38 protein-coding genes (1 of these 38 only partly in view) are annotated in these 41,262 nt (G+C 56.3%); 12 read left to right on the forward strand and 26 right to left on the reverse strand.

Annotation, left to right across the window (positions count from 1 at the left end; all coding sequences use genetic code 11):
- Positions 1-1,243 carry the 5' portion of a serine hydroxymethyltransferase gene (glyA, locus tag C6A40_RS11455; protein WP_008502165.1) on the reverse strand. It extends 11 nt beyond the left edge of the window, so 1,243 of the gene's 1,254 nt are visible here — the first part of the coding sequence; it begins with the start codon at positions 1,241-1,243; its stop codon lies beyond the left edge, outside the window.
- A gap of 304 nt (positions 1,244-1,547) precedes the next feature.
- Between glyA and hmpA the strand changes: the two genes are divergently transcribed.
- Positions 1,548-2,738 carry an NO-inducible flavohemoprotein gene (gene hmpA, locus C6A40_RS11460; RefSeq protein ID WP_032663020.1) on the forward strand — a complete coding sequence of 397 codons (1,191 nt, stop codon included), beginning with the start codon at positions 1,548-1,550 and terminating at the stop codon, positions 2,736-2,738.
- A gap of 73 nt (positions 2,739-2,811) precedes the next feature.
- Here the strand turns inward: hmpA and glnB are convergent, their stop codons facing one another.
- The 5 genes from glnB to purL form a co-directional block, all read right to left on the reverse strand.
- A complete protein-coding gene (glnB, locus tag C6A40_RS11465; RefSeq protein WP_003860685.1) occupies positions 2,812-3,150 on the reverse strand; it encodes a nitrogen regulatory protein P-II in 339 nt (112 codons plus the stop codon).
- An 80-nt stretch (positions 3,151-3,230) separates the two neighbouring features.
- The gene (gene glrR, locus C6A40_RS11470) at positions 3,231-4,568 is read right to left on the reverse strand and encodes a two-component system response regulator GlrR (protein ID WP_021241871.1); all 1,338 of its coding nucleotides are present in this window, start codon (positions 4,566-4,568) and stop codon (positions 3,231-3,233) included.
- Entirely contained in the window at positions 4,555-5,292 is a 738-nt protein-coding gene (gene qseG / locus C6A40_RS11475) for a two-component system QseEF-associated lipoprotein QseG (RefSeq protein WP_045335340.1), read from the reverse strand. Before qseG ends, glrR begins: the two co-directional genes overlap by 14 nt.
- Position 5,293: 1 nt before the next feature.
- Positions 5,294-6,721 (reverse strand): two component system sensor histidine kinase QseE/GlrK, encoded by a 1,428-nt coding sequence (gene qseE, locus C6A40_RS11480; RefSeq protein ID WP_021241873.1) that lies wholly within the window; start codon positions 6,719-6,721, stop codon positions 5,294-5,296.
- 532 nt (positions 6,722-7,253) lie between these two features.
- Complete coding sequence (gene purL, locus C6A40_RS11485) at positions 7,254-11,141, reverse strand: phosphoribosylformylglycinamidine synthase (protein WP_045335341.1); 3,888 nt, start codon at positions 11,139-11,141, stop codon at positions 7,254-7,256.
- A gap of 267 nt (positions 11,142-11,408) precedes the next feature.
- Here purL and mltF point away from each other — a divergent pair, with 267 nt between their 5' ends.
- On the forward strand, positions 11,409-12,959 hold the full coding sequence (gene mltF, locus C6A40_RS11495; protein ID WP_045335342.1) for a membrane-bound lytic murein transglycosylase MltF: 1,551 nt from the start codon (positions 11,409-11,411) through the stop codon (positions 12,957-12,959).
- Here mltF and tadA read toward each other — a convergent pair.
- From tadA to murQ, 4 genes are read right to left on the reverse strand one after another with little or no spacing between them, the layout of a single operon-like run.
- Positions 12,847-13,386 (reverse strand): tRNA adenosine(34) deaminase TadA, encoded by a 540-nt coding sequence (tadA, locus tag C6A40_RS11500; protein ID WP_045335343.1) that lies wholly within the window; start codon positions 13,384-13,386, stop codon positions 12,847-12,849. The genes mltF and tadA overlap by 113 nt on opposite strands.
- A 24-nt stretch (positions 13,387-13,410) precedes the next feature.
- Positions 13,411-14,046, reverse strand: a complete 636-nt coding sequence (gene yfhb, locus C6A40_RS11505; protein ID WP_021241877.1) for a phosphatidylglycerophosphatase C — start codon at positions 14,044-14,046, stop codon at positions 13,411-13,413.
- A gap of 3 nt (positions 14,047-14,049) precedes the next feature.
- Entirely contained in the window at positions 14,050-15,411 is a 1,362-nt protein-coding gene (locus tag C6A40_RS11510) for a PTS transporter subunit EIIC (RefSeq protein WP_045335344.1), read from the reverse strand.
- A gap of 11 nt (positions 15,412-15,422) precedes the next feature.
- Positions 15,423-16,316: an N-acetylmuramic acid 6-phosphate etherase gene (gene murQ, locus C6A40_RS11515; RefSeq protein WP_008502175.1), complete on the reverse strand. Its 894-nt coding sequence runs from the start codon at positions 16,314-16,316 to the stop codon at positions 15,423-15,425.
- A 117-nt stretch (positions 16,317-16,433) separates the two neighbouring features.
- On the opposite strand from murQ, the gene C6A40_RS11520 reads away from it, so the two are divergent.
- Together C6A40_RS11520 and C6A40_RS11525 are read left to right on the forward strand one after the other, a co-directional pair.
- Positions 16,434-17,282 carry a MurR/RpiR family transcriptional regulator gene (locus tag C6A40_RS11520; protein ID WP_008502176.1) on the forward strand — a complete coding sequence of 283 codons (849 nt, stop codon included), beginning with the start codon at positions 16,434-16,436 and terminating at the stop codon, positions 17,280-17,282.
- Between the two features lie 46 nt (positions 17,283-17,328).
- Positions 17,329-17,589: a YfhL family 4Fe-4S dicluster ferredoxin gene (locus tag C6A40_RS11525; RefSeq protein ID WP_008502177.1), complete on the forward strand. Its 261-nt coding sequence runs from the start codon at positions 17,329-17,331 to the stop codon at positions 17,587-17,589.
- On the opposite strand, the gene acpS is transcribed toward C6A40_RS11525, so the two are convergent.
- From acpS to rseD, 12 genes are all read right to left on the reverse strand, one after another.
- Positions 17,586-17,966 carry a holo-ACP synthase gene (acpS, locus tag C6A40_RS11530; protein ID WP_008502178.1) on the reverse strand — a complete coding sequence of 127 codons (381 nt, stop codon included), beginning with the start codon at positions 17,964-17,966 and terminating at the stop codon, positions 17,586-17,588. The two genes, C6A40_RS11525 and acpS, sit on opposite strands and share 4 nt — an antisense overlap.
- Positions 17,966-18,697, reverse strand: coding sequence for a pyridoxine 5'-phosphate synthase (gene pdxJ / locus C6A40_RS11535; RefSeq protein WP_045335345.1), 732 nt, complete (start codon positions 18,695-18,697; stop codon positions 17,966-17,968). The genes acpS and pdxJ overlap by 1 nt, the downstream gene beginning before the upstream one ends.
- 75 nt (positions 18,698-18,772) lie before the next feature.
- On the reverse strand, positions 18,773-19,480 hold the full coding sequence (gene recO, locus C6A40_RS11540) for a DNA repair protein RecO (protein ID WP_008502180.1): 708 nt from the start codon (positions 19,478-19,480) through the stop codon (positions 18,773-18,775).
- Between the two features lie 17 nt (positions 19,481-19,497).
- Complete coding sequence (gene era, locus C6A40_RS11545; RefSeq protein ID WP_008502181.1) at positions 19,498-20,403, reverse strand: GTPase Era; 906 nt, start codon at positions 20,401-20,403, stop codon at positions 19,498-19,500.
- Positions 20,400-21,080, reverse strand: coding sequence for a ribonuclease III (gene rnc / locus C6A40_RS11550; RefSeq protein WP_003860711.1), 681 nt, complete (start codon positions 21,078-21,080; stop codon positions 20,400-20,402). The genes era and rnc overlap by 4 nt, the downstream gene beginning before the upstream one ends.
- 222 nt (positions 21,081-21,302) lie before the next feature.
- The gene (gene lepB / locus C6A40_RS11560) at positions 21,303-22,277 is read right to left on the reverse strand and encodes a signal peptidase I (RefSeq protein ID WP_045335346.1); all 975 of its coding nucleotides are present in this window, start codon (positions 22,275-22,277) and stop codon (positions 21,303-21,305) included.
- A 15-nt stretch (positions 22,278-22,292) separates the two neighbouring features.
- Positions 22,293-24,092, reverse strand: a complete 1,800-nt coding sequence (gene lepA, locus C6A40_RS11565) for a translation elongation factor 4 (protein WP_008502183.1) — start codon at positions 24,090-24,092, stop codon at positions 22,293-22,295.
- Between the two features lie 184 nt (positions 24,093-24,276).
- A complete protein-coding gene (gene rseC, locus C6A40_RS11570; protein ID WP_008502184.1) occupies positions 24,277-24,753 on the reverse strand; it encodes a SoxR-reducing system protein RseC in 477 nt (158 codons plus the stop codon).
- Positions 24,750-25,703: a sigma-E factor regulatory protein RseB gene (gene rseB, locus C6A40_RS11575; RefSeq protein WP_008502185.1), complete on the reverse strand. Its 954-nt coding sequence runs from the start codon at positions 25,701-25,703 to the stop codon at positions 24,750-24,752. The genes rseC and rseB overlap by 4 nt, the downstream gene beginning before the upstream one ends.
- A complete protein-coding gene (rseA, locus tag C6A40_RS11580) occupies positions 25,703-26,353 on the reverse strand; it encodes an anti-sigma-E factor RseA (RefSeq protein ID WP_008502186.1) in 651 nt (216 codons plus the stop codon). The genes rseB and rseA overlap by 1 nt, the downstream gene beginning before the upstream one ends.
- A gap of 31 nt (positions 26,354-26,384) precedes the next feature.
- The gene (rpoE, locus tag C6A40_RS11585; protein WP_006176728.1) at positions 26,385-26,960 is read right to left on the reverse strand and encodes an RNA polymerase sigma factor RpoE; all 576 of its coding nucleotides are present in this window, start codon (positions 26,958-26,960) and stop codon (positions 26,385-26,387) included.
- The gene (gene rseD, locus C6A40_RS25605) at positions 26,957-27,040 is read right to left on the reverse strand and encodes a rpoE leader peptide RseD (protein WP_223605340.1); all 84 of its coding nucleotides are present in this window, start codon (positions 27,038-27,040) and stop codon (positions 26,957-26,959) included. Before rseD ends, rpoE begins: the two co-directional genes overlap by 4 nt.
- Positions 27,041-27,383: 343 nt before the next feature.
- Here rseD and nadB point away from each other — a divergent pair, with 343 nt between their 5' ends.
- Positions 27,384-29,003, forward strand: coding sequence for an L-aspartate oxidase (nadB, locus tag C6A40_RS11590; protein WP_045335348.1), 1,620 nt, complete (start codon positions 27,384-27,386; stop codon positions 29,001-29,003).
- Here the strand turns inward: nadB and trmN are convergent.
- The gene (gene trmN / locus C6A40_RS11595; RefSeq protein WP_032675352.1) at positions 28,988-29,725 is read right to left on the reverse strand and encodes a tRNA(1)(Val) (adenine(37)-N(6))-methyltransferase TrmN; all 738 of its coding nucleotides are present in this window, start codon (positions 29,723-29,725) and stop codon (positions 28,988-28,990) included. The genes nadB and trmN overlap by 16 nt on opposite strands.
- Before the next feature lie 132 nt (positions 29,726-29,857).
- Between trmN and srmB the strand changes: the two genes are divergently transcribed.
- Entirely contained in the window at positions 29,858-31,186 is a 1,329-nt protein-coding gene (gene srmB / locus C6A40_RS11600; protein ID WP_008502189.1) for an ATP-dependent RNA helicase SrmB, read from the forward strand.
- A gap of 52 nt (positions 31,187-31,238) precedes the next feature.
- Here the strand turns inward: srmB and grcA are convergent, their stop codons facing one another.
- Complete coding sequence (grcA, locus tag C6A40_RS11605) at positions 31,239-31,622, reverse strand: autonomous glycyl radical cofactor GrcA (RefSeq protein WP_008502190.1); 384 nt, start codon at positions 31,620-31,622, stop codon at positions 31,239-31,241.
- Positions 31,623-31,935: 313 nt separating this feature from the next.
- Between grcA and ung the strand changes: the two genes are divergently transcribed.
- On the forward strand, positions 31,936-32,625 hold the full coding sequence (gene ung, locus C6A40_RS11610; RefSeq protein ID WP_023294333.1) for a uracil-DNA glycosylase: 690 nt from the start codon (positions 31,936-31,938) through the stop codon (positions 32,623-32,625).
- Positions 32,626-32,665: 40 nt separating this feature from the next.
- Here ung and C6A40_RS11615 read toward each other — a convergent pair whose 3' ends face one another.
- Complete coding sequence (locus tag C6A40_RS11615; RefSeq protein ID WP_008502192.1) at positions 32,666-33,766, reverse strand: tRNA/rRNA methyltransferase; 1,101 nt, start codon at positions 33,764-33,766, stop codon at positions 32,666-32,668.
- A gap of 204 nt (positions 33,767-33,970) precedes the next feature.
- Between C6A40_RS11615 and trxC the strand changes: the two genes are divergently transcribed.
- The 5 genes from trxC (at position 33,971) to C6A40_RS11645 (ending at position 39,692) form a co-directional block, all read left to right on the forward strand.
- Positions 33,971-34,390: a thioredoxin TrxC gene (gene trxC, locus C6A40_RS11625; RefSeq protein WP_025912842.1), complete on the forward strand. Its 420-nt coding sequence runs from the start codon at positions 33,971-33,973 to the stop codon at positions 34,388-34,390.
- Between the two features lie 69 nt (positions 34,391-34,459).
- A complete protein-coding gene (gene tapT, locus C6A40_RS11630) occupies positions 34,460-35,158 on the forward strand; it encodes a tRNA-uridine aminocarboxypropyltransferase (protein ID WP_045335349.1) in 699 nt (232 codons plus the stop codon).
- 35 nt (positions 35,159-35,193) lie between these two features.
- Entirely contained in the window at positions 35,194-37,857 is a 2,664-nt protein-coding gene (locus tag C6A40_RS11635) for a bifunctional acetate--CoA ligase family protein/GNAT family N-acetyltransferase (protein WP_045335350.1), read from the forward strand.
- A 110-nt stretch (positions 37,858-37,967) separates the two neighbouring features.
- Complete coding sequence (gene pssA, locus C6A40_RS11640; RefSeq protein WP_023294337.1) at positions 37,968-39,323, forward strand: CDP-diacylglycerol--serine O-phosphatidyltransferase; 1,356 nt, start codon at positions 37,968-37,970, stop codon at positions 39,321-39,323.
- A 45-nt stretch (positions 39,324-39,368) separates the two neighbouring features.
- A complete protein-coding gene (locus C6A40_RS11645; RefSeq protein WP_008502197.1) occupies positions 39,369-39,692 on the forward strand; it encodes a YfiM family lipoprotein in 324 nt (107 codons plus the stop codon).
- Here C6A40_RS11645 and C6A40_RS11650 read toward each other — a convergent pair.
- Entirely contained in the window at positions 39,689-40,984 is a 1,296-nt protein-coding gene (locus C6A40_RS11650) for an MFS transporter (protein ID WP_008502198.1), read from the reverse strand. The genes C6A40_RS11645 and C6A40_RS11650 overlap by 4 nt on opposite strands.
- Positions 40,985-41,262 lie beyond the last annotated feature (278 nt).

Below are 41,262 nucleotides of genomic sequence, written 5' to 3' on the forward strand. Positions count from 1 at the left end.
CCGGGAAGCGTGCGCAGATATCCAGAACTTTACCTTTGACGCGCTCGATAACCGCTTCGTCATTGATGTTGTCCAGAACGTCACACATCCAGCCAGCCAGCTCTTTCACTTCCGCTTCTTTGAAGCCGCGGCGAGTCACGGCCGGAGAACCGATACGGATACCGGAGGTCACGAACGGGCTCTTCGGATCGTTTGGCACGCTGTTTTTGTTCACGGTGATGTTGGCGCGGCCCAGGGCAGCGTCAGCTTCTTTACCGGTCAGGTTCTTATCAACCAGATCCAGCAGGAACAGGTGGTTTTCAGTCCCGCCGGATACCACTTTGTAGCCACGGTTCAGGAACACTTCCACCATCGCTTTGGCGTTCTTAGCAACCTGCTGCTGATAAACCTTGAATTCTGGCTCCATCGCTTCTTTCAGCGCGACCGCTTTAGCCGCGATAACGTGCATCAGCGGGCCGCCCTGCGCGCTTGGGAACACCGCGGAGTTCAGTTTTTTGTACAGCTCTTCGTCACCGCCCTTCGCCAGGATCAGGCCACCGCGTGGACCCGCCAGGGTTTTGTGGGTAGTGGTGGTCACAACGTGAGCGTGCGGAACCGGGTTAGGGTAAACGCCAGCGGCAATCAGACCGGCAACGTGCGCCATGTCGACGAACAGGTACGCGCCGATGCTGTCAGCGATTTCACGCATTTTTGCCCAGTCAACGATGCCGGAGTAAGCAGAGAAGCCACCGATGATCATCTTCGGTTTGTGCTCTTTAGCCTGCTTCGCCATGTCTTCGTAGTCAATTTTACCGGACTCATCAATACCGTAAGGGATGATGTTGTACAGTTTGCCGGAGAAGTTAACCGGGGAGCCGTGAGTCAGGTGGCCGCCCTGCGCCAGGTTCATACCCAGAACGGTATCGCCCGGCTGCAGCAGCGCGGTGTAGACCGCGAAGTTAGCCTGGGAGCCAGAGTGCGGCTGGACGTTTGCATAGTCAGCGCCAAAAAGTTCTTTCGCACGATCGATAGCCAGCTGCTCAACGATATCAACGTACTCGCAACCGCCGTAATAGCGTTTGCCCGGGTAACCTTCAGCGTATTTGTTGGTCAGCTGAGAACCCTGCGCCTGCATCACGCGCGGGCTGGTGTAGTTTTCGGAGGCGATCAGTTCGATGTGCTCTTCCTGACGTACTTTTTCCTGCTCCATAGCCTGCCACAGTTCGGCATCATAATCGGCAATGTTCATTTCACGCTTTAACATCCGCATCTCCTGACTCAGCTAACAAGTAAATTTTGGCCTGAAAAGGCAGTCCTGTTGGACGACGGGCAACAGTATAACTGATTAGTTCTGTGATAACAGGTCTTGACAAACGATTTTACGCAAACGTTTTCCTACCCGCCACGCAAGGGTTTGAGGAATAAAGCGCTCGCCCTTTCCAGCGGATTTCTTTTCAGGTTTGTGATGCATATTTTTCATCTTGCAAAGAACCATTTACAACGCAGGGGTATTTTTTATAAGATGCATTTAAAATACATCATTAAAATGACATCAGAAGGACGCGCTCATGCTCGACGCTCAAACCATCGCTACCGTAAAAGCCACTATTCCCCTGCTGGTGGAAACCGGCCCTAAACTCACCGCCCATTTCTACGACCGCATGTTCACGCACAACCCGGAGCTCAAAGAGATTTTCAACATGAGCAACCAGCGTAACGGCGATCAGCGTGAAGCGCTGTTCAACGCCATCGCGGCTTACGCCAGCAATATTGAAAACCTGGCTGCGCTGCTGCCCGCGGTGGAAAAAATCGCGCAGAAACATACCAGCTTCCAGATCCAACCCGAGCAGTACAACATCGTCGGCACTCACCTGCTGGCGACGCTGGACGAAATGTTCAGCCCGGGTCAGGAGGTGCTGGACGCGTGGGGTAAAGCCTACGGGGTGCTGGCAAACGTGTTTATCAACCGTGAAGCACAGATTTACAGCGAAAACGCCAGCAAGAACGGCGGCTGGGAAGGCACCCGCGCGTTCCGCATCGTTGAGAAAACCCCGCGCAGCGCGTTAATCACCAGCTTCGAGTTTGAGCCGGTGGACGGTAAACCGGTGGCCGATTACCAGCCAGGACAGTATCTGGGCGTGTGGCTGAAGCCTGAAGGTTTCCCGCATCAGGAGATCCGCCAGTATTCTCTTACCCGCAAGCCAAACGGCAAAGCCTATCGCATTGCGGTGAAGCGTGAGGACGGCGGTCAGGTTTCCAGCTGGCTGCACAACGAAGCTAACGTGGGCGACGTGGTCCATCTGGCCGCGCCAGCGGGCGACTTCTTCATGGCCGTTGAAGCGAATACCCCGGTGACGCTGATCTCTGCGGGTGTCGGCCAGACGCCAATGCTGGCCATGCTCGATACGCTGGCAAAATCACACCACGGTGCGCAGGTTAACTGGTTCCATGCCGCCGAAAACGGCGACGTGCACGCCTTTGCGGATGAGGTGAAAACGCTCGGAGCCTCCCTGCCGCGTTTCACCGCGCATACCTGGTATCGTCTGCCGACGGAAGCGGATCGCGCTGCCGCGCAATTTGACAGCGAAGGGTTGATGGATTTACGCCAGCATGAAGGTGCGTTCAGCGCACCGGAGATGCAGTTCTACGTCTGTGGACCGGTGGCGTTTATGCAGTATGCCGCGAAGCAGCTGGTTGAGCTGGGCGTGAACAAAGACAACATTCATTACGAATGCTTCGGGCCGCATAAGGTGCTGTAATACAAAAAGCCCCTCGTTTGAGGGGCTTTTTTTCGTCGGGTGGCGGCTGCGCCTTACCCGGCCTGGAAAATGTTTAAATCGCGGCGTCGTCTTCTTCGCCGGTACGGATACGGATCACGCGCGCCACGTCAAAGACGAAGATTTTACCATCGCCAATCTTGCCGGTCTGCGCCGTGCGGATAATGGTATCCACACAGGTATCGACGATATCGTCGCTGACCACGATTTCAATTTTCACTTTCGGCAGAAAGTCCACCATGTACTCTGCGCCACGGTAAAGCTCGGTGTGACCTTTCTGACGACCAAAACCTTTCACTTCCGTCACGGTCATCCCGGTGATGCCGACTTCCGCCAGCGCTTCACGCACATCATCCAGTTTGAAAGGTTTAATAATCGCATCAATCTTTTTCATGGTGGGTCCTTAAACTCTTGCCTGTAAGCTGCCTCGTAATCGATTGCTCACAGTACCATATTCAGGCAAATTTTGCGGTACTACTCTTTAAAATCGTTTGCTTCGAGCTCGTGGCGCGAGAGCAGCTTGTAAAACTCGGTGCGGTTGCGTCCGGCCATCCGCGCCGCGTGGGTCACGTTGCCTTTGGTGATCTGCAATAGCTTGCGCAGATAGTTCAGCTCGAACTGATTCCGCGCTTCGGCAAACGTCGGCAACGCCGTGTTTTCCCCTTCCAGTGCCTGCTCCACCAGCGCGTCGCTGATGACCGGTGAGGAGGTCAGCGCCACGCACTGCTCAATCACGTTGACCAGCTGACGGACGTTACCCGGCCAGCTTGCGGCCATCAGCCGCTTCATCGCATCGGTGGAAAACGCGCGCACGAACGGTTTATGGCGATCGGCCGCCTGACGCAAAAGATGGTTCGCCAGCAGCGGGATGTCTTCCGCACGTTCGGCCAGCGCCGGGATCTTCAGGTTGACCACGTTCAGGCGGTAGTAGAGATCTTCGCGGAACTCGTTGCGGGCCATCACTTTTGGCAGATCGCGGTGGGTAGCGGAGATAATTCGCACGTTAATATCGATATCGCGGTTGCTGCCCAGCGGGCGCACTTTGCGCTCCTGCAGCACGCGCAGCAGCTTGACCTGCAGCGGTGCGGGCATGTCGCCAATCTCGTCCAGGAACAGCGTGCCGCCTTCCGCCGCCTGGAACAGCCCCTCACGGCTGCTTACCGCACCGGTGAATGCGCCGCGGGCATGACCAAACAGTTCGGATTCAAGCAGCTGCTCCGGGAGCGCGCCACAGTTAATGGCGATAAAGGCGTTCTTGCTGCGCGGGCTGGCGTTATGAATTGCCTGCGCGAGGATCTCTTTCCCGGTTCCGCTCTGGCCGTTGATGAGCACGCTGACGTCCGACTGCGCCACCATCCTCGCCTGTTCCAGCAGGCGCAGCATCACGGGGCTGCGCGTGACGATAGATTCCCGCCAGGCTTCATCCCCCGCCGGAGCGGCATGTTCCAGCGCGCTGTCGATAGCCTTATACAGTGCGTCTTTGTCCACCGGCTTGGTCAGGAAGCTGAACACCCCCTGCTGCGTCGCGGCAACCGCATCCGGGATCGACCCGTGCGCGGTCAGGATAATCACGGGCATACCCGGCTGCTGCTTCTGGATCTCCGCGAACAGCTGCAGGCCGTCCATTTCATCCATCCGCAGGTCGCTTATCACCAGATCGATTTTCTCGCGGCTGAGAATTTTCAGCCCCTCCAGCCCGCTTTCCGCGGTCACGACGCTGTAGCCCTCACTCACCAGACGCATTCCCAGCAGCTTTAACAGCCCGGGATCGTCATCCACCAGTAAGAGATGGGCTGGTTTACGGCTCGTCATGCTTCACATCCTCTTGTTTCGGCGTATCGCTGTCCGGCGCAGCGGATGAACTCCCCGGCTGATATTTACGCGACGAGAGCTGTCTTTCGATATCGGTCAGGTTCTCCAGCTTCCGCGTCGTGGTATCCAGCTGGGTACGTAAATGTTGCTGCTGTTGACGCAGCGTATCCAGCTCGCTGTCGGTTGACTGTTGCAGCTTGCTGTAGCGGGAGCGCTCTTCAGAAAGCTGAAGCTGTAGCGTCTGTCCCTCGCGCCAGAGCTGGTATACCGGGCGGATCTGTACCGGAAGATTGACGACAAACGTGTCCAGTCGGGTCACGTTGGTGCGGCGTTCGACGGGAGTGATTTTCGCATCCGCCAGCAAAATCCCACGCTTGAACGCGTCCTGCCAGGTATCATCATCCAGCATCGCCGCTTTCGCGCGGGCGTCGACCGGCGCCAGACGCTGGGCGCAATCTATCCCGCGCAGCCAGAACAGCGGGTTACTTTCGACGTCATGGCCTGAGAGGTTCCAGATGTCGTCACAGCGGGTTGAGAGGAAATCAGCCAGCTGGTTATCGGGCCATTTATCTTCTTGTTTATCGCTAATCGCACTTTGCGGCACATGGGAAACACACCCTGCCAGAAATAAACAGGGCAGGCTCAGGCGAAGCGTGCTGCGGGAAAACACCGCGCGTACGGCGCGGGAAAAGACGTGTGACATACTCACCAGACATAGATTCATTTTATTGATTTTTCCGGCTCAGGGGCAGTTCAATACGGAAGCAAACATCCGAACGTTCGTCCGTGGCGATGTTAAGCTCACCCTGCATGCGTCGTATGCAGTCCCGGGCGATGCTTAAGCCCAGACCACTGCCTTTCACCGCACCTTTCCGCTGATGACTCCCCTGGAAAAAGGGCTCGAAGATCATGGTTTTTTCGTCATCGGGGATCGGGGTGCCGGTGTTAGCGACGTCTATAAACACCCGGGAACCCTTCGTATAGCTTCGGATATAAATGTTACCGGATTCAGTACCATAGTGCACCGCATTGGAATAAAGATTATCCAGCACGCTCATTAACAGCATGGGTTCAGCAAGACAGGTCGGCGCATTCAGCTCTACACCGGTATGCATCATTTTAGCTCTTGCTGGCAGGCTATGGGCGGAGATCACCATATCCACCAGCGGTTCAATGTCGACGTTTTCCAGTACGACCGCTCCGTCAGCCAGCTTGCGGTTGTAATCCAGCAGCTGCTCAATCAGCTTCTGCAGATTGCGGCTGCTGTTATCCAGGATCTCGACAATTTCTTTCTGTTCGGGCGTAAGCGGCCCAGCCACTTCATCCGCCAGCAGCTCCGTCCCTTCGCGCATGCTGGCCAGCGGCGTTTTAAGCTCATGGGAGATATGGCGCAGGAACTGATGACGCTGTGATTCAAGCCACGCCAGGCGCTCGGACAGCCAGATAATACGCTGACCGACGGAACGCAATTCGCGGGGACCTTTAAAAGCGACCGTATCCCCGAGCGATTTCCCCTCCCCCAGGCGGTTGATCATCCGCTGGATACCCTTCACCGGGCCGATGATCATGCGGGTAAAGAGCAGCACCAGCCCGAGGCTCACAAGGAACAGCACCAGCGCCTGCCAGCCGAAGAACTGGCCGCGCTCGGCAATCTCCTGCTGAAGCTGCTGGCCACGAGAGAAAATTACCGTGCGGGTTGACTGCACCATCTCGGTATTGGCGTTGGCGAAGGCTTCCAGGCGCGCGGCGGCGGCGGCATCGGGTCCACTGTTGTGGCACTGCAGCTGCGCAAGATCGTTCAGATCCTGACGTAACGCCTGATACAGTTTGTCGTCAGGCAGTACCCCCGCGTGAGCGTCCAGCATTTCGCTGTAGCGCTTGCGCTGGCTCTGGTACACCTTTTCCAGCGTGCGATCGTCAAGCACGCAGTACTGACGATAGCTACGCTCCATCTCAAGCGCGGCGTTGGTCATGGCTTCACTGCGTCTTGCGTCAATAAGCGTCGTGCGGTTCGTCAGTGCCGCCTGGGCACTCAACGCGTTCAGGCTTTGCCAGGCCTGCCAGGCAAGGATCAGCAACGGCAGCAGGATCAGCAGAAAGGCCATCATCACGAGCTGTCGCAGGGAACGGGGAAAAACGGGCCAGCGTTTCAACGCATTACTCTCTTAATGGGGATATACGCAGAGCGTAACTGAGTCTGCCCTTTAGATACAACAAAGCCGGGTAAAAACCCGGCTTTGTCATGGAATGAGGCGGTGCCTAACTCGACGTTTCGCCCTGGCCTGATAAAGCATCGCTATGATCAGTAGTTGGACGGCAGGCACCTTTTTGTGCGTCATTCGAAGTTTATGTAGCACGTCCCGAAGGGGCTGACATAAGAAGGTGAATGAGCCACTGGTTAATATTATGCAACACCCATGCCAAAATGCAAAACAGAATATTAACACAATGAAATGTATGCTTTTTATTCGCTTAACCCGTTCATTATCGGTTGAATGATTTCCAGGCTAAGTGTCGCTGTTCAGCAACACCTTAACGGGAACCTTTTCTGCCACATATAAATCAATAGGTTAAATGTCTCCTTTTGGAGACACCCAAACCAGAGGGTTGTCGCGATTTTGCGACAGAGACAAAAAAGCCCGGTGGCGCTCGCGCCTACCGGGCCTACAGTCAGGATGCTGAAACTTAACCCAGCTGTTTACGGGCGTTGCGGAAGATGCGCATCCACGGGCTGTCCTCGCCCCAGTTTTCCGGGTGCCAGGAGTTGCTCACGGTACGGAACACACGTTCCGGATGCGGCATCATGATGGTTGCACGACCGCTTTCGCTGGTTACCGCGGTAATACCGTTCACCGAACCGTTCGGGTTAGCCGGATAGGTTTCTGTCACCTTGCCGAAGTTATCGACAAAGCGCAGCGCCACCAGACCTTTGCTCTCCAGCTGAGCCAGATGCGCAGCATCACGCACCTCTACCTGACCTTCACCGTGGGAAACGGCGATTGGCATCTGTGAACCGACCATACCCTGCAGCAGCAGAGACGGGCTCTGGGTCACTTCCACCAGGCTAAAGCGCGCTTCGAAGCGGTCAGACTGGTTACGCACAAAGCGCGGCCAGGCTTCGCTGCCCGGGATCAGCTCGCGCAGGTTAGACATCATCTGGCAGCCGTTACACACGCCCAGCGCCAGCGTCTGCGGACGGTGGAAGAAGGTTTCGAACTCGTCGCGTACGCGGCTGTTGAACAGAATGGACTTCGCCCAGCCCTCGCCCGCGCCCAGCACGTCGCCGTAGGAGAAGCCGCCGCACGCCACCAGCGCCTGGAAATCTTCCAGACCGGTACGTCCGGCCAGCAGATCGCTCATGTGGACGTCGATAGCGTCAAAGCCCGCGCGGTGGAAGGCAGCCGCCATCTCAACGTGGGAGTTAACGCCCTGCTCGCGCAGCACCGCCACTTTCGGACGCGCACCGGTCGCAATGTACGGCGCGGCGATGTCTTCGTTGATGTCGAAGGAGAGCTTCACGTTCAGGCCAGGATCGTTGTCGTTAGCCTTCGCATTGTGCTCCTGATCGGCACATTCCGGGTTATCACGCAGGCGCTGCATCTGCCAGGTGGTTTCCGCCCACCACATGCGCAGCGTGGTGCGGCTTTCGCTGAACACGGCGTGACCGTCAGCTTCAATGACGAAGCGGTCGCCCTGAACGGCTTTACCCAGATAGTGCACGCAGTCAGCCAGGCCATGCTGCGCCAGAATCGCTTCAACCGCATCGCGATCCGCCGCACGCACCTGAATCACGGCGCCCAGCTCTTCGTTAAACAGCGCCGCCAGACGGTCTTCGCCAAGCGTCGCAATGTTCGCTTCCACGCCGCAGTGGCCGGTGAAGGCCATCTCTGCCAGGGTCACCAGCAGGCCGCCGTCGGAACGGTCGTGGTAGGCCAGCAGCTTACGCTGCGCCACCAGCGCCTGAATCGCGTCGTAGAAGCCTTTCAGCTGCGCCACGTCGCGCACGTCGGCTGGCTTATCGCCGAGCTGACGGTAAACCTGCGCCAGCGCGGTGGCGCCCAGCGCGTTGTGGCCTTTACCCAGGTCAATCAGCAGCAGGGCGTTATCTTCGGTCGAAAGCTGCGGCGTAACGGTGTGACGCACGTCTTCCACGCGGGCAAACGCGGTGATCACCAGCGACAGCGGAGAGGTCATCTCGCGCTGCTCGCTGCCTTCCTGCCAGCGGGTTTTCATCGACATGGAGTCTTTACCCACCGGAATAGTCAGGCCGAGGGCAGGACACAGCTCCTCACCCACCGCCTTCACGGCTTCATACAGGCCCGCGTCTTCGCCAGGGTGGCCGGCAGCGGCCATCCAGTTGGCGGAGAGCTTAATACGTTTGATGTCGCCAATCTGCGTCGCGGCGATGTTGGTCAGCGCTTCACCGACGGCCAGACGGGCAGAGGCCGCGAAGTCCAGCAGCGCGACCGGGGTGCGTTCACCCAGCGCCATCGCTTCGCCGTAGTAGCTGTCGAGGCTCGCGGTGGTCACGGCGCAGTTCGCCACCGGGATCTGCCACGGGCCGACCATCTGGTCACGGGATACCATACCGGTCACGGTACGGTCGCCGATGGTCACCAGGAAGGTTTTCTCAGCAACAGCTGGCAGGTGCAGCACGCGATTAACGGCTTCAGCTACGGTAATGCCCTGGCGATCCAGCGCTTTGCCCGCCGCTTTACGGGTCTGCACGTCGCGGGTCATCTTCGGCGTTTTACCGAGCAGGACGTCGAGCGGCAGATCGATCGGCTGGTTGTCGAAATGGGTGTCGCTCAGAGTCAGGTGCTGCTCTTCGGTCGCTTCACCGATGACGGCATACGGCGCGCGCTCGCGGCGGCACAGCTCGTCAAACAGCGGCAGCTGATCCGCCGCAACGGCCAGCACGTAGCGCTCCTGGGATTCGTTACACCAGATTTCCAGCGGGCTCATGCCCGGCTCATCGCTCAGGATATCGCGCAGGTTGAAACGGCCACCGCGGCCGCCGTCGCTCACCAGCTCCGGCATGGCGTTGGACAGACCGCCCGCGCCCACGTCGTGGATAAAGAGGATCGGGTTAGCATCGCCCAGCTGCCAGCAGCGGTCGATCACTTCCTGGCAGCGACGCTCCATCTCAGGGTTGTCACGCTGCACGGACGCGAAGTCGAGATCCGCATCAGACTGGCCGGAGGCCATCGAAGAGGCCGCACCGCCGCCCAGACCGATGTTCATCGCCGGGCCGCCGAGCACGATCAGCTTCGCGCCGACGACGATCTCGCCTTTCTGCACGTGATCGGCACGGATGTTGCCGATCCCGCCCGCCAGCATGATCGGTTTGTGGTAGCCGCGCAGCTCTTCGCCGTTGTGGCTGTCCACTTTCTCTTCATAGGTACGGAAGTAACCGTTCAGCGCCGGACGACCAAATTCGTTGTTAAACGCCGCGCCGCCCAGCGGGCCTTCGGTCATGATATCCAGCGCGGTCACGATGCGCTCTGGCTTGCCGAAATCTTCTTCCCACGGCTGTTCAAAGCCCGGGATACGCAGGTTGGAGACGGAGAAACCGACCAGACCCGCTTTTGGTTTTGCACCACGACCGGTCGCCCCTTCGTCACGGATTTCACCGCCGGAGCCGGTCGCCGCACCCGGCCACGGGGAGATCGCGGTCGGGTGGTTGTGGGTTTCAACCTTCATCAGGATATGCGCGGGCTCCTGATGGAAGTCATAGCGCCCTGCTTCGCGATCGGCGAAGAAGCGGCCCACCTCAGAACCTTCCATCACCGCGGCGTTGTCTTTATAGGCAGACAGCACGTGGTCAGGCGTTTGCTCCATGGTGTTTTTGATCATTTTGAACAGCGACTTTGGCTGCTGTTCGCCGTCAATAATCCAGTCGGCATTGAAAATCTTGTGGCGGCAGTGCTCCGAGTTCGCCTGCGCGAACATGTAGAGTTCAATGTCGTTCGGGTTACGGTTGAGCTTAACGAACGCATCCTGCAGGTAGTCGATTTCGTCTTCTGCCAGCGCCAGGCCGAGACGCAGGTTGGCGTCAATCAGCGCCTGACGGCCCTGTCCCAGCAGGTCCACGCTCTGTACCGGCGCAGGCTGATGGTGGGAGAAAAGCTTCTGCGCGTCATCAAGAGAGGCAAATACGCTCTCCATCATGCGGTCGTGCAGTTCAGCCGCAACCGCCTCCCACTGCGCGTCGCTCAGGGTAGAGGCTTCCACGTAGTACGCTACGCCGCGCTCCAGACGGTTAATCTGGCTCAGGCCACAGTTGTGGGCGATGTCGGTGGCTTTGGAAGACCAGGGGGAGATGGTGCCCGGACGCGGCGTCGCAAGGATCAGTTTGCCGGTTGGCGTATGGCTGCTGAGGCTTGGGCCATACTTGAGCAGGCGTTCCAGCTGTACGCGCTCCTCTGCATTCAGGGGGGCATTCAGGTCAGCAAAATGGACATACTCAGCGTAAATATTGCTTACCGGAAGGTCGGCCGCCTGAAAACGTGCCAGCAGTTTGGTAATACGGAAGGCAGACAGTGCAGGCGAACCACGCAGAATTTCCATCATAAGTCTCTCGTCTTCGAAGCGCCGGGGCGCTTACAGTGTGCGCAAGGGGGGAAAACGGGCGTCATTATAGAGAATCCTGAGCGCCGACGAAACCGTTTGCGTCGAAATAAAATTGACGAAGAGATTTAACAATAGATGTGACCTGTCTCTCTAATTGGTTGCCAAGTGGCGCAAGTTTACGCAAAATGCCGCTCATTCAATGGCAAACCTTATTGTTAACATGGCTACAGCAGACTGAGGCAACCGGCGTCGCAGAGAATTAACTAATTGAAAAAATTAAAGATTAATTATCTGCTCATCGGCATTGTAACGTTGCTGTTGGCAGTGGCCCTCTGGCCTTCCCTCCCCTGGATCGGCAAAGCCGAAAACCGTATCGCCGCCATTCAGGAGCGGGGGGAATTGCGCGTCAGTACCCTCAACTCTCCGCTGATTTACAGCGACATCAACGGCAAAATCATTGGACTGGATTATGAACTGGCACAGCAGTTCGCCGATTACCTTGGCGTAAAGCTGAAAATCACCGTCCGCCAGAATATCAACCAGCTGTTTGACGACCTCGATAACGACGATGCCGATATGCTGGCCGCCGGGCTGGTGTATAACAGTGAGCGCAGCAAAAACTATCAGCCGGGCCCGACCTACTACTCCGTTTCGCAGCAGCTGGTTTATCGCGTCGGGAGCCTGCGCCCGCGCTCGCTGGCGTCGATTAACGATCGGCAGCTGACGATTGCCCCCGGCCACGTGGTGATTGACGATCTGCGCGAGCTCAAGGAGAAGAAATATCCCGACCTGAGCTGGACGGTGGATGCGAAACTCGGCACGACGGAGCTGCTGGAGCAGGTAAAAGATCAGAAAGTCCCTTACACCATCGCCGATTCGGTCGCGATCAGCCTGTTCCAGCGGGTGCATCCTGAAATCGCCGTGGCGCTGGACGTCACCGACGAGCAGCCAGTGACCTGGTTTACTCAGCTCGACGACGATCAGACCCTCTCTGCCGCGATGCTCGATTTCTTCAACACCATGAATGAAGACGGTACGCTGGCGCGCCTGGAGGAGAAGTACCTCGGGCATGGTGATGACTTTGACTACGTTGATACCCGCAGCTTCCTGCGTGCGGTAGACAGCGTCCTGCCGGACCTGCAGCCGCTGTTCGAAAAATACGCCCAGGAAATTGACTGGAAACTGCTGGCGGCTATTTCTTATCAGGAATCCCACTGGGATACCCAGGCCACGTCTCCGACTGGCGTACGTGGTTTGATGATGTTAACCAAAAATACCGCGCTGAGCCTGGGCGTCAATGACCGTACCGATGCGGAACAGAGCATCAGCGGCGGCGCGCGCTACCTGCAGGATATGATGGCCAAAGTCCCGGAAACGGTGCCGGAAGAGGAGCGGATCTGGTTCGCGCTGGCGGCCTACAATATGGGCTATGCGCATATGCTGGATGCGCGAGCGCTGACGGCCAAAACGAAAGGCAACCCGGACAGCTGGTCAGACGTAAAGCAGCGGCTGCCGCTGCTGAGCCAGAAGCCATGGTATAACAAGCTGACGTACGGCTACGCGCGCGGGCATGAAGCCTACGCCTACGTGGAAAATATCCGTAAATATCAGATTAGCCTGGTCGGTTATCTGCTGGAGAAAGAGAAAGAGGCGACAGAGGCCAAACGGCTGGCCCAAAGCTACCCTGTCGTGGCGCCGGACGAGCTTAACCGTCCATCGGCTTCAATTCTGCCTTTTGCTGCTTTTTCTGCTGACGGCGCATTCGAAAGAAATCGCTTAATAGCCCCGAACACTCTGGTGCAAGCACCCCGCCGATAGTCTTCACCTGGTGGTTCATCCCCGGGTGACCCAGCACGTCCATCAGCGAACCGGCCGCACCGGTTTTTTCATCCCGCGCACCGAAGACCAGAGTCCCGATCCGGCTGTGTACCATCGCCCCGGAGCACATCACGCACGGCTCCAGCGTCACATACAGCGTGGTATCAAGCAGGCGATAGTTTTGCAGCACCAGACCGCCCTGACGAAGCGCCATGATTTCGGCGTGCGCCGTCGGATCGTGGCGGCCAATGGGACGGTTCCACCCTTCACCAATCACCTGGTTATTATGGACCAGCACGGCGCCCACGGGCACTTCGCCCTCGTCCCAGGCACGCTGAGCGAGCGTTAGCGCGTGGCGCATCCAGTATTCATGCGAGAATTCAGGGTTGGACAACGGTTGATACTCCAGTCGAAAAGCGGGCGGCATTATACACACCCCTTATGGATAAGACTATTCGAGTTGCTGAAGTTCACCTGATGGCGTGACGCGCCAGCGGTGCTGGCAAAAATAGAGCAGCGGGTTGTCCTGCTTGCTGTCGCTGTAGCCGCTGTACAGGCGCAGTGGCGTGCCGATACGTTTTTCCAGCTGGACCACTTTTTCATGCCCCAGGCAGCGCATCGTCAGCACCCAACCGCCGTAACCGCGGGCAATTTGCGTGGCGATAAGATTTACGCGCGGAAGCCAGGGGGTATCAAAGTAGACCTGCTCCACCAGCGTCTGCGGGGAGCCGGTAATCAGCCAGATGTCGGCATCGTTCGCGTCGAGATAGCCGGTCAGGCGCGCCTGCACCACCGGGAATGCGGCAACGTGGCCGCGGAACCACTGCGCAAAATCCTGCTCGAGCTGTTTAAGCCGCGCTTCGCTGTGCCCAAACGTACATCCCCACAGCAGCAGGCTCATCGGCCATCGCGCCGCACGGCCTTTCACCAGCAGCGCGATCCCGATAACAGGTAAGAGCGGTAGCACGAGCAGCGCATTCAGAGGCTGACGCCGCAGCAGGTAACGCATAAACGTACCAAACATATCCTGCTGATGCAGCGTGCCATCCAGGTCGAAAAAGACAACGCGACGCCCGTGATTTGCCAAACCTTACTCCTCTGGGTCGTTGAAACCTAACAGCCAGGTAAACAGGAACCCGGCGATCACCGCTACTAAATAGCCTAACAGATAGAGCACCACTTTTCCGGTCACGATGGTTAATGCCAGCGGTAACCCCGAGAGACCAAAGGTGATGACGGTGGCAACTTTCCAGTAGCTGATCAGCGCCCCGCCTACCGCGCCGCCCAGACAGGCCGCGAGGAACGGTTTACCCAGCGGCAGCGTAACACCGAAAATCAGCGGCTCGCCAATGCCGAGCAGTCCGACCGGGAGTGCGCCTTTAATCATTTTTTTCAGACGCGCGTTGCGGGTTTTCATCAGTACCGCAATTGCCGCACCGACCTGCCCTACACCCGCCATCGACAGGATAGGCAGCAGCGCGTTATAGCCGTGCGCCTGCACCAGCTCGACGTGGATCGGTACCAGCCCCTGATGCAGGCCGGTCAGCACCAGCGGCAGGAAAGTACCCGACAGCACCGCGCCCACTAACAGGCCGCCGCGGTCAATCGCCAGCGACGCACCGTGGGCGATGGCCTCAGAGATCCACCCGCCTAACGGCTGGAGGGCGACAATCGCTACGCTACCGGTAATCAGCGTGGTCAGCAGCGGGTTGAGAATCAGCTCGATGGAGCCTGGCAGAACCGCGCGCAGCCGTTTCTCGATCCAGCACATCAGGATGACCACCAGCAGCACCGCGATCACCCCGCCGCGGCCCGGCTGAAGCGCCTCACCAAACAGCGTAATCTGCGCCAGCTGCGGGCTGGACAAGATGCCCGCCATCACCCCGCCCATCGCCAGCGATCCGCCAAACACCTTCGCGGTATTCACCCCGACCAGAATGTTCATGATGGCGAACACCGCGCTGCCGAAGATCCCGAGAATCCCCAGCAGGTTCGGATACTGCGTGGCGAAATCCCCCACAATATCCGGCCGCTTGAGGATATTAATGATCCCGGTGATCAGGCCTGAGGCAATAAACGCCGGGATCAGCGGAATAAAGACGTTGGCCAGCTGTCGCAGCGCATCGCTCATGGGGGCTTTGTATTTCGCCTTTGCCTGGGCTTTGGTGCGCTCAGCATCGTCAATCGATACGCTCGCACTCACGCCCATCAGCGCGCGCATGGCATCGACAACCTGCGCCGCTTTCCCTGGGCCGACGATCAGCTGGTGCTGCTGCCCCTGTTTCACGTAGCCGCTGACGCCGGAAAGCTGCTTCAGACCCGGCACGTCAAGCTGGTCGTCGTCATGCACCTCGACGCGCACGCGCGTCATGCAGTTTTCGAGACGCTGAATATTTTGTTCCCCACCAATCCCCCGCAGGATACCGCTGGCGAGCGCTGCTGTTTTGTCCATACACGCCTCTGTTAGTGTTCTAATGCCGCCCGTAAGAAACCGTTATGCGCATCGAGTTTGGCTCTTGCGGCCGCCGCATCCAGCCCGCTTAAGATCATCAAAATGGCCGGTTTAACATCGTGATCGGTCTGTTTGAGTACCGCTTCCGCCTCTTCACGTCCTGCGCCCGTCGCCTCCATCACCATGCGGCAGGCTCTGTCCACCAGCTTGACGTTGGTGGCCTGCATATCCACCATCAGGTTCTGATACACCTTGCCGAACTTCACCATCGCGCCGGTGGAGATCATATTGAGCACCAGCTTTTGCGCGGTCCCGGATTTCAGGCGCGTGGAGCCGGTGAGCGCTTCCGGCCCGACAACTGGCGAGATAGCAATTGTGGCCACCTGCGCAATCGGTGAGCCAGGGTTGCAGGAGATGGCGACCGTCGTACAGCCGGTCTGGTTGGCGTATTCCAGCCCGCCAATCACGTACGGCGTGCGCCCGGATGCCGCCAGCCCGACCACCAGATCCTTCGCGGTCAGATTAAGATCCTTCAGGTCATCCTCGCCCAGCTGTTTGTTGTCTTCCGCCCCTTCAACGGCTTTCAACAGCGCACCGGGGCCACCGGCGATCAGCCCAACTACCAGACCATGCGGGACCCCAAAGGTTGGCGGACATTCTGACGCGTCCAGGACCCCTAAACGCCCGCTGGTCCCCGCCCCCATGTAAATAATGCGTCCACCGGCCTTGAGGGCTTCCGCAGCCGCATCGACCGCTTTCGCCACCTCTGGTAATGTCTCTTTCACTGCCTGCGCGACCAGCGTATCCTGTTGATTAAAGCGGTTAACCAGCTCCAGGGTGGAGAGCGCATCCAGATCCATGGTTTGCGGGTTACGTGTTTCAGAAACAAGTGAGCCAAGATTCATTTTTGTTCCTCAAGAATTTTTAATTCATAATAATCACACTATAATGGAATATAAAATTCATTCAGGCGAGCAAAATCCGTATTTGCGCAGATAATCACATTTTCGCCAGGAGACCGTATGAACTGTTTAATTCGCATTCGCCAGCGCTACGCAGGCTTTGCCCAAAGCGACAAGAAGCTGGCGGATTTTCTGCTTTCTCAACCCGATCGCGCGCGCCATCTCAGCTCGCAGCAGCTGGCGAGTGAAGCCGGGGTGAGCCAGTCCAGCGTGGTGAAATTTGCGCAGAAGATTGGCTTTAAGGGATTCCCTGCCCTCAAGCTGGCGATCAGTGAAGCGCTGGTCAGTAATCCTAACCCGCAGTCCATGCCGGTGCATAATCAGATCCGCGGAGACGATCCGATGCGGCTGGTCGGCGAAAAGCTGATCAAAGAGAACGTGGCGGCCATGCATGCGACGCTCGATGTGAATACGGAAGAGAAGCTGCTGGAGAGCGTGGCGATGCTGCGCGGCGCGCGGCGGATCGTTCTGACCGGCATCGGCGCGTCCGGACTTGTGGCGCGTAACTTTGGCTGGAAGCTGACAAAAATTGGCCTTAACGCCATCGTCGAGCAGGATATGCACGCCCTACTGGCGACCGTACAGGCGATGGATCCTGACGATCTGCTGCTGGCGATCTCCTATTCCGGCGAGCGCCGTGAGATCAACATGGCCACCGACGAAGTCCTGCGCGTCGGCGGTAAAATTCTGGCGATCACCGGTTTTACGCCGAATGCCCTACAGCAGCGGGCCACGCGCTGTTTATATACCATTGCCGAGGAACAGGCCACGCGCAGCGCGGCTATCTCGTCCACCAGCGCACAAATGATGCTGACGGACCTGCTGTTTATGGCACTGGTGCAGCAGGATCTGGAGCGTGCGCCCGAGCGCATTCGCCACAGCGAAGAACTGGTAAAGAAACTGGTTTGACGCGTATAATGCCCGCCCAGTTTGTGTTGTTTCTGAGAATTTCCTGATGGCGCTGTTAATTACCAAAAAATGCATTAATTGCGATATGTGCGAGCCCGAATGCCCGAACCAGGCCATTTCGATGGGCGACAGCATTTATGAGATTAACAGCGACCGCTGCACCGAATGCATCGGCCACTATGAGACGCCGACCTGTCAGAAAGTGTGCCCGATCCCCAATACCATCCTGAAGGATCCGGCACACGTCGAGAGCGAAGAGCAGCTGTGGGATAAGTTTGTCCTGATGCACCACGCGGACAAACTTTAACTTTCGATGATCACCGTTGCGCTGGCATAGTGACGCTCATCCGCGATCGTCACGTGGACGTGATTCACGCCGAGCTTCTCTGCCAGCTTTTGCGCCTCGCCCCATAAACGCAGGCTTGGCTTACCCAGCTCATCGTTAAACACTTCAAACTGGTTGAACGCCAGACCGTTACGAATGCCGGTCCCGAAGGCTTTGGCGGCCGCCTCTTTTACCGCAAAACGCTTCGCCAGAAAACGCACCGGCTGCTGATGCGCTTCCCAGATGGCCCATTCGTTATCGCTCAGCACGCGCCTTGCGAGGCGATCGCCGCTGCGGGCGATCACCGCTTCAATGCGGGCTATTTCCACGATATCGGTGCCTAAGCCCAGAATGGCCATTACTGACGCGCTTCCAGCATCAGGCGTTTCATTTCTGCGACCGCCTCTTTCAGGCCGCTCATCACCGCGCGCCCAACGATCGCGTGACCGATGTTCAGCTCGTGCATTTCCGGGATGGCGGCAATGGCCTTCACGTTATGGTAGGTCAGGCCGTGACCGGCATTGACCTTCAGACCCAGGCTCGCCGCGTAGGTGGCCGCCTTAGCAATACGCTCCAGCTCTTTCGCCTGCTCGGCATCGTTTTTAGCATCGGCATAGCAGCCGGTGTGAATTTCGATATACGGCGCGCCCACGTCGGCTGCCGCTTTAATCTGGGTGAAATCGGCGTCAATAAACAGCGAAACCAGGATACCGGCATCAGCCAGGCGCTTGCAGGCATCGTGCATTTTGTCGAGCTGGCCGGCCACGTCCAGACCGCCTTCGGTCGTGACTTCCTGGCGTTTTTCCGGCACCAGGCAGCAGAAGTGCGGCTGGGTCTCACAGGCAATCGCCAGCATCTCTTCGGTGACTGCCATCTCCAGATTCATACGGGTGTCCAGCGTCTGACGCAGAATGCGAACGTCGCGGTCAGTGATGTGGCGACGGTCTTCACGCAGGTGAACGGTAATGCCGTCGGCGCCAGCCTGTTCAGCGATAAACGCCGCCTGAACCGGATCGGGATACGCCGTGCCGCGCGCATTACGCAGCGTGGCGATGTGATCGATGTTGACGCCTAACAGTAATTCAGCCATGACAATCCTCGGTATTTTGGTTCATTTCCCTCCCCCTCTCCCTCCGGGAGAGGGCTGGGGTGAGGGGGAAAAACGTTAACGTTTCGGCACAAACTGCCTGAATAATTCCCGGCTCTTTAAGGGCTTGCCGCCAAGATACGGCTTGAGGGCAATCCGGGTAAAGCGTTTTGCTGCGCGCAGGGTATCCTGATCGGGAAACTCGCGCTCATAAAGCGCCCTGAGCTGACGCCCGGTAAAGGTGCTGTTGTCGATCACGACGCTGGCAATGAAGCCTTTTTCTTCACGGTAGCGGTAGGTCATGGTGTCTTCCACTTCGTCACCGCTGCCCGCACAGTGCAGAAAATCAACCCCGTACCCAAGATGGCCCAACAGCGCCAGCTCAAAACGCCGCAGCGCAGGCTCGGGCGTACCGGTTGCGCCAGCCAGCGCCTGGATACAGTGCAGATAATCAAAGAAAAGTTCAGAGAAGCGGGTCTCATGTTCAAGAACGCGTGAGATGAGTTCGTTGACATACAGACCGCTATAGAGCGTGATGCCGGAGAGAGGAAGCGCCAGGGAGACGGCTTCGGCGCTGCGCAGGGTTTTAACTTCCCCTCGCCCACCAAAACGTACCAGCAGTGGCGTGAAAGGCTGTAAGGCACCTTTCAGGTTAGAACGTTTGGAACGTGCGCCTTTTGCAACCAGGCGCACGCGGCCCGACTCTTCCGTGAAGACGTCCAGCATCAGGCTGGTTTCGCTCCAGGGACGACTATGCAGGACAAAGGCGCGCTGCCATCCATCCATATGCTCGTCGTCTTGTGTTACTGGTCTTCGCCGTAACCGAGGCTGCGCAGAGCACGCTCATCATCGGCCCAGCCAGATTTCACTTTCACCCACAGTTCAAGGTGAACCGGCGCTTCGAACATCTCCTGCATGTCCTTTCGGGCTTCGATGCCGATGGTTTTGATCTTGGCGCCTTTATTGCCGATCACCATCTTCTTCTGCCCTTCACGCTCAACGAGGATCAGGCCGTTGATGTCGTAGCCGCCACGCTCGTTGCTCTGGAAACGCTCGATCTCCACCGTCACAGAGTACGGCAGCTCAGCGCCCAGGAAACGCATCAGCTTTTCACGGATGATTTCAGACGCCATAAAGCGCTGAGAGCGATCGGTGATGTACTCTTCCGGGAAGTGATGAATCGCTTCCGGCAGATGTTTGCGCACGATGCCCGCGATAGTATCCACGTTCAGACCCGTCTCCGCAGACAGCGGAACGATGTCGAGGAAGTTCATCTGGCTACCGAGCCACTGCAGATGCGGCAGCAGATCGGCCTTTTCCTGCACGTTGTCAACTTTGTTGACGGCGAGGATGACCGGCGTTTTGCCGTCGCGCAGCTTGTTCAGCACCATCTCGTCGTCCGGCGTCCAGCGGGTGCCTTCCACAACGAAAATCACCAGCTCCACGTCGCCAATCGAGCTGCTCGCCGCCTTGTTCATCAGACGGTTGATGGCACGCTTCTCTTCCATGTGCAGGCCCGGTGTATCGACGTAGATCGCCTGATACGCGCCTTCAGTATGGATACCGACGATGCGGTGACGCGTGGTCTGTGCCTTACGCGAGGTGATAGAAATCTTCTGCCCAAGCAGATTATTCAACAGGGTGGATTTGCCGACGTTCGGACGTCCGACGATGGCAATAAATCCGCAATAAGTCTTTTCTTCGCTCATTCCAGCTCCAGCATTTTTAACGCCTGTTCGGCGGCAGCCTGTTCAGCCTTACGACGGCTTGAACCTGTGCCCACCACCGGTTCACTCAGGCCACTGACCTGGCAATGGATGGTAAATTCCTGATCGTGCGCTTCGCCACGAACCTGCACCACCAGATAAGATGGCAGCGGCAGATGACGGCCCTGCAAATATTCCTGCAGACGCGTTTTGGGATCTTTTTGTTTATCGCCCGGGCTGATTTCGTCCAGACGGGTCTGATACCAGTTCAGGATCAGCTTTTCGACGGTCTGGATATCGCTGTCCAGGAACACACCACCAATTAATGCTTCGACCGTATCGGCAAGAATAGATTCACGACGGAAGCCGCCGCTTTTCAGTTCACCCGGCCCAAGACGCAGACATTCGCCCAGCTCAAATTCGCGCGCGATTTCCGCAAGGGTATTTCCCCGAACCAGCGTGGCACGCATGCGGCTCATATCACCTTCATCCACGCGCGGGAAACGATGATAAAGCGCATTCGCAATCACGAAACTTAAAATAGAGTCGCCTAAAAACTCGAGACGCTCATTATGTTTGCTGCTGGCACTGCGGTGGGTTAATGCCTGTTGCAACAACTCCTGATGATGAAAAGTGTAGCCCAGCTTCCGTTGAAGCCGATTAATTACGATGGGGTTCATGCGATACCAATAAATGAATGCGTCAAAAATGCAGCACACGAAACCGACCTGAGAAAACCAACGCGGTTTCGTGTGCCGTGGCACCCTTGCAGGGCCAACCTTAAACTTCGGGGGAATATTCTATACACAACGACAGGGGATGTCGTTAGTTCGAAGAGATTTATCGGTGAAATAATTCGTGTAGCCGCTTTAATTAGCGGCTACACGTTCATTTAGTGAGAATTAATGGATTCCGCCAATACGATTCAGGCGTACGCCGGTCGGCCATTCGCCTTCCTGCTTCTCAAAACTCATCCAGATTGCGGTCGCTTTACCGACCAGATTCGCTTCCGGCACAAAGCCCCAGTAACGGCTGTCCGCAGAATTATCGCGGTTGTCACCCATCATGAAGTAATGGCCTGGCGGTACAATCCAGCTTGCCAGCTGCTGGCCCGGCTGACGATAGTACATACCCACTTGATCCTGCGCGATTGGCACGGTGAGGATCCGGTGCGTCACGTCACCCAGCGTCTCTTTGCGCTCAACCAGACGAATACCGTTTTCTTTGGTTTCGCCTTTCGGTACCTGGAAGAATCCGCTGCTCGCTTCGCCGCCGTTGTGACGGGCAAAGGTCTGCACAAAATCACTTGGCTCAACGTTTGAGTAAGTGATTGGCAGCGCGTTTTCACATGCAGTACCGGAGCTGCAGCCTGGCTGAACGGTGACTTCTTTCGCAACCGGATCGTAAGTCACTTTGTCACCCGGCAGACCTACCGCGCGCTTGATGTAGTCCAGGCGCGGATCTTCCGGATATTTGAACACCACGATGTCGCCACGTTTCGGATGACCGGTCTCGATCAGCGTTTTCTGGTAGATCGGATCTTTAATGCCGTAGGCAAACTTCTCTACCAGAATAAAATCACCAATCAGCAGCGTTGGCATCATTGAACCTGATGGGATCTGGAACGGTTCGTAAATAAACGAACGTACCACCAGCACAATCGCCAGCACCGGAAACACCGAGGCGCCCGTTTCCAGCCAGCCCGGTTTCGGACCGACTTTCTTCAGGGTTTTCGCGTCAATACCATCGCCAGTGGCTGCCTGTGCGGCAGCCTGACGTTCACGACGTTTTGGGGCGAAGATAAACTTATCCAGACACCACAGCAGACCTGTCACCAGGGTAGCAATGACCAGGATCAGGGCAAACATGTTCGCCATGCCAACTCCTTAGGGTTATTTGCCGTCTTTACCAACATGAAGGATGGCAAGGAATGCTTCCTGCGGCAGCTCGACGTTACCGACCTGCTTCATACGCTTCTTACCTTCTTTCTGCTTCTGCAGCAGCTTTTTCTTACGGCTGACGTCACCGCCATAGCACTTCGCCAGAACGTTTTTACGCAGCTGTTTCACGGTAGAACGCGCGATAATGTGGTTGCCAATGGCCGCCTGAATCGCGATATCGAACTGCTGACGCGGGATCAGATCTTTCATCTTCTCAACCAGCTCGCGGCCACGGTATGGCGCATTGTCGTTGTGGGTGATCAGCGCCAGCGCATCCACACGCTCGCCGTTGATCAGCACGTCCACACGCACCATGTTGGAGGCCTGGAAGCGTTTGAAGTTGTAATCCAGTGACGCATAGCCACGGGAGGTGGACTTCAGACGGTCGAAGAAGTCGAGTACCACTTCCGCCATCGGGATTTCGTAGGTCAGTGCGACCTGGTTACCGTGGTAAACCATGTTGGTCTGCACGCCGCGCTTCTCAATACACAGCGTAATGACGTTACCGAGGAATTCCTGCGGCAGCAGCATATGACATTCGGCAATAGGCTCACGCAGCTCGTGAATATTGTTCAGCGGCGGCAGCTTGGACGGGCTGTCGACGTAGATCACTTCTTTCGAGGTGGTTTCAACTTCATACACTACCGTCGGCGCAGTGGTGATGAGGTCCAGATCGTATTCACGCTCCAGACGTTCCTGAATGATCTCCATGTGCAGCAGACCGAGGAAGCCGCAGCGGAAGCCGAAGCCCAGCGCCGTTGAGCTTTCTGGCTCGTAGAACAGGGAGGCATCGTTCAGGCTCAGTTTGCCAAGCGCATCACGGAAGTTTTCATAGTCGTCAGAGCTGACCGGGAACAGGCCCGCGTAAACCTGCGGTTTCACCTTTTTAAAGCCTGGCAGCGCTTTTTCTGCCGGATTACGCGCACCGGTCAGGGTATCGCCCACCGGCGCACCGAGGATGTCTTTAATGGCGCACACCAGCCAGCCTACCTCGCCGCATGTCAGCTCGGTACGGTCAACCTGTTTTGGCGTGAAGATACCCAGACGGTCGGCGTTATAAACCTGTCCGGTACTCATAACCTTGATTTTGTCGCCTTTGCGCATGGTGCCGTTTTTAATACGCACCAGGGAGACAACGCCCAGATAGTTATCGAACCAGGAGTCGATAATCAGCGCCTGCAGCGGGGCATCCGGATCGCCTTCCGGGGCCGGAATATCACGTACCAGACGTTCCAGCACGTCGGTCACGCCGACGCCGGTTTTCGCAGAGCAGCGCACGGCATCGGTCGCGTCAATACCGACAATATCTTCAATCTCTTCCGCGACGCGCTCAGGATCGGCGGCTGGCAGGTCAATCTTGTTCAGAACCGGCACAACTTCGAGATCCATTTCCATCGCGGTGTAGCAGTTTGCCAATGTCTGGGCTTCTACGCCCTGCCCGGCATCGACTACCAGCAGCGCGCCTTCACAGGCCGCGAGCGAGCGTGAAACCTCATAGGAGAAGTCAACGTGGCCTGGGGTGTCGATAAAGTTCAGCTGATAGGTTTCGCCGTCAGCCGCCTTGTAATCCAGCGTGACGCTCTGCGCCTTGATGGTGATACCGCGTTCGCGTTCCAGGTCCATGGAGTCCAGAACCTGGGCTTCCATTTCACGATCAGACAGGCCACCGCAAATCTGGATAATACGGTCAGACAGCGTCGACTTACCGTGGTCAATGTGAGCAATGATCGAAAAGTTACGTATGTTCTTCATATAGTTAAATAATTATGCCTTACGAATTCCTGGAGGCCGCTGTTCTTAGCCTGACGTTTTTCAGTGCGAAAACGCAGCATTCTACACTACATCTCCGCTACCTGGAAATGGACTTAGCGCCAGGTATAGCGTGAAGAAAGGACGTTTTCTGTTTTAAGACGTAAAAATGACAAAGCCCGATGAATCACCGGGCCTCAGAAGAGAGCGTCTCAACGCGAAGCTGGTCTGGCGCCAGCCCAACGCTGAGAATGACAGGCTGCCACTCCTCGCGCGCGGCAAGCGTCGGGGAGAGGCCTTTGGCAAGCCAGAATCCCCCCAGACCACCTAATGCGGCACCGCACATGGCGGCACCGTCGGTGCCAAACAGCATCTGGAAAACGCCGCCCATGATAAACAGCCCGAGCAGCGGAGAGAGATAGACCAGCATGGCGGAACTGAGCAGACTGCCTTCCGCGATGCCGAGTTCAACCTTCTGCCCGGCCATCAGCGGCTGTTCGCTCGGCACAGAAATCGTGTGCGAGGTTTGCGGCCCGAGCTTATTCAGCACGCGGCTGCCGCAACCGGCTCGGGATGCGCAGCTATTGCATGAGGCTTTTACATCGCAGCTCACCAGCGCGATGCCGTTTTGCCACGAGACTACCGTCGCCCATTCTTTGATCATTGTGCGGCCCTGAATTTAATGCTGTCGGAGATGCGCTTCGCCGTTTGCGGAGGAAGTTCCCCCACAATGGTGATCTCTGCATTATCGCGTACCGTTGTGCTCACCGTACGGCGCCCGGTACGCAGAATTTGTTCAGTGCTGTTTGCCGTTGCGCGATTGATATTCACCGAGAAGCTGAACAAACCATCGGAATAGAGGCGTGATTCCACCGGCGTTTCAATCGTTGGCAGCTGGCGACGGCTGCTGGACACTTCGCTAAATCCTTGCGGGATCCAGGCAGGTACCCAGTTGAAATTAACGGAATCGCCTGCCGGAACGGAAAGCAGCGGCGGCAGGCTGGCCTTAGCCAGATTCTGCATGCTGTTGCCAACCTGGTTGTTCACGCTAAAGGAGATAACGCGGAACTGTTCCAGCGTTTCACCGTCACGGTCAAGCAGGTCTACACGCATGGGGAGTTTGGTTTCCGCGTCAATCCAGACAATATAGCTGTAGCGCGTTCCATCCCGGGCGACAACGCGGATCACCTCACACAGTCTGTCCGCAATACGCGTACGCCCTACCGAAATAAAATCGTAGTAAGGGGCAAGCCGTTTGAAGTCGGTGTAAATGAGTGACGGCAGGGAATCAACGATATAGTCGCCATTGAGCGTGAAAGGCTCCAGGCCGGGTTCGAAATAGCTGATTTCGTTACCACGCTGGACAACTTCCCGACGCGGGCCATCCATCTGTAAAAGCTGGGCGAGCGGCTGATTATCAAGACGGGCATGGCGATAGCGTAACGACTCGACGCCCTGCTTATTGATGCTGATAAATGCCAACTCGTAATTGAGTGACTGGCTGGCCAGATTCATTTGCTGCAACAACGCCCCGGATGATACATCAGCCGAGGCGTTGGCAGAGAAGAACAGGCTACCCGCCATCAGAGACATGGCGAACCAAAGTTGCTTCATTACTGCGATTGCGTTCCTAAAGTTTGGTTTCCGGGCACCTGCACAGCAGCTTGCTGTGTCTGCGCCTGCTCAAACTGAAGCTGTTCAGAGTGCAGACGACGCTGCAACTCGTAATCCTGCAACATCGCATTAATGCGACGGCGCTGCTCCTGAACCTGCTGTTGCTGGCCGCCGCTGGCGGAAGCATCAGCCGGTACGCCCAGGCTTACCGGGCTGGCTTTGCCCATCATCGGCAGCGTGTTAAACACTGGCGCTTCTGGCTGCTGATTAGTTTCAGACTGAGTATTATAGTGCTGGACGCCAACGATAACTGCAAGCGATACGCATGCAGCCACACCCATTTGGGTAAGCTGGCTGGCCCATGGACGCACTTTTTGCCAGAATGGCATTTTCTGCCACTGGTGAGGTGCGGGTTGAGCTTCAGGAATCAGCGGAGTGGTCTGATGAACAGGCTCATTCTCAATCGCCGCCATGACGCGGGCTGAGATATCGAAATGGAGAACCTCGCCGGTGTCACCGCGAAGGGTGTCACGGATGAGATGGTAACTCTCCCAGGTCTCTTGCATTTCGGGAGAATGAGACAGCTCGTTGAGCAGCTCACTATCCACCGTTTCACCATCCATTAAAGCGGAAAGTTTTTCTTTCTGCATGCCTAATACCTTTTCCAGTATCCCGCTATCGTCAACGCCTGATAAGCGGTTGAACTTTATTATCAATAGCTTCTCGCGCACGGAAAATTCGTGAACGTACCGTGCCGACCGGACAATCCATGATAGCGGCTATCTCTTCATAGCTCAGACCATCCAGCTCCCGTAACGTAATTGCCATGCGTAAATCTTCCGGGAGCGACTCGATCGTGCGAAAAACGATTTGTCTCAGTTCTTCTGACAACATTAAGTTCTCAGGGTTCGAAATTTCTTTCAATGCGCCGCCACTTTCGAAGTTTTCGGCGTCGATTGCGTCCACATCACTAGAAGGCGGACGACGGCCCTGAGCGACCAGATAATTCTTTGCCGTATTGACCGCAATACGGTACAGCCAGGTATAAAAAGCACTATCTCCCCGGAACGAATCCAGCGCGCGATAGGCCTTAATAAAAGACTCTTGCACCACATCAGGCACATCGCCTGACGGTACATAGCGGGAAACCAGGCTCGCCACCTTATGCTGGTAGCGCACCACCAGTAAGTTAAAGGCTTTCTGATCTCCCTTCTGGACCCGTTCAACCAGGACCTGGTCCGTTAACTGCTCGCTCATCCGAGGTAATGTCTCCCCAAACCTAAATTCCACGCGTTATCGAAACGCCACTCTAAAAATACCGCACTTTGAGCAAGCACCGAATTAGAGTGTCTGATCTTCAATAAGTTCCGTAACGCCTTTGTTTTTGTTCATCGCGCCGCAGACTGTTCATTTTCTCTCATTATAAGTCTGTTCACGATACGCACCACTTTCTGACAAGAAACATCTTTTTCCCGCCAGAAGAGTAACGCAACCCAGTCTTTATTTCATCACAAAATCTGACGCTAACGATCTGCTTCGCAAAATAATTTCACTCATTTACCCTCCGTTTACCTCCGCTTACGCGTTTAGCCATTGCAACACCCGTTAAAAAAAACGTGCGATAAATCGCATTCAGGTGCTATTCTGAGCCAACACTGTTTAGTAAATTAAACAACAATCATGAACACAACACCTGAACTCCATTGTGATGTACTGATCATCGGCAGCGGCGCTGCCGGTCTCTCTCTGGCGCTACGCCTGGCCGAGCATCAAAACGTTATCGTTCTGAGTAAAGGGCCGATAAGCGAGGGTTCCACGTTTTATGCCCAGGGCGGGATTGCCGCCGTGTTTGATGAGACAGACAGCATTGCCTCCCACGTCGACGATACGCTGATTGCCGGGGCCGGGATCGTGGATGCGCACGCCGCAGAGTTTGTTGCCAGCAATGCCCGCCATTGCGTGCAGTGGCTCATCGACCAGGGCGTCTTATTCGATACGCAGGTTCAACCCAACGGTGAAGAGAGCTATCACCTGACGCGCGAAGGCGGCCATAGCCACCGCCGCATCCTGCACGCAGCGGATGCCACCGGAAAAGAAGTGGAGACCACGCTGGTCGGCAAGGCGCTGAGCCATCCTAATATTCGGGTGCTTGAACGAAGTAACGCCGTTGATCTGATTATCTCCGACAAGATTGGCCTGCCGGGCACGCGTCGTGTGGTGGGCGCCTGGGTGTGGAACCGCAATAAAGAGAAGGTGGAAACCTGCCAGGCGAAGGCTGTGGTGCTGGCCACGGGCGGCGCCTCTAAAGTGTATCAGTACACCACGAACCCGGACATTGCCTCCGGAGACGGTATCGCGATGGCCTGGCGCGCTGGCTGCCGGGTGGCGAATCTTGAGTTCAATCAGTTTCACCCAACCGCCCTGTTCCATCCTCAGGCGCGCAACTTCCTGCTGACGGAAGCCCTGCGCGGCGAAGGCGCCTATCTGAAACGCCCTGACGGCACCCGCTTTATGCCGGACTTTGACGCCCGTGGCGAACTGGCCCCGCGCGATATCGTTGCCCGCGCCATCGACCATGAAATGAAGCGTCTTGGCGTGGACTGCATGTATCTTGATATCAGCCACAAGCCAGCAGAGTTTATTCGTCAGCACTTCCCGATGATTTACGAAAAACTGCTCAACCTTGGCATCGATTTAACCCGCGATCCGGTACCCATTGTGCCAGCCGCCCACTACACCTGCGGTGGGGTGATGGTTGACGATCATGGGCGTACCGATGTGGATGGTCTTTATGCTATTGGTGAGGTCAGTTATACCGGACTTCACGGCGCGAACCGTATGGCCTCTAACTCGCTGCTGGAGTGCCTGGTCTACGGCTGGTCGGCCGCAGAAGACATCACGAAACGCATGCCCTACGCCCGCGAAACAGAGCGCCTGTCTGCCTGGGATGAAAGCCGCGTGGAAAATCCGGACGAGCTGGTCGTGATCCAGCACAACTGGCATGAGCTACGGTTGTTTATGTGGGATTACGTCGGGATTGTGCGCACCACGAAACGTCTTGAACGCGCGTTGCGCCGCATCACTATGCTGCAGCAGGAAATTGACGAGTATTATGCCAATTTTCGCGTATCGAATAATCTGCTGGAGCTGCGCAACCTGGTGCAGGTTGCCGAGCTAATCGTTCGCTGCGCGATGATGCGTAAAGAGAGCCGGGGGTTGCACTATACCCTGGACTACCCGGATCAGCTTGCTGAATCCGGCCCGTCGATCCTCGCCCCGCAGCTTTACATAAACAGATAAAACGCCTGGGTCAGGGCAGTGTAATCTTCGGAATAACGCTGGTCTGGCCCACGGATCACCATTCGATCGTTAAAGCATTCCCCCTCTTTCGGCGAGAGCGCCAGCAGCACGCGGTGCGGCAGTCGGCCTTCGGTATCCGAAATGTCGGTACGCAGACGCAACGTCCAGCCGATCTCCTGCGCGATACCGATGAACGTGTTGCCCGTACTCTCAGGCAGGACCACGCAGAAAAAACCCTCTTCGGAGATAAGCTCGGCCGCGCTGGTGAGCAGCGCTTTATGATCGAGGGAACGGGTATAACGCGCCTGTTCGCGCTCGGGTGTCCCGCACTCAACGCCGGGCTCGTAGTAGGGAGGGTTGCTGACGATTAAATCGTAACGCGCGGTTTGTTCAGGCGCCCAGGCGAGCACATCCGCACATTCCACTTTCATGCGGGCTGCCCAGGGCGATTCGGCCATATTGTCACTCGCCTGCTCTGCCGCCTGCGCGTCCAGTTCGACGGCATCAATGGTGACATGCTCTTCCGTGCGCTGCGCCAGCATCAATGCCACCAGCCCGCTGCCGGTACCGATATCAAGAATACGCTTAACCCCTGCGACAGGCGCCCACGCTCCCAGTAAAATACCGTCTGTACCGACCTTCATGGCACAGCGATCGTGAGCGACAAAAAATTGTTTAAACGTAAAACCATCGCGGCGCAGCTGCGCTTTGAGTTGAGACATGTCGGGGCAACCTTCTAAGTGAAACTGGAGTAGCATAGGGGAAAGCGAAGTGGCCGAAAAGCGATATCCATACAAACAGATGAAGATTACAGCCGTAACGTCTATAATCAGCGCCCCACACAGAGGTAGAACATGACTGTAACGACTTTTTCCGAACTTGAACTCGATGAAAGCCTGCTCAATGCACTTGAGAGCAAAGGCTTCACACGCCCGACCGCCATTCAGGCAGCGGCCATTCCGCCTGCGCTTGAGGGCCGCGATGTGCTCGGTTCTGCGCCAACCGGTACGGGGAAGACTGCAGCCTATTTGTTGCCTGTGTTGCAGCATCTGCTCGACTTCCCACGCAAAAAATCTGGCCCGCCGCGTATTTTAATCCTGACGCCGACGCGCGAACTGGCCATGCAGGTGGCCGATCACGCGCGTGAACTCGCGGCAAATACCCATCTGGATATCGCCACCATCACCGGCGGCGTTGCGTATATGAACCACGCCGAAGTGTTCAGCGAAAACCAGGACATCGTCGTTGCGACGACAGGCCGCCTGCTGCAGTACATAAAAGAAGAGAACTTCGACTGCCGCGCGGTTGAAACGCTGATCCTCGACGAAGCCGACCGCATGCTGGACATGGGCTTCGCACAGGATATCGAGCATATTGCGGGTGAAACGCGCTGGCGTAACCAGACGATGCTGTTCTCTGCCACCCTTGAAGGGGAAGCGATTAAAGACTTCGCTGAGCGTCTGCTGGAAGATCCGGTAGAAGTGTCGGCGACGCCGTCCACCCGTGAGCGTAAGAAGATCCACCAGTGGTACTACCGCGCGGACAACCTTGAGCACAAGGTCGAATTGCTCAAACACCTGCTGAAGCAGGAAGATGCGCTGCGCACAATCGTGTTTGTGCGTAAGCGCGAGCGCGTGCACGAGCTGGCAGAAATGCTGCGTAATGCCGGGATCAACAACTGCTATCTCGAAGGCGAGATGGCGCAGATCAAGCGTACCGAAGGCATTAAGCGCCTGACCGACGGTCGCGTTAACGTGCTGGTTGCCACAGACGTGGCCGCTCGCGGGATCGACATTCCGGACGTCAGCCACGTCATTAACTTCGATATGCCGCGCAGCGGCGATACCTATCTGCACCGTATTGGCCGTACCGGCCGCGCGGGCCGCAAAGGTATTGCGATTTCACTGGTCGAAGCGCATGACTACCTGCTGCTGCAGAAAATTGGCCGCTATGTTGATGAGCCGCTGAAAGCGCGGGTTATTGATGGCTTGCGCCCAACCACACGTGCGCCGAGTGAAAAAATGACGGGTAAACCGTCCAAGAAAGCGCTTGCGAAACGTGCTGAGAGAAAAGAGAAAGAAAAAGAGAAACCGCGCGTGAAGCAGCGTCACCGCGATACCAAAAATATTGGTAAACGCCGTAAGCCAAGCTCTGCCGCATCAGAGACAAAAACGGAAGAGTAAAAAAAGCCGGGGACAATCCCCGGCTTTTTTATTCACCCCCGTAGCTGAAGCCTTACAGGCTTTCAGTAAAGGTACGCGCGATAACGTCGCGCTGCTGTTCTGGGGTCAGAGAGTTGAAGCGTACCGCATAACCAGACACGCGAATGGTCAGCTGCGGGTATTTTTCTGGGTGCTCAACCGCGTCCATCAGCGTTTCGCGACGCAGTACGTTTACGTTCAGGTGCTGACCACCTTCCACGCGCACTTCCGGTTTTACTTCCATTGGAATTTCACGGTATTCGATTTCGCCCAGTTTGCTCACCGGCACGATTTCATCTTCAGCAAAACCCGCTTTCGCGACGACACAGCGCGCTTCGTTTTTCTCGCTGTCCAGCAGCCAGAAAGAGTTGAGCAGATCGTCATTTGCAGCTTTAGTAATCTGGATACCTGTAATCATGTGTTGCCTCCCTAGGCTACATTAACTGATGTCGGCCTCTCGCGGCCAATTGGTAAAACCATTGTTTCTTGTGTGTATATATATCATTCACACCTCGGTGATTTATTGATTTAAATCAACAAAAACACCAACCACATAAAGAGTGTGGTTTGAGTTTATTGCTTTAGATCAATTTTACGACCTTACCAATTCAATTTATCCTGCACATTTTCAACATAAATTTAGCTACTTAGCGCACATTTCGGCGTGGAATTTTGCTCACCGGGCTTTAGCAGGTAAGCTAGTCAGAGATTGAGATTCGCAGGAGAGCGAGATGACGACACCTTTAACCTGGCATGACGTGCTGGCAGAAGAAAAGCAGCAGCCCTATTTTATCAATACGCTCAACACCGTTGCGGCTGAGCGTCAGTCCGGACAGACGATTTACCCACCGCAGAAAGATGTGTTCAACGCCTTTCGCTACACCGAACTGAGCGATGTGAAAGTGGTCATTCTGGGCCAGGATCCCTATCACGGTCCGGGCCAGGCGCATGGGCTGGCGTTTTCCGTACGTCCGGGCGTGGCGATCCCCCCTTCTCTGCTCAATATGTATAAAGAGCTTGAAGGAACCGTGCCCGGGTTTACCCGACCAAACCACGGCTACCTGGAAAGCTGGGCGCGCCAGGGCGTGCTGTTATTGAACACGGTACTCACCGTGCGGGCCGGCCAGGCGCACTCGCATGCCAGCCTGGGCTGGGAGACGTTCACCGATAAAGTCATCAGCCTGATCAACGAACACCGTGAAGGGGTCGTGTTTTTACTCTGGGGATCGCATGCGCAGAAGAAAGGGGCGATTATTGACCGCCAGCGTCATCACGTGTTGAAAGCGCCGCACCCGTCACCGCTGTCTGCACATCGCGGTTTCTTCGGCAGTAATCATTTTGTTCTGGCGAACGAATGGCTGGAAAAACGTGGCGAAACGCCAATTGACTGGATGCCTGTGTTACCGGCTGAGAGCGAGTAGTATTTGAATGTGCCGGGTCAGGCCCGGCACATGAAGAGGCTTATGCCTTATTCTGACGCCACCATTCGGCCAGCAGTACGCCGGTTGCAACGGATACGTTCAGACTTTCCACATTGCCTGTCCCATCAATTGAGACGCTCAGATCCGCACTGGAGAGCGCCGCATCAGACAGACCATCGCGTTCCTGACCCAGCACCAGCACCATCTTGCGTGGCAGCGTCGCTTTAAACAGCGGCGTACCGGCATGGCTCGAGGTAGTCACGATGGAATAACCCGCTTTACGGAACTGCTCAAGGGCATCCAGCACGCTATCGCCGGTGATCGGCTGTACGTGCTCGGCTCCGCCTTCCGCAGTACGGATCGCAGCGCCGGATTCCAGCAGCGCGGCATCCTGCAGCAGAACGCCTTTCACGCCAAAGTGCGCGCAGCTACGCATCATTGCGCCCAGGTTATGCGGGTTGCCCACATCTTCCAGCGCCAGCACGCAGTCATCGGCATCCGCCTGACTGACCCACTGCTGAACGGTCGTTCCGTTACGTTTTTTGATCAGGAAGCAGACGCCGCCGTGGTGTTCGGTACCGGATGCTTTGGTCAGCTCGGCATCATCAACCACGTGGTAGGCTTTGCGGTTTGCCGCCATCCAGCGCAGCGCTTCTTTAAAGCGCGGGGTTACGCTCTGAATAAACCAGGCGCGGACGATACATTCAGGACGGCTCTGGAACAGCGCCTGGCAGGCGTTCTCGCCATACACGCGGGTCTCTTCCGCACGCTGACGGCGCAGCACTTCCGGGTCGATAAAGCTTTTACCGCTGATACCGCCGTGATCGGCCTTTTCTGGCGTTTCGTCGCCAGGTGCACGAGAAACGGTGCGCCACGGGGAGGCGTTATCACGTGAGAAGTCATCCCGCGGACGGTCATCGCGTTTGCGATCGTCACGCTTGCGGTCATCACGTTTGCGGTCATCACCGCGGTTGTTTCTGTCATCGCGGGCGGGGCGACGGCCACCGTCTGCACGAGAAGACGCCGGACGCCCGCCACCTTTTCCGGTACGCGGATTTTGGGTGCGTTTATCAGAGTCATCATCACTGCGGACATACATCACTTTGACCTTGCCGCTTTTGTTTTTCATTTCGTCGTTCATGCTTTTCTCCACCAGCGCTGCGCGAAGCGCGCAGATTACCCGATGTGCCAGCGCATAGCCATAATTTCGTACAAAAGCCTGTGACTATTGTTCTCATTGAATAAAACGCATTGTTGTTTCAAACAGGCTCATTGATAATATGTAACATATTAGAAACATTATCGGCGTCTTGCCGCTGTCCCACGGCTCTATCAGAGGTTAGTTATGAATACCGTATGTGCCAACTGTCAGTCTCTTAACCGCATTCCGGACGATCGGATTGAAGATGGTGCGAAATGCGGACGTTGTGGCCATGAATTGTTTGATGGCGATGTCATTAACGCGACGGGTGCTACGCTGGACAAACTCCTCAAGGACGATCTGCCTGTCGTAGTGGATTTCTGGGCGCCCTGGTGCGGCCCGTGCCGTAGCTTCGCGCCGATCTTCGAAGACGTGGCCGAAGAACGCAGCGGGAAAATACGTTTCGTTAAGGTCAATACTGAAGCTGAACCTGAACTGAGCGCCCGTTTTCGCATTCGCAGCATCCCGACGATTATGATTTTCAAAAAGGGTGAAGTGGTCGACATGCTCAACGGTGCGGTGCCTAAAGCACCTTTTGACAGCTGGTTAAACGAGTCGCTGTAACATTCACGGGGCACATCTTGTGCCCCGTTCCCACCTCTGCGAAAATAGGGTTTTTCCTGCATTTCGCCCATGACTGATAACGCTGTTCTTCAATTACGCGCCGAACGCCTTGCGCGCGCCACCCGACCGTTCCTCGCCCGGGGTAACCGTATTCGCCGCTGTCAGCGCTGCCTGCTGCCGCTGAAGGTTTGCCTGTGCGAGACGCTGGCTCCGAGTACGGCCCAGAGCCGCTTTTGTCTGGTCATGTTTGATACCGAGCCGATGAAGCCCAGCAATACCGGTCGCCTGATTGCCGATATTCTGCCGGATACCGCGGCATTTCAGTGGTCCCGCACGGAGCCCCCTCAGGCCCTGCTCGACTTAGTGGCAAACCCGGACTATCAGCCGATGGTCGTTTTCCCCGCGTCATATGCAGGTGTCGATCGCCAGGTGCTTTCGACGCCGCCATCCGGTAAACCGCCGTTGTTTATTATGCTGGACGGCACCTGGACCGAAGCGCGAAAAATGTTTCGCAAAAGCCCGTATCTCGACGCACTGCCGGTGATTTCTGTCGATCTGTCCCGCGTCTCCGCCTACCGCCTGCGTGAAGCGCATGCTGACGGGCAATACTGCACCGCCGAAGTGGCCATTGCGCTTCTGGATCTGGCGGGTGATACCGCTGCGGCTGGCGCCCTGGGCAACCATTTCTCCTGTTTCCGGGAACGCTATCTGGCAGGAAAAACCGTTCATAAGGGCAGCGTCACAGCAGCCGAGACGGAAAGCGTTTAAAATCATCAGGTCGCTTGCATTCACAGGAGGCCTGCATGAGCCAGCGAGGGTTAGAAGCGCTACTTCGTCCTAAATCCATTGCCGTCATCGGCGCATCAATGAAACCGGATCGTGCTGGCTATCTGATGATGCGCAACCTGCTGGCCGGAGGATTTAATGGACCCGTCATGCCCGTCACGCCCGCGTATAAGGCAGTTCAGGGAGTGCTTGCATGGCCTGATGTACAGAGCTTGCCTTTCGTACCGGATCTGGCCGTACTGTGTACAAACGCGAAACGGAATCCGGAGCTGCTGGAATCGCTCGGCAAGAAAGGCTGTAAAACCTGCATTATTCTCTCGTCTCCGCCTGAACAGAAAGCCGAGCTTCTGGCCTGCGCCAGCCGCTATCAAATGCGCATTCTTGGACCAAACAGTCTCGGCCTGCTCGCCCCCTGGCAGGGCTTAAATGCCAGCTTCTCTCCGGTTCCGATCCGCAAAGGCAAGCTCGCGTTTATCTCGCAGTCGGCTGCGGTATCGAACACCATCCTCGACTGGGCGCAGCAGCGTGAAATGGGATTCTCCTACTTCATTGCTCTCGGCGACAGTCTGGATATCGACGTTGATGAGCTGCTGGATTTTCTGGCGCGCGACGGTAAAACCAGTGCGATTCTGCTTTATCTTGAGCACCTCAGCGACGCGCGTCGTTTTGTCTCGGCGTCGCGAAGCGCGTCGCGCAATAAGCCGATCCTGGTAATCAAAAACGGGCGCAGCCCTGCGGCTCAGCGTCTGCTGCATTCGCATTCCGGCATGGATCCCGCCTGGGACGCCGCCATCCAGCGCGCGGGGTTGCTGCGGGTGCAGGATACGCACGAGCTTTTTTCCGCCGTTGAAACGTTAAGCCATATGCGCCCGTTGCGCGGCGAGAAGTTAATGATTGTCAGTAACGGCGCCGCCCCTGCCGCACTCGCGCTGGATGAGCTGTGGCGGCGCTTCGGCAAGCTGGCCACGCTGAGTGAAGAGACGCTGCAGCGCCTGAAAGATGCGCTTCCGACCAGCGTGACGCCCGGCAATCCGCTTGATTTACGCGATGACGCCAGTAGCGACCGCTATATCAGGGCCATTTCCATTTTGCTGGATAGCCAGGATCTCGACGCGCTGATGATTATCCACTCCCCCAGCGCGGTCGCGCCGGGCAGCGAAAGCGCGCGCGCGCTCATTGATGCCGTGCGCAATCATCCGCGAGGCAAATATGTCACCCTGCTCACCAACTGGTGCGGTGAGTTTTCTTCGCAGGAGGCGCGACGCCTGTTCAGCGAAGCCGGACTGCCAACCTACCGCACGCCGGAAGGCACCATAACCGCGTTTATGCATATGGTGGAATATCGCCGCAACCAGAAACAGCTCCGCGAGACCCCGGCGTTGCCCGGGAATTTGACGGCCAATACCGTTGACGTTCACCGGCTGTTGCAGCAGGCGATTGAAGAAGGCGCGACGTCGCTGGATACGCATGAGGTCCAGCCCATTCTGGGCAGCTACGGGATGCAGACCCTGCCGACCTGGATCGCCTGCGACAGCGCTGAGGCCGTGCATATTGCCGAGCAGATTGGCTATCCGGTTGCCCTGAAGCTGCGTTCGCCGGATATTCCGCATAAGTCTGACGTTCAGGGGGTGATGCTCTACCTGCGGACGGCGGCAGAGGTGCAGCAGGCAGCCGATGCCATCTTCGATCGGGTCAAAATGGCCTGGCCGCAGGCAAGGATCCACGGCTTGCTGGTGCAAAGCATGGCTAACCGCGCAGGCGCTCAGGAGTTACGCGTGGTGGTCGAACACGATCCCGTTTTCGGCCCGCTCATCATGCTGGGTGAAGGCGGCGTGGAGTGGCGCCCGGAGGAGCAGGCCGTGGTGGCGTTACCGCCGCTGAACATGAACCTGGCGCGTTATCTGATCATCCAGGCGATTAAAAGCAAAAAGATCCGCGGCCGGAGCGCGCTACGTCCGCTTGATATTGCCGGGCTAAGTCAGTTCCTGGTACAGGTCTCTAACCTGATTGTGGATTGTGCCGAGATCCAGCGGCTGGACATTCATCCGCTGCTCGCCTCCGGCAATGAGTTTACGGCGCTGGACGTGACCCTGGATATCGCGCCATTCGAAGGAGACAGCGAGAGCCGTCTGGCGATCCGCCCGTATCCCCTGCAGCTGGAGGAGTGGGTTGAGATGAAAAATGGGGAACGCGCCTTGTTCCGCCCTATTCTGCCGGAAGATGAGCCCCAGCTGCGGGCCTTTATCTCTCAGGTCACGAAAGAGGATCTTTATTATCGCTATTTTAGCGAAATCAACGAATTTACCCACGATGATTTAGCCAATATGACCCAGATCGACTACGATCGAGAAATGGCGTTTGTTGCCGTTCGTCGCGCCGATAAGGGTGATGAGATCCTCGGCGTCACGCGTGCCATTTCTGACCCGGATAACGTCGATGCGGAGTTTGCCGTGCTGGTGCGCTCCGATCTTAAAGGTCTGGGCCTGGGAAGACGACTGCTGGAAAAACTCATCAGTTATACGCGAGATCACGGATTGTTACGCCTTAATGGCATTACTATGCCTAACAATCGCGGTATGGTGACCCTGGCGCGAAAACTTGGGTTTGACGTTGATATTCAGCTGGACGAAGGTATTGTTGCCTTATCCCTCAGTCTGACATCAGCAGACAAACGCGAGTAAGCTACTGGAAATGTTACCCACTTTGGACGGGACTGGTGGTATCATTGTCCGCTTATGTTGTTTGCATAGTACAGACAACCCTTCAATGAACAGAGAAGAAACGCACTGTGATGTTGTCAAAATTTAAGCGTAATAAACATCAACAACACCTTGCTCAACTACCGAAGATTTCTCAGTCAGTTGATGATGTAGAGTTCTTTTACGCTCCCGCTCATTTTCGGGAGACGCTTCTGGAAAAGATTGCCAGCGCCACGCGACGCATTTGCATTGTGGCACTGTATCTTGAACAGGATGAAGGCGGGCGCGCGATCCTGAACGCGCTCTATGAAGCCAAACGTCAGCGTCCGGAACTGGATGTTCGCGTGCTGGTAGACTGGCATCGCGCCCAGCGTGGCCGTATTGGCGCTGCCGCATCAAACACCAATGCTGACTGGTATTGCCGCACGGCGCAGGAAAATCCTGGCGTTGACGTGCCTGTTTATGGCGTCCCGGTGAATACCCGTGAAGCGCTCGGCGTTCTTCATTTCAAGGGGTTCATCATTGATGACAGCGTGCTTTACAGCGGCGCCAGCCTCAATGATGTCTACCTTCATCAGCTCGATAAATATCGCTATGACCGCTACCATCTGATCCGTAATCCGCAGATGGCCGATATCATGTTCAACTGGGTTGATAAAAATCTGGTTCATGGCCGTGGCGTTAATCGTCTTGACGATCCCGAGCGCCCTAAAAGCCCGGAGATCAAAAACGATGTTCGCGCCTTCCGCCAGGAGCTGCGCGATGCGGTCTATCATTTCCAGGGCGATGCGAACAACGAAGAGTTATCCGTTACCCCGCTGGTAGGGCTCGGCAAATCAAGCCTGCTGAACAAAACGATTTTCCATCTGATGCCGTGCGCGGAGCAGAAACTGACTATCTGCACGCCGTATTTCAACCTTCCTGCCGTGCTGGTGCGTAATATCATTCAGCTGCTGCGCGAGGGTAAAAAAGTGGAAATCATCGTGGGTGATAAAACGGCAAATGACTTCTTCATTCCCGAAGATCAGCCGTTCAAAATCATTGGTGCGCTGCCTTATCTCTATGAGATTAACCTGCGTCGTTTCCTGAGCCGCTTACAGTATTACGTCAACACTGACCAGCTGGTTGTGCGTCTCTGGAAAGATGAAGACAATAGTTACCATCTCAAAGGCATGTGGGTCGACGATGAGTGGATGCTGCTGACAGGTAACAACCTGAACCCGCGCGCATGGCGACTGGATCTGGAAAACGCTATCCTGATCCATGACCCGCAGCATGAGTTAGCCGCCCAACGTGAGCGCGAGCTGGAGCTGATTCGCACCCATACGACCGTGGTGAATCACTACCGCGAACTGCAGAGTATTGCCGATTATCCGGTAAAAGTTCGCAAGCTTATTCGCCGCTTACGTCGTATCCGTATCGACCGACTTATCAGCCGTATTCTGTAATATCCAGGCCCTGTCACCCGCAGGGCTTTTTTATGGAGCCCGTTGATGCGTATTCCTCTGGTACTGAGTGTGCTCTTCCTGAGTGGCTGTAGCCATATGGCTAACGATAGCTGGTCCGGACAGGACAAAGCACAGCATTTCCTCGCTTCCGCGATGTTGTCCGCAGCCGGTAATGAATATGCCCAGCACCAGGGATACAGCCGGGATCGTAGCGCGGCGATCGGGTTGATGTTCTCAGTAGGTCTTGGGGCATCAAAAGAACTGTGGGATAGCCGCCCCGCAGGGAGCGGCTGGAGCTGGAAAGATTTCGCCTGGGATGTCGCCGGCGCAACGACCGGTTATGCCGTATGGCAGATGGCGCGCTATTAAAGTCGAATGCCTTTCCCTTTGCGATGCAGCATCAGGGAGACAACAAACGCCAGTGCCCCCATTCCCGTTACGTACCAGAAGAATGTCGTTTCGCTTCCCCATGATTTAAGCGACAGCGCGACGTACTCCGCCGATCCGCCAAACACCGCGTTGGCTACCGCATAAGAGAGCCCCACCCCTAACGCACGGACCTGCGCCGGGAACATCTCGGCTTTCAGTATCCCGCTGATGGAGGTATAGAAACTGACAATCACCATCGCCACCATCACCAGCGCAAAGGCGGCATACGGTGAAGAGACATGCTGAAGCGCTGTCAGAATGGGAACGGTACATAATGCCGATAATCCGCCAAAAATGAGCATTGAGGTACGTCGGCCAATTTTGTCCGAGAGAGCACCGACGATCGGCTGTATGAGCATAAAAACAAACAGCGCCGCGGTCATGACCACACTGGCGACGTTTGCGTGCATGCCGGTGGTATTCACCAGGTACTTTTGCATATAGGTGGTGAACGTATAAAAACTGAGAGAGCCACCCGCAGTGAAGCCCAGCACCATCAGGAAAGCTTTGCGGTTACGCCATAACCCTTTGAATGTTCCCGCCTCCTTCAGCATCCGGACCTCTTTCTGAGAGGTTTCATCTAACTGACGGCGTAGCCAAAGTGCGACAATCGCCAGCACTGCCCCCATTGCGAAAGGAATTCGCCATCCCCAGGCATGAAGTTGTTCGTCCGTCAAAATCTGCTGCAGGATCACCACCACAAGAATGGCCAGCAGTTGACCACCAATCAGCGTGACGTACTGGAATGAGGCGTAAAAACCTTTACGGCCTTCCAGTGCAATTTCGCTCATGTAGGTCGCACTGGTACCGTATTCACCGCCCACCGATAATCCCTGAAATAAGCGGGCCAGCAAAAGCAGCGCCGGTGCCCAGGTGCCAATCGATTCATATCCCGGTAAGCAGGCGATCACCAGCGAGCCAAAGCACATCATACACACCGAGATCAGCATCGAGGCCTTACGCCCTCGACGATCCGCAATACGGCCGAACAGCCAGCCCCCGATGGGTCGCATTAAAAATCCTGCGGCAAAAACCCCAGCCGTTTGTAGCAGCTGTGTAGTGGTGTTGCCGGATGGGAAGAAAATATGTGCGAAGTAGAGTGAACAGAATGAGTAGACGTAAAAGTCGAACCATTCAACCAGATTCCCTGAAGAGGCGCTGATGATTGCCCATACCCTTCTTCGGGTATCACTGTGAGCCAGCGTCCCGTGTGATGTCATGCTTTCTGTCATTGTGATTATGCTCCTGCCATAAACTGCGGCGTATTGAGCCAGAAGGCTCAATAACCTCGTAAATGAAATGTTATAATTTTGTTATAAATAACATTGCGACAGGGATCACACATTCCATTAGCAGGATAAGGGATTAAGAGAAAGGCCAGGATGGAGATAAAAGCAAAAAACCCCGCACCTTTCGGTACGGGGTTCTTCTAATTGATGCCTGGCAGTTCCCTACTCTCACATGGGGAGACCCCACACTACCATCGGCGCTACGGCGTTTCACTTCTGAG

Origin of the sequence: Enterobacter sp. GER_MD16_1505_Eko_090, assembly GCF_003331015.1 — a bacterium.
GTDB lineage: Bacteria > Pseudomonadota > Gammaproteobacteria > Enterobacterales > Enterobacteriaceae > Enterobacter > Enterobacter roggenkampii.

Bases quoted from the DNA above. Each gene is read 5' to 3' on its own strand.
- C6A40_RS11525 (WP_008502177.1), top strand. From the start codon at position 17,329: ATGGCGCTGTTAATTACCAAAAAATGCATTAATTGCGATATGTGCGAG.
- rpoE (WP_006176728.1), bottom strand. From the start codon at position 26,960: ATGAGCGAGCAGTTAACGGACCAGGTCCTGGTTGAACGGGTCCAGAAG.
- glrR (WP_021241871.1), bottom strand. From the start codon at position 4,568: ATGACGAGCCGTAAACCAGCCCATCTCTTACTGGTGGATGACGATCCC.
- tadA (WP_045335343.1), bottom strand. From the start codon at position 13,386: ATGCCGCCCGCTTTTCGACTGGAGTATCAACCGTTGTCCAACCCTGAA.
- lepA (WP_008502183.1), bottom strand. From the start codon at position 24,092: ATGAAGAACATACGTAACTTTTCGATCATTGCTCACATTGACCACGGT.
- glnB (WP_003860685.1), bottom strand. From the start codon at position 3,150: ATGAAAAAGATTGATGCGATTATTAAACCTTTCAAACTGGATGATGTG.
- pdxJ (WP_045335345.1), bottom strand. From the start codon at position 18,697: ATGGCTGAATTACTGTTAGGCGTCAACATCGATCACATCGCCACGCTG.
- C6A40_RS11645 (WP_008502197.1), top strand. From the start codon at position 39,369: ATGCGTATTCCTCTGGTACTGAGTGTGCTCTTCCTGAGTGGCTGTAGC.
- hmpA (WP_032663020.1), top strand. From the start codon at position 1,548: ATGCTCGACGCTCAAACCATCGCTACCGTAAAAGCCACTATTCCCCTG.
- trxC (WP_025912842.1), top strand. From the start codon at position 33,971: ATGAATACCGTATGTGCCAACTGTCAGTCTCTTAACCGCATTCCGGAC.
- rnc (WP_003860711.1), bottom strand. From the start codon at position 21,080: ATGAACCCCATCGTAATTAATCGGCTTCAACGGAAGCTGGGCTACACT.
- C6A40_RS11650 (WP_008502198.1), bottom strand. From the start codon at position 40,984: ATGACAGAAAGCATGACATCACACGGGACGCTGGCTCACAGTGATACC.
- lepB (WP_045335346.1), bottom strand. From the start codon at position 22,277: ATGGCGAACATGTTTGCCCTGATCCTGGTCATTGCTACCCTGGTGACA.
- ung (WP_023294333.1), top strand. From the start codon at position 31,936: ATGACGACACCTTTAACCTGGCATGACGTGCTGGCAGAAGAAAAGCAG.
- C6A40_RS11615 (WP_008502192.1), bottom strand. From the start codon at position 33,766: ATGAACGACGAAATGAAAAACAAAAGCGGCAAGGTCAAAGTGATGTAT.
- grcA (WP_008502190.1), bottom strand. From the start codon at position 31,622: ATGATTACAGGTATCCAGATTACTAAAGCTGCAAATGACGATCTGCTC.
- C6A40_RS11510 (WP_045335344.1), bottom strand. From the start codon at position 15,411: ATGGACAAAACAGCAGCGCTCGCCAGCGGTATCCTGCGGGGGATTGGT.
- purL (WP_045335341.1), bottom strand. From the start codon at position 11,141: ATGATGGAAATTCTGCGTGGTTCGCCTGCACTGTCTGCCTTCCGTATT.
- trmN (WP_032675352.1), bottom strand. From the start codon at position 29,725: ATGTCTCAACTCAAAGCGCAGCTGCGCCGCGATGGTTTTACGTTTAAA.
- nadB (WP_045335348.1), top strand. From the start codon at position 27,384: ATGAACACAACACCTGAACTCCATTGTGATGTACTGATCATCGGCAGC.
- rseA (WP_008502186.1), bottom strand. From the start codon at position 26,353: ATGCAGAAAGAAAAACTTTCCGCTTTAATGGATGGTGAAACGGTGGAT.
- srmB (WP_008502189.1), top strand. From the start codon at position 29,858: ATGACTGTAACGACTTTTTCCGAACTTGAACTCGATGAAAGCCTGCTC.
- recO (WP_008502180.1), bottom strand. From the start codon at position 19,480: ATGGATGGATGGCAGCGCGCCTTTGTCCTGCATAGTCGTCCCTGGAGC.
- murQ (WP_008502175.1), bottom strand. From the start codon at position 16,316: ATGAATCTTGGCTCACTTGTTTCTGAAACACGTAACCCGCAAACCATG.
- qseG (WP_045335340.1), bottom strand. From the start codon at position 5,292: ATGAATCTATGTCTGGTGAGTATGTCACACGTCTTTTCCCGCGCCGTA.
- acpS (WP_008502178.1), bottom strand. From the start codon at position 17,966: ATGGCCATTCTGGGCTTAGGCACCGATATCGTGGAAATAGCCCGCATT.
- C6A40_RS11520 (WP_008502176.1), top strand. From the start codon at position 16,434: ATGAACTGTTTAATTCGCATTCGCCAGCGCTACGCAGGCTTTGCCCAA.
- C6A40_RS11635 (WP_045335350.1), top strand. From the start codon at position 35,194: ATGAGCCAGCGAGGGTTAGAAGCGCTACTTCGTCCTAAATCCATTGCC.
- rseC (WP_008502184.1), bottom strand. From the start codon at position 24,753: ATGATCAAAGAATGGGCGACGGTAGTCTCGTGGCAAAACGGCATCGCG.
- era (WP_008502181.1), bottom strand. From the start codon at position 20,403: ATGAGCGAAGAAAAGACTTATTGCGGATTTATTGCCATCGTCGGACGT.
- tapT (WP_045335349.1), top strand. From the start codon at position 34,460: ATGACTGATAACGCTGTTCTTCAATTACGCGCCGAACGCCTTGCGCGC.
- pssA (WP_023294337.1), top strand. From the start codon at position 37,968: ATGTTGTCAAAATTTAAGCGTAATAAACATCAACAACACCTTGCTCAA.
- rseB (WP_008502185.1), bottom strand. From the start codon at position 25,703: ATGAAGCAACTTTGGTTCGCCATGTCTCTGATGGCGGGTAGCCTGTTC.